The organism is Phycisphaerae bacterium (assembly GCA_017999985.1).
Classification (GTDB): Bacteria; Planctomycetota; Phycisphaerae; order UBA1845; family Fen-1342; genus JAGNKU01.
Genome location: JAGNKU010000015.1, coordinates 1 through 57,671, shown reverse-complemented (window position 1 = coordinate 57,671; position 57,671 = coordinate 1). Strand labels below are relative to the sequence as shown.

Here is a 57,671-nt window from a genome sequence, read left to right as displayed (position 1 = left end):
GCGACGCTGATGACGAGCCGCAGGTTGGCCTGGATCATCCGGTCGCGCGCCTCGGCCGCTTTGCGCTGGGCGCGCTCGTATTCCGCCACGCTGATCTCCCCCCCCGCCAGGCGCTGCTCCGCCTCGGCCCGCGCGCGGATCTGCATCGCCAGTGCACGCTCTTCCTCGGCCGTCAGCAGCGCATAGGACTTGATCTGCTTGAGGTACTCGCCGAGAGCTGTGTCCAGTTTCGAGGGCATCGCACCGCCTGTCGCTCACTGCTCCGACCAGGCTTTGGCCGGGTACGCCGGCCGCACCCACGCGCATGCGCCGACCGATCAGCCGTGGTATCGGCCCGCCCTGCGCGTCGATTCACGTGTCCGACATCATACCACGCCAAGGCGCACAGGGGCCAGACTTTATCAGCCGCCCGGGCCCGCCCGCGTCCGCACCACCAGACCTACGTGCGCCAGCATCCGGGCCACGAGCTCCAGCGGCAGACCCACCACGTTCGAGAAGCTTCCTTCAATCCGCGCGACCAACCGATCCCCAACATCCTGAATGCCGTAGGCCCCCGCCTTGCCCTCCCAATCCCCTTTGGCAACGTACGCCTCGCGTTCCATCGGGTCGTCCCGCATCCAGACGCGCGTCGTCTCCACCTGCGCCAGCCGTTTCCGCTGCCGGCCATGCCGGAGCAGGCACACGCCTGTGATCACGTCGCTCGGCTCCCGCGCCTGCCATTCCAGCATCTGGCGGGCCTCCGCCGCATCCCGTGCCTTGCCCAGCACCCGGCCGCCGCACACCACCAGCGTGTCCGCCCCGAGCACCCAACGCTCCGGAAACCGCTCCGCCACGCTCCGCGCCTTGTAGTACGCCAGCGCCTCCGCCCACTGCTTCGGCGACACCGGCTCCGACCGCAGCGTCGGCTCCGCCAGCGCGCACACCTCGACGTCGAACGCCGGGTAGACCTGCGCCAACAGCTCTCGGCGGCGCGGGCTCGCGGAGGCTAGAATGAGGCGTTCCGCATGCACGGGTAACCCGCGTTCCTTTCACGTTTGACGGCCCGCACGGAGACTATTAGACAGGTGCCCATGCCGCTCGTCAAAGGCGCAGCTCGCCCTGCCGCCGCGCCGCCGCGGCACCGCTTCGGCGCCCACCTGTCCATCGCCGGGGGGGTGCATCACGCGCTGGAAGCGGCCCACGCGCTGGGCTGCGCTACCGTGCAGGTCTTCGTGAAGAACCAGCGCCAATGGCGGGCCGCACCGCTCGCGCCGGACGACGTCGAGCGCTGGCACCGTCTGCACGCGCAATCCGGATTCGGCCCCGTGGTCGCCCATGCGACCTACCTGGTCAATCTCGCCTCGTCGAACCGGACGCTGTACGCCCGCAGTCGGAACGCGTTCGCCGAAGAACTCCTGCGCTGCCAGGCCCTGAATATCCCGTATCTGGTGGTGCACCCCGGCGCTGCCGGCGACAGCTCCACCGCCCGCGCGCTCGACCGGGTCGCCGCCGCACTGAATCGCATTTTCGACACGCACCCCGATCTGCGGACCATGCCGCTGCTCGAGACCACCGCCGGCCAAGGCACCGCGCTCGGCCGTACGTTCGACGAGCTCGCGGCCATCATCACGCGCGTGCAGGAGCCACACCGCGTCGGCGTCTGCGTCGACACCTGCCACGTCTTCGCCGCCGGCTACGACATACGCCAGCCAGACGCATACGCCGCCACGATCGCCGCCGCGGCCCGCTCCATCGGGCTCGACCGCATCCGCTGCTGGCATCTCAATGACTGCCAGGGCGACTGCGGTGCGCACCGCGACCGGCATGCGCACATCGGCCGCGGGCAGCTCGGCACCGCGGCGTTTCGCAATGTGCTCGGCGATCGGCGCTTTCTGGGACTGCCCATGATCCTGGAAACGCCCAAGGGCCTGGACGCCCGCGGCCGTGACTTCGATCGGGTCAATCTGCGCCGGCTGCGGACCATCGCCACACGTGCGCTGACGGCCGCCGCCCAGCAGCTATAATGCCCCGCAACCCGCCGCATGCGCGGCAGTCAACGTAGGTGACCCGTGACGCGAGCCGAGCCCGACACCCAGGCCGTAAGCGATTCCAGCCCACTTGTTCGACCTGCCGTTCTCGTTGCCGGCGCCATCCTCCTCGCGCTGGCCGCCGGCGCCGCACTCATGCTCGTCATCGAACACGTCAGCGGCCTCAGCATCCCCGGGTGCGGCCCCGGGAGCCCCTGCCAGCGCGCCACCGAAAGCTTCTGGGGACGCGTGCCCATCATCGGCTGGCCCAACTCACACCTCGGCCTGGCGTATTTCCTCGGTCTGCTCGTCGCCTGGTTCACCTGGCGACGTGGCGTGCCCAGCGCGGCGCGCTGGACCATCCGCCTTGGTGTGCTGGTCTCGCTGGGCTTCACCGCCGTCATGATTGTCGGCGAATACATGTGCCCGTACTGCCTCGCAACCCACCTTGGCAACATCGCGTTCTGGCTGCTGATGGAGTTCGCGACCCGCCGCGGGCGCGGCACAGTGCGCAGCCTCGCCTTTCTGCCGGTGATGTTCATCGTCGCCACCCTCGCGCTCGTCGGGGTCGAAACGCGTTGGCGCGCGGTCGCCCGTGAGACCGCCGAGGCGCAGGCCCGCGCGTCTGGCGAAGCGATCCTCGCCGCGGCCTCGCAACCGACATCGGTACCGGTCACTGCGCCTCCCACGACATCCGCCCCTGCGACCCAGCCCACTTCAACCCCGACCGAGAGCCAGCCCGGGCGCGGGTTCGTCGGCCGCTATCGGCTCGGACCGTTGCCCGCCGCCATCCGCATCGTGATCTTCATGGACTACCAGTGCAAAGGCTGCCACCTGCTCGAGCTGGAGCTGCGCGCCCTGTTGGAGAAACACCCGGAAGTTTCCTTCTCGGTCAAGCACTGGCCGGCCGACGCCGACTGCAACCCGCACGCCGGGGACCGGTCACACGTACGCGCCTGCCTCGCGGCGCGCGCCGCCGAAGCCGCCGGCCTGCTGCGCGGCAGCGACGGCTTCTGGCAGATGCACAACTGGCTCTTCGATCAAAACGGCCGCTTCACCACGGACGAATTGCACGCCGCCCTCACGAAATTCGGCTACGACATCGCGGAATTCGAGCGCCTGATGACCGGTGACGAGACGCGTATCCTCGTGCAGGCCGACATCGATGAAGGCTTCGCGCTCGGCCTGCGATCGACCCCGCTGGTGTTCGTCAACGGCCACGAGTTCAAGGGCTGGTCCGCGCCGCTCGCTCTGACGAAGGTCATCGACCAGGTCAGCCAGGCGAACCTGCCGCCCAAGTACCCCACGGACGATCACCCCCTGCCCGCCCGCGAGGCTTACATCGCCGACTGGCAGTCGATGTCCGTGCGCGAGCTGCCCACGACCGGCCGCTGGACCCGGGGCCCCACTGACGCCCGCGTGCAGATCGTCGTCTGGGGCGACTACCAGCAGCCCAACACCGCCCTCGCCGACAGTATCATTCGCGGCTATCTCAACGACCGTGCCGATGCACAGTACACGTTCCACGCCTATCCGCTCGACCCGGCGTGCAACTCAGCCGCCAAGTCCGCCGACTATCCGCAGGCATGCCTCGCCGCGAAGGCCGCCGCGGCTGCCGCGCACCTCGGCGACGTGGCCGGCTACTGGAAACTGCACGACTGGCTCATGCAGAATCAGGCAATCTTCAGCGCGGACACGCTCCGCGCCGCGTTGCCGCCCCTCGGCTTCGATGTGGACGCCTTCTTCGCGGAGATGGAAAGCCCCGCCGTTGCGGCCGCCATCACCGCCGACGTCGAAGCCGCGCAAACGCTTGGCCTCCAGAACAGCCCGCTGATGTACATCAACGGCAAGGTCGTCCCGCGCTGGATCCACGGCGATCAACCCATGCTGCGGCCGATCCTCGAGGCGGCCGGCCAAACGGGAAAGTAACCGTAGATCGCCGCCAGATTCTGCCAGACGTCGCCAGACCCGCACCCCGTGTTTGGCTGCCCCGCGCCGCGCTTGCATACTCCTTTCCGCCGGACCGCCGCACGCTGCGGCCGAAAGGAGCACGCTGTGAATCAACGCCATACCGAGTTCTTCGGACCCGACCTGGGCCGCGGGCCGTTCAGCTCACAGCGCATCGAGACCAGCGCCCTGCAGATCGCCACCGCCCTGGCCCAGATTCGCGCGCCGCTCTCGCGCTCCGATGACGAGGTCCGCGCCCACGCCGACTTCATCCGTGAGCTCGCCGACCGCCTCTGCCCCGATTGGGCCGCCGCTCTCAACCTCGCAGTCGATCCCGAGCTCGCCGACACGATTCACACGAACATTCTCGCACCCACCGGCACCTACAGCCTGCTCGATTGCTGGCTGGCCGATGCCGTCGGCGGTGGCGTGACTGCGACCACCCCCGCGTCCGTCACGTTCAACGCCGGCACCGTCCTCCAGACGCTCTCCACCAACAAGCGCTACCTGGTGATCACGTCCGCGACGGGCGTCATCGACGTGACGGTGTCGCACAGCGGCGCCAAGACCTGGTACTGGGCCGTGTCGCGCTACGGGCGCGTGTACTACTCCAGCCGGCTCTATTTCACGTAGCCGCCGGCGGAGCGGCCGGCGGTTCCGCACCGGGTTCCGCGGGTGCCTCGGTGGGCGCTTCGGGCAGCGGGGCGTCCGGACCTTCAGCCGCGGCCGTCGGCGGCGCCGGTTCGGTGGGCGCTGGCGCCGGCGGCGCGTCCGCGCTCGGCGCTGGCGGAGGCACCTTCGGCCGCGGCTCCGCATGTGGGCGGGGTGCCGGCGCGGCCGGCTGCGGACGATTGGCTTGCGCCAACCCACTGTACGGCACTTCCACCTCCAGCAGCCCGACGTTCACCACCGCCAGGTTCTTGCCCGGTTTGAGCCGCACGATCCGACCCGCGCGGTGAAAACGCTTGACGTACACCAGGTCTTCCGGCTGCAGCGCCGCGAGCTGCTCGTCCGTCAGCGGCGGCATCACCGGCTCCGGCCGCGGCCGCTCCTCGCGCGGCTGGCCCGCCGCACGTGGCGCACGCTCCGGCGGCGCCGGCCGGGCACCCGCCGGCGGTCCGCGGCGTTCCCCGCGCCGGCGCGGCGGCAGGCTCTCGACCGTCACCGGACGCGGCGGTCGTGGCGGCGGCGGCGGCGTCTCCGGCGGCAGAACGTCGCCCAGCGGGACCTCGACCGAGAATGCCCCGACGTCCACCTCGGCTCGTTGCTGGTCCAGCCGCATCCGCACGATCTTCCCATCGCGGTCGAAGTCACGCACCCGGACGGCATCGCCCGGCTGCAGATGCACGACGCGTTGGACCCAGCGCTCGAAATCGGCCTTTTGTCGTTCCAGCCGCGCCTGCGCCTCGTGTGCCGCGCTCTGCGCGTGGCCCGCCGCCAGCCGCGCATCGTCGGCCGCGCGCCGGGCGCTCTCGGCCTGGCGCTTCACCTGGCGCGTGCCTTCCAGCGCCGCATGCAGCGCCCGCGCCTTCCGCGAGAGGTTGCGCCGCGCCGCGGCAATCATGCGTTTGGACATGCCCAGGCGCTGCGCGACCTCGATAGCGTTGCTCTGCCCAGGTTCGCCCAACGAGAGGTGGAAGGTCGGCCGCAGCGTCTGCGTGTCGAACTCGACGCAGGCGTTCTCGGCACCCTCGTGCATCAGCGCGAAACCCTTCAACGCACCCAGGTGCGTCGTCACGACCGCGCGGCAGTGCAGGCGGAGCAGCTCTTCGAGAATGGCCCGCCCCAGTGCCGCACCTTCATCCGGGTCGGTCCCCGCCCCGAGCTCGTCGATCAAGAGCAGCGTGCGCGGGCCCCCGTGACGCAGCATGTCAATCAGGCGCGTCAGGTGCGCACTGAACGTGCTCAGCGACTGCTGCATGCTCTGCTCGTCACCCACGTCGATCAGGATGTTGCTGAACACGCCCAGCTCGCTGCCTTCCGCAACCGGCACCGGAATGCCGGCCTGGTACATGAGGCAGAGCAGCCCGATCGTCTTCAGGGTGACGGTCTTGCCACCGGTATTGGGCCCCGTCACGATCAGCAGGTTGAAGTCCTGGCCAATGCGATAGTCGATCGGGACGACCGCGTCGTGGGCCGGCGCGCCCTTGCTCCGCGCCAGCTCCAGCAGCAGCGGGTGCCGGGCCCCATGCACGTTCAGCGTCCCCTCCGCCCCCAGGCCCGGGCAGCGCAGCCCGTAATCACGGGCCAACCGCACCTTGGCCGCAATCAGGTCCAGCACCGCCAGCGTATCCAGCGTCTTGTGAATCTCCCGCCCGTTCAGATGCACCTCGTGCGTCAGCTCCCACAGCAGCCGGCCGATCTCCTCCTGCTCGGCGCTGCGCAGGTTGCTGATCCGGTTGTTCAGCTCGACCACCTCGCCCGGCTCGACGTACAGCGTCGCCCCGCTGTCGGACGCCCGGTGCACGATCCCCGGGAGCCGCCCGCGATACTCGCTCCGCAGCGGCAGCACCAGCCGGTCGCCGTGGAATGTGTGGTTCGGGTATTGCAGCAGCCGCCGGATGCCCGGGTCATGCAACAGGCGCTCGATGGTGTGCTGGATCTGGTGCGCGGCGTCCTCGATTTCGCGCCGCAGCCCCGCCAGCTTCGGGCTGGCGCTGTCACGCACCTGCCCGCGCTCGTCGATCACCGCCCGAATCCGGTCCGCGATCGTGCGGAAGTCCCCGATGCGTCCTGCGAGATGCAACAGCTCCGGGCGCTCAGGGGGCAGCTCGCGCAGGTACTCCGCCAGCGCGTGTGTGCCCTCAAGCGTCGCGCCCACCTGCGCCATCTCCTCCACGGTCACTCGCAGCGGCGGCCCGCAGCGCGCGAGGATCGCGCGCACGTCCGTGATCCCGCCGAATGGCGGCATGCCGCGCTCTTCGATCAACTGCGTCAGCTCGCGCACCTGCGCGAACCAGCGCTCGACCAGCGCCACGCGCGCGATCGGGTGGATCCCCTCCGCGAGCCCCCGCCCCAGCCCGGTCAGCGCGTACTGCGCGAGCAACGCGCGAATCCGCGGAAAGTCGAGACATTCGAGCGTGTGTGCGTCCATCTTTTCGATTGCCACGCCGGATTCAGCGTGCCACAATGCGGCCTGTGCCCGCGCACGATCCACAGCCGTCGTGCCCGGCAGCGATCAACAGCCTATGCGAAAGCTCGCGGCCTGTACACTGATTCTCCTGGCCATCCGCCCAGCGACACGCGCCTCCGACGTCGTGGCGCCCGCGACCGCGCCGGCCAACCGCGGCGCAGCAACGGTCGCCACCGCCCGCGCCCTGCTCGCCGCGAACGACCTCGCCGGCGCCGAGCGCCTCCTCTCCCCCGCCGTGGCGGAATGCAGCGCCGACGCCGACCTGCGGCTGGCCTGGATCGACGCCGCACTTCTGGCCGGCCGGCCTACGCTGGCCCTCGAACGACTCGCCGGCGCGCCCCGCGCGTGGTGCCACCAACCCGAATTCCAATGGCGCTGCGCTCAGGCCCTCGCCGCCCGCGGCCCCGTCCTCGGCCAGGCCGAGGTGCGCACGGTGCGCGGCGGCCGCGCCGGACAGTTCATCGACGGCTACCTGCTCGTCGAGGCGCGCCCCGGCGACGAGCAGTTCCTCTGCTGTGGGCCCGACGCCGCCCTCTACCAGCTCCGCCAGGCACTCGACGCCGGCCTGAACGAACCCGCCGCCCACGTCCTGCACGCGCGCCTCTGGCAACAGCTCGGGCGACCTGAGCTGGGTCTGGCCGTGCTGAAAAGCCGCGCCGCGGATCTGTTGCACCCACCGACCGCCAGCGTGCTCGCGGCGTTTTCGGAGCTGGCGCTCGCGGCGGGGGCCCTGCCGGACTACTTACGCTATGAGCGTCTGCGTGCCGAGCTCGACCCGCACCAGCACGACGCCATCCGGGTGCACGCCTGCCTCGTGGCCGCCGAGCGCTACAGCCAGGCCGGCGACGAGGCGCTGCACCTGGAGTGGTTGCGCCGCGCGCGCGCGCTGCGCCCCCTGGACGCCGATCTCCTGCTCCGGGTCGCCGACGCGGCGTGGGAGGCCGGCCAGGCGCGCGCGGCCGCGGCCGACTACGGCCTGGTCCTGCGACTGCAGCCCGACCACCCGGAGCGGCGCCGGATCCTGGGCCGGCTGGCCGAGGCCCGGACGGAGGAGGCGGCCCCGTGAAGATCCGCCGGCGGAAATCCTAAAGCCCCACCAACCTCAGGCACCGGGCCGTGTCTAACCGGCCAGAAACCTCGGGTATGGGAGTGACAATCATGTTGCGGACCGGAAGCCTGAAGCGGCTGGCGCTCGTCCTCTGCAGCATCTGCCTGGCGGGCACCGTCACGTGCGAGCTGCCGGAGTGGGACGGCACGATCTACGTCATCACCGACGGCTGGTTCCACGACGACGATCATTATGAGGATTGCTGTGACTGGTACGACGACGACTGGTACGACTTCGATTTCTGGTACTGGGACTGATCACGCTCGGTAACCTGCCCGCCAGCGACCTCCGGCGGCCACACGTCCCGATACCCATGACGGGACCGGCCGCCGTCTTTTTTTGGCGGCCGGTGCCGCCGTCACGTCCGCTTAACGCCGGTCCGCGCGCCGGCCCGTAATCGCACGTCGCGTCCGACGCCCCGGCCCCTACTCTGGGACGCTCGTCTTCAGCGGCGACATTCGCGGACCCCCGCGCCGACTCCCCCGAAAAAACCGCCGTTGCCCCTTTGCTTTCCAGGCCATGCGTTTTGAAGCCTTTGAGCAGGTCTCTTTCCGCGAAAGACAGGCTGCAAGGAGAAAACGCAATGGCATTGACAGTGAACAACGTTGGCACATTGTCCCTTCTGAACATCCTCAACCGCACATCCAAGGCCCAGAGCAACGTCCTCGGACAGATGGCGACGGGCTACAAGATCAACCGGGGCGCGGATGATCCCGCCGGCTTGCTGGCGGTCACGAGCATCGATTCCGAGTTGACCAGCGTCAACGCCGGCATCGCCAGCAACCAGCGCACCGACGCGATCCTGGGTGTAGCCGACGGCGCCCTGGGCCAGATCGCTTCCGCGATTTCCGACATTCAGCGCCTCGCCAACGAGTCGGCGAACGAGGCCGGTCTGACCGCGGACGAGATCGCGGCCAACCAGGCCCAGATCGACGACGCCCTGGCGGCGATCGACCGGATCGTCAGCAGCACGCAGTTCAACGGCAAGAAGCTGCTCGACGGCTCGCTCGGCATCAACACCAACGTCGGGACCGCCGGCGCGATCACCGACGTCAAGGTCTTCAGTCGCACGCCGGGCAGCTCCGACGTCGCGCTGACCGTCCAACGCGTCTCGGCCGCCTCCGCGGCCGTCGTGACCTCCGTCATGACGACCAGCGCTTCGGCCGATTCGTCGTTCTCCGTGCAGGGCAAGCTCGGCACGGCGGTCATCACCGCGCTGTCCACCGAGAACGTCTCCTCGGTGGCCTACAAGATCAACCAGGCCAAGGCGCAGACCGGCGTCTCCGCCGTGGTCAGCGGCACCCACCTGAACCTCTACAGCACGGATACGGGCAGCGATGCCTTTGTCCGCACCAAGCTCATCGAAGGCAACACGGTCCAGGACAAGAGTGACAGTGGTATCGACGCCGTCGTCACCGTCAACGGCCAGGCCACGGCGGTGGATGGCGACCACGTCAACTACAGCGGCGGCGGCATCAGCGTCGCGTTCGACCTCGGCTCGCTCACCAGCACCGTCACGTTGACCGTCAAGGGCAGCGGCGACGGCCGGAGCGGTGCCACGTTCCAGCTCGGCACCAACGCCAACACGCGCGCCACGCTCGGCATCGATGGCGTGTACACCGCAGCGCTGGGCAACGCGACCGAGGGCTACCTCCGGTCGCTGGGCAGCGGTGGCGCGAACTCGCTGATCAATGACCCGTCGCAGGCCGCCACGATCGCCCGCGTCGCCGCCAACCAGGTGGCCACGCTGCAGGGCCGGATCGGCGGTTTCCAGAAGTTCCAGGTCAACACGGCCTTGAACTCGCTGAATGATACGAAGGAAGGCCTCGAAACGGCGAAGGGCGTCATCAACGACCTGGATTACGCCGTGGCGAGCGCCGAGCTCAACCGGCAGAACATCCTGCTGCAGTCGGCCATGTCCCTGCTCGGCTTGGCGAATCAGCAGAGCTCGCAGGTCTTGTCGCTGCTGCGGTAGCCACTGATCCTACGAAGCTTGTTCTCACTTCTCGGTTCGGGCCGGGCGGTTACTGACCGCCCGGTCTGCTTTTTTGCGCCCGCCGCCGCGGCTTCCACCCCTCAGGTGAACAAGTCCCGCAGTGTCCGGGTCGGGTCCCCACTCCGCATCAGCAGCTCGCCCACCAGCACCGCCCGCGCCCCGGCCGCATGCATTCGGGCCAGGTCGTCCGCCGACTTCATGCCGCTCTCGGCCACCAGCGGCCAGCCCGGCGCCACCAGCGGCGCCAACTGCTCGACCGTCGCGAGGTCCACGCGCTGCGTCTCCAGGTCGCGATTGTTGATCCCCAGCAGCACGCCCACCCGTTGTGCCCCCGGCAACATGTCTTGCACCGCCAGCAACGCGGCCCGCGTGTGCACTTCCAGCAGCACGCCCAGCTCCAGCTCGCGCGCCAGCGCCACCAGCTCCGCCGCCGTCCTCCGGTCCACGGCCTCCATGATCACCAGCACCGCGTCCGCCCCGTACGCCCGACTCTCGTGCACCTGGTACGGATCGACCAGGAAGTCCTTCCGCAGCACGGGCAGCCCGACCGCCGCCTTCACCTGGCCCAGGTATTCGAGGTGCCCGCCGAAAAACCGCTGGTCCGTCAGCACGCTGAGCGCGTCCGCGCCGCCGGCAGCGTATTGCTCCGCGATCCGCACCGGGTCGAAATCGGCCCGCAACAGCCCCGCCGACGGGCTCGCCCGCTTGATCTCCGCGATCACGTTCGGCCCCCGCCGGTGCGGCGCTGCCACGGCCCCGTAGAAATTGCGCCGGGGCAAGTGGTAGCCGGCCAACGCTTGCAGCTCCGCCAGCGGCTGCGCGCGGCGGGCTTGCTCGACTTCCACTCGCTTGTGCGCCAGAATCTCCGCGAGGATAGTGGCCACGCCGTGCCCTTTGCCTGTACGAGTGCTTGCGCTGCCATGCTAGCCACGCTCGCCGATACACTGCAAGCCATTCACCTCGCCCTTCTGGCGCTCGGCGCCTCGGCCGGTCTGGGCGTGGTCGTCTGGCTGGCGCGGGCCGGGCGCTGGCGCGATCCGCTCGCCGGCGTCGCGCTGCCTCAGCAGGGTCCCACCGTGGCGGCCGTCGGCGCTGTTCTACTCGTCTTTTTCGCCCTGCAGTTCAGCCTGCTGCGCCTCCTCGTTCAGCCCCCGCCCGCCGAGGCCGCGGCGCCGCTCGCGCCCGGGTCGGACCTCTGGCACCGCACGATGGCCGCCGAACAAGGCGCCGCCGTCACCGTCGCCGGGCTCATCGTCGTTCTCCTCGCCTACACGGCGCGCGGGCCCGCGCGTCGCCCCGGCCTGTGGCGCGGCAGCGCGGCGGCCGTCGTCGCCCTGCTCGTGCTGTTGCCCATCGTGACGCTCCAGGAAGAGGCCGGTCGCGTCGTGTGGCGCTGGCTGCACCCGGATGTCGCCCCCCCGGTCCACGCGGTGCTGCAGGCCCTCGAACGCAGCGACTGGGGCACGTGGGGGCGCTGGCAGTTGCTCATCGGCGCCGTGCTCGTGGCCCCGCTCGCCGAAGAGCTCTTCTTTCGCGGCCTCCTCCTCCAGGCCATCTGCCACCACACCGGGCTGGCCTGGCCCGCCATCCTCGTCTCCGCCGGCGCTTTCGGCGCTGTGCACGCTCAACCCCAGGATGTGCTACCGCTCGTGTCGATGGGCATCGTGTTGGGCTACCTGCGCTTCGCCACCGGCTCTGTCTGGCCATGCATCCTGGTGCACATGCTCTTCAACGCGCGCACCATGACGGTCGTCCTGCTGGCCCCGGAGCTCCTGCACGCGATGTAAGGCCCCCGCCGACGCGCCCCTGCCCACGTCATTCGGGGCGTGCTATACTTTTCACTGGGAAGTGGCTCTGTCCTTCGAGGAGGCAGCGATCATGTTTCCCATCCGCCCCCTGCTTCCACTGTGCGCTTGCTGGTTGTGCTGCAGCGTCGCCGCGGCCGTCGCCCAGGACGGCGCCGCCGACACGCGGACCGCCCCCCAACCCGCGCGTCCGGCGATCCTCATCGTGCCGGCCCTGGGGCCACCCAGTCACGCCGAGACCCCTCAACCAGATGACGTCATCCGACCACCCGCGAACCCACCGGCCGATGCGGATCCCGCTCCGGACGGCGACGCCGCGCGCCCCCGCGACCGGCGCTATCGCCTCGTGCAAACCGTCGTGCCCAACCCGCTCTGGCCCGAGTTCCGCTACCACGTCTATCTGGACCTGAGCGACCCCTCCGCCGTTCGCCAATGGCGCGAGTTGCAGCATGCCCGCCGGGCCGAGGCCCGCGCCGCCGTCGCCGAACGGCGCGCCGTGCGCGACATGCGACAGCGCAAGCTGCGACTGCTCAGCGCCCATGAGATGGCCGTCGAGGAGGGTCTCGCGGCGCTGCGCGCGGGCGATTACCGGGCGGCCCTGATCGCCTTGACGCGCGCCGCGGACCTGAACCACGCTGATCCCGCCTGCCGCATCCACCTCGCCCAGGCGCAGATGGCCCTCGGGCACGACGACGAAGCCGCCAAGGTCCTGCGGCGCGGCCTCGACCTCCAGCCCCGGCTCGCGCCGATGAATCTCGACCTGCAGAGCGTATATCCGGACCCGGCGGACTTCGCGGACGAAGTGGACGCCCTGGCGGCCCGCCTTGCCGCCCGCGACGACACGACCGCCGAGGAGCAGTTCCTCCTCGGCTTCATGCGCTTCCAGCAGGGACGCACCGACGAGGCCTACACGGCGTTTCGGCTGGCAGCCCGTGGGCTGCCCAAGGACGACCGGGTAAGAACATTCCTGCAACTGACGCGGCCCGTGGCCCGGTAACTCAGCCACGCGGAATTTTCGTTTTGTTTTGCCCCGGGCGCGCCCCATTTGAACACTCTGTATGGACTGCGCCATCGCGCGGGTACTCCGCGCAGAATGAAGGTGAAGGAAGACCATGCGATTCCAGGACGAAATCTGGCGGCGCCTCGGCGCGTTTCTGCGCGAAGAGGACGGCCCTACCGCGATGGAGTACGCGGTCCTGCTCGTCTTGGTCATGGTCGCGTTGATGGCGTCGATTTCCGCCGTGGCGCAATCGATGCGAGCGGTGTTCAATGCGACCGCGACGGCCGTCACCCTGCCCGGCTGACGCCCGGCAGGCGTGTCCGGCACGCGAGCTTAGACCGGCACTGGCGCCGGCGCGTTCTTCCGTCGCCGGCGGCGCTTCTTGACCAGCCCGACGCGCGGTGCATGCGCCACGCGCGGACCGAGTGAGTCCGCGGTGGCGAGTGCCCCCCGTGGCGTATCGCAGCAGGCGTCCGCGCCGATTTCACGCCACAGCCCCTCGGCGCGGTTGAAGATCCCCCCGATCACCACGATGTTCATCGTCGGGCACGTGCCGACGTCGCGGATGCGCTCGATCATCGCGCGCGTGTTCGGTACGGCCTCGGGCTCCGCGCCGAAGATCAGCAGCACTTCCGGCCGCAACTGACCGACCATCGCCAGCACTTCGTCGTCCGGCACCCCGCCGCCCACGAAGAACACCTCCCAGCCTTCCGACTGGAAGAGGTCCCCCACCATCTGCGCGCCGAGCTCTTCATGCGGACCGTCCGCGCACGCCACGATCACCCGCTTGCCGTGCCGCGGACGCTTCGGCAGGTGTGCCTGCAACTGGTCCGCCACCGTCCGGTTGATCCGGCAGGCCAGGTGTTCGGCCGCGGTGTTGATGCGATCATCGCGGAAGAGCCGCTCGATCTGGGCCATCGCCGGCCAGACGACGTCACAGATCAGTTCCTCGGCGCCCACCCCGTTTTGCAGTGCCTCGCTCACGAGGTCGAAACACTCGGCCCGCCGGCCGGCCAGCAACGGTTGCAGATAGCGAATCAGAAACGGCTCAGGCACGGATGGAGCCTCCGCGTTGCGCCCGTCGCTTGCAGCTCCCACGCACGGTCCGACAATGCAACCGCAACGGGCTTTCCCACAGCAGCCGCAGCATCCATGCCGACGGTAACAGGTTGATTCCCCGGGCCGGTCGGCCACACTTCTCCCGTGACCAGCCGTCCCACGTTCCCCGTTGCTATCGGGGACCCCCGCAAAACGCCTTGAGCGCGCCCCACCGCGAAAAAACCGCCCGGCGCGCTGCCCGGCGCATCTTGCGCCACGTCCCAGAAGCGACTCCCGCCGCCGCCGCACCCCGTCCACCGATTCTCGGAACGAGCCGCGCGGCCGCCCACGTTTGCGCGGCGGCACGGCAATCTCCGCGCCCCCACGCCGCCCGTAGAACCTGCGCGACGCCCGGCGGCCGTCCGCCGACCCCCGCGCAGCTTGACACCGCCCGTGGACCGTTTAACGTACCAGCCAGATCGCAACTGCCCACGAGGCGACAGGAGACACGTGCAATGCACCCGCTCTGGATTCGCAGTCGGAAATGGTGCCTGGCCCTGTCCAGCGGCGGCGTCGCGCTGGGCATCCTCCAGGGCCTCGACATGGTCAATTTCGCCAGCTTCTGGACCAACATCCTGATCACCTGGCTGACCATCATCGTCACGTTCCTCCTCGGTGGAGATGTAAGCCGCCTGACCAACAACCTTTAGGCCCGCCCGCCGATCCTGGATCAGCAGGCCAACCCGCGGGGCGCTCCCCCGCAACGCCGGAGACGGTTACACCTCCGGTCACCTTTTTCGGGAGACTGAGCATGGATATCCCCGGCGTAGCCGGCAAGACCGACCGCGAGGCCATGGAGAAGGCGCAGGCCGAGTCCGAGCGCCTACTCGAGGAACTCAAGTCGGCGGTCAAGACCGAAACCAAGGACATCGGCGTGCTGCGCAAGGAGCTGCGCATCACCGTCCCGGCCAAGACCATCGCCGACCACATGGAGCACAACTACGACGAGCTCGTGCACGAGGCGTTCGTGCCCGGCTTCCGCAAGGGGCGCGCCCCCCGCCGCCTCATCGAGAAACGTTTCGGCTCCGAGGTCCGTGAGTCGCTCACGTCCTCCATCGTCGGCCAATCCTACTTCGCCGCCACGGAGAACGAGAAACTCGACGTCCTCGGCGACCCGCTGTTCGTCATCCCCATGGACGACGGCGTCAAGCTCATGGACATCGGCGAGGCCCTCCAGCACATCAAGCTGCCCGAGTCCGGCGACTTCGTCTATGCGTGCGAGGTGGAGCTCAAACCGACCTTCACGCTGCCCGAGTTGAAGGGCATCCAGATCAAGACCCCCGAGATCGAGATCACGGACGAGATGGTCGCGGACCAGATCCTGCGCCGCCGCAAGATCCGCGGCCGCATGGAGTTGATCAGCGACGGCGCCGCCGAGCGAGACGACCAGCTCGTCGCCGATGTGACCCTGACCGTTGACGGGCAGGAGGTCAAACGCGAGGAGAATGTCGCGCTGGGCGTCCGGCCCACCCGCCTCGACGGCATCCCGCTGCTCGCGCTCGACGAGGTGCTTGCCGGCGTCAAGCCCGGCGACACGCGCACCACCGACTGCCAGATCGGCGATGACTACGAACGCGCGGACCTGCGCGGCAAGGCCGGGCAGTTCACCTTCAACGTCCACGAGGTCAAGCGCCTCGTCCCCGAACCGTTGGAGAGCTTCCTCCAGGCCTGGGGCTACGAAAACGAGCAGGCCGCCCGCGAGGACGTGCGCGCCGAGCTCGCCTCCGAGCGCAACCAGCTTGTGGAGCGCGCCAAGAAATCCCAGGTCGAGGATTACCTCCTCAAGAACACGACGCTCGACCTGCCCGAGCACTTCTCGGCCCGCCAGACCGACCGCGCCGTCATGCGCCGCGTGATCGAGCTGCAGCGCCGCGGCGTCCCCATCCCCGACATCGAGGCGCGCATCGACGAGCTCCGCACCTCGGCCAGGGCCGAAGTCGCCAACGAGCTCAAGCTCGGCTTCATCCTCGAAAAGGTGGCCGAACAGCTCGATGTCCACGTCAACGACGAGGAAGTCAACACGGAAATCGCCCGCATCGCCCAGCTTTATAACCGCCGGTTCGACCGCGTTCGCGACGACCTCCAGGCCCGCGGCCTGCTCACCCAGCTCGTCGACCAGATCCGCGACAACAAGTGCGTGGCGATTTTGTTGGAGCAAGCCCAGTTCGTCGCGGCGACGGCCGATAAGGATGAAGAGCCGGCCAAGCCGAAGAAGAAGTCGACCCGCAAGAAGAAGGACTCGGCGGCCGAGTAAGACGCTCCGCAGCGGGTGCGTGCACCCGCGATCCACGGAAGGAGAATCCATGGCATACTGGCCGGATGCAGACCGTTTCAAGGCCCAGGGCGGCGGCGGGCGCATGGAATGGCGCCAGATGGGGCTCAATGAGCTCCTGCTCGACAACCGCATCATCTTCCTCGACCTGCCGCTCGATCCGCGCATCACGATCAACAGCAGCACCGTCTGCTCCCACGTGATCAAGAGCATGCTCTACCTGCAGTCGATCAAGCGCGACCAGGACATCCACCTCTACATCAACTGCCCCGGCGGCGACATCGACGACACTCTGGCGATCTACGACACCATGCGGTTCCTCAACTGCGAGATCGCCACCTACTGCGTCGGCGGGGCCGCCAGCGGCGCCGCGCTCATCCTCGCCGCCGGCACCAAGGGCAAACGCTTCGCGCTGCCGCACGCCAAGATCATGATCCACCAGCCGTGGGGCTACGTCGGCGGCCAGGCCTCCGACATGCGCATCCAGGCCAACGAAATCCTGCGGGTCAAGGACACGATGATCGGCATCCTGGCCGAGCACACCGGCAAGTCGGCCGAGCAGATCGCCCAGGACATCGAGCGCGACCGCTACATGAGCGCCGCCGAGGCCAAGGAATACGGTCTGATCGACGAGATCCTGGAAGAAAGCCGGGTCGAGAAGAAGAAGAAATGAAAGGCACCGCTGGCATGACCAGATCGCAACTGATCCCGATCGTCGTCGAACGCGAGGGCCGCGCTGAACGCGCTTACGACATCTACTCGCGGCTGCTGAAGGACCGCATCGTCTTCCTCGGCGACGAGGTCGACTCCGACCTGTCCAACGTCGTGATCGCCCAACTGCTCTTCCTCGCCAACGAGGACAAGAAGGCGGACATCCACCTGTACATCAACTCCCCCGGCGGGTCCGTCTACAGCGGCATGGGCATTTACGACACGATGCAGTTTATCCCCTGCTCCGTGGCGACGTACGTACTCGGCGCCGCCGCCAGCATGGCCGCCGTCCTCGCCGCCGCCGGCACCCCCGGCAAACGCTTCGTCCTGCCCCACTCGCGGACGATGATCCATCAGCCGCTCGGCGGCGCCCGCGGCCCGGCGACGGATATCCGCATCGAACTCGACGAGATGATGCGGACGCAAAAGCAGATTTACGAGGTCCTGGCCAAGCACACCGGCAAATCGCTCGAGCAGATCACCGCCGACTGCGACCGCAATAATTGGATGGACGCCGAGCAGTCCATCGCCTATGGTCTAGCGGACCACTTGCTGGAGGCCATGCCGGAGTCCGGGTCGCCGCCCGCGCTTCGGCCCGTGGAATAGGCGGGTAGCACGATGTGCACGGCAACACCCCCCACGGCACACCGTGCCGGCGGCGTCGTCGCCGGACCACGCCACAATGCGCAGGCTCTGCGCTCGGGGCTTTGGCCGCTGGCTCTGCTCGCCGCGCTCTCCCTCACCACCGGCTGTCAATCGCCCGTCGAGATCTCCCTGCGGCGTGAGATCAGCGACCTCAATACCAAACTTAAGCAGAAGGACGATCAGCTCGTCGCCCAGAAGGCCGCCCTCGACCAGGTCAACGAGCAACTCCGCATCGCGCGCTCCATTTCGGAAGACGACCTCAAGAAAGTCTTCTATCCGGAGACGCTCGTCATCGACAAGCTCACCGGCGGCGGCAATTACGACGGCCAACCCGGCGACGACGGCGTGACCGTCTATCTCCGCCCGCTGGACAAGGACGGCGACGTCATCAAGGTCGCCGGCGACGTGCGCATTCAGCTCTACGACCTTGCCGCCCCCGGGGGCCAACTCATCGGCGAATATTTCGTGCCGGTCGACCAGGTCGGCAAGCTCTGGAGCGGCAAGCTCTGGACGGGCCACTACACGATCAAGTGCCCCTGGCCGAAAGAACCACCCAAGCACACGGAGATCACGGTCCGCGCCACGTTCGTCGACTATTTGACGAAACGCGTGGTCTCCGCCCAGGCCACCTGCACCGTGAAGCTCGCGCCCTGAATCGCTTTCCCCGATTGCCCGCTGTGAAGCGGAAGGGCGGAATTCCCCGTGCCGCGACGCAACCGCAACGCGCAGCGGGCGGCTGTGGGCAACTTCAACCGCAAGCCCGGCGAACCGCTATAACTCCCTATGTGGCAAAACGCCCCGGACTTGCAGCCGGACCATCCGGGTCCGGGGGCCGGCAGAATGAGATCTGAGACTCTCCACCGCCACGCCGCCGGCCTGCCGCCCCCCGGCCGTCCCAAAGTTTCTATTGACCCGGCGCCCTGAAACATTAGGATGGAAATAGGAAACTGTCGGCGGCTCGTCGGGGACATGTGTTCCCGCGGGCCGCTACCCGGTCCGGGGCTGGTCCGCCAGTCCAGGGCCACGTCTCGAGACCGCCGACCGCTCGGCGGCATGCTGGAAGAGGAGAGGAGAACCCAATGCGATCGAACTGGTGTGCGCTTGCGCTGGGCGTGCTGCTCGTGGCCGTACCGGCCTACGGCTCGCTCTACATGCAGGATTTCGAGGTCGATTCCACGGGGAGCTGGACGCTCAACAACGGACCGTCCGACGCCGCCGCTGACTTCTTCTTCGACTACTCCACCGTCGGCATTCCGGTCGCCCCCAACGGCACCGGCACCCGCGGCCTCAAGCTCCAGGCCAATTTGGAAAACGGCATCTTCAGCGGCATGAGCGTCTCGCCGACCGGGCAGAGCTTCGCCGGTGACTACGTCGTCGAGTTCGACTGGTGGGCCAACTTCAACGGGCCGTTCCCCGGCGGCGGCAGCGGCTCGACCAACCTGTCCACCTTCGGCGTCGGCACCGCCGGCGTGACCCCCCAGTGGCCCGGCGGCGTGCAGGACAGCGTCTGGTTTGCGGGCACCGGCGACGGCGGCTCATCGGCCGACTGGCGCGCTTATTCCACCGCCGCGACCACCGGCTACCCCGATGGCAGCCCGGTGTATCCGTACACCACGCGTAACAACACGAACCCCTATTTCGCCGGGTTTGGCAGCAACACGGCGCCGGCGGCGCAGCTCGCCCTCTTCCCCCAGCAGACCGGCGTCACGGCCGTCGGCAGCGCCGGCATGGAGTGGCACTTCGTCCAAATCACCAAGGCCGGCACGACCCTGACCTGGCACGTTGATGGCTTGCTGATGGCCACCATCGATCTCAACACTGTCACACTCGGCGGCGGGAACATCTTCTTCGGCCACAGTGACATCAACGCGACCTCGTCGACGGACGTCAATGACGCCGCGCTGCTGTTCACGCTGATCGACAACGTGAACGTCACGCCGGAGCCGGGCAGCCTGGCGTTGCTGGCCTTGGGCCTGCTGGCGCTGCGTCGTCGCTAGACATTCCACCGCATCGCGCGGCATTCGGTGCAGGGAACATGAACACACGGGCGGTCAGCCCCGCGCTGACCGCCCTTCTTCTTGGTCACATCTGCCCCCAGCAGTCCTTCGCCAACCACCGTCACCCAGTGTGCGGCCGCTTTGAAAGCGACTCGCCCGGCGGGTGGTACCAGCGTCTCCCCCGTCGCAAGATGCCCTTACCGTCTGGGTTGGAGGAAACCCTAGGCGCTATCGGGGTGTCCTGCGCCCCCAATAACCGCCGCCACTTGGTGGACCGATCGAATGATCGGTTATGGCGCGCACGAAACCAACTGCCCCAGTTGGTACACACATTCCTGCATCAGACTGCCGTCGGCATTGTAGGTGCACCAGTGCCCGTCCGACCTGTCATCGACATACCACCCCTCCAGGAACACCACCGAGCTTCCTGCATGGTACCGACGATAGCGACCGTTCCGGACGCCGTCCGCATACGTGGTTTCCTGCACGATGCGACCGTTTTCATCGTAGTAGTATTCGACCCCGTCCGGGGCCGAGAACGGACCGAACGGCTTGTAGTCCGCCATGCGCAGCACTCCGCCGCCCGGGTAGTACTCGAATACCAAGCCGTCCAGTTGCCCATCCGTATAATGGACCTCCGACCGCAGCGCGCCACTCGGGCTCCAGGCCTGGTAGAGCCCCTGCAGGCGGCCGTCACTGTCGCGGCAGCCCTGGGTCGCCAGCACCGTCTTGTCCGCCCCATACCACGTGCGGCATAGGCCTACCGGCTTGCCGTCCTGTTCATTCGGCGGCCAGAGCCAATACTCGCTGTACTGACCATTCTCCGTGGTCGTCCGCACAAACAGGCTCCCGGAGGGCGCCGGGCACTCCGGCGGCGAGATCGGCGGCTGCCCGCCCGTAACGCCCACGCAGAACTCATCGCTCTGGTACGTCAGGCTCTTCTTATTCCCCGGCGGTGCGGACGACGTGCAGCGGATCGCGCGGACGTTGGCATAGAAATCCTTGCTGCTCGCGGCCAGGCTGGCGACATTGGCCAACTGGCCAACCGGCCCGGCTGCCGCGGATGCCGCCACGAGTCCGTAGCGCGCCGTCTGGCTCAACGCTTCCGCGCTCGCGTCGAAACGCCGCGGGTCGCGTGCCAGAAAAGCATCCGCGTTGGTCCCGCCCGCCGCCCCGTTCACGAACGATGCCGCCGCCCCCGCCACCGCGCAGAACCCGCCGATCACCACGACGACCGGCGTGTTGACCGCCAGGCCGATCAGGCACACGCCGATTCCCACGCCCGCCGCCAGCGTCGACGCACCCGCGGCCCCGGTCTGAATCGCCTGCCGCACGCGCTGCACTCCCTGCTGCGCCATCGTGTCGATCCGCGGTCGCGGCGGCGACTGGCCCTGCGCCCGCGCAATCAGCTTGGCCGTCGGCAATCCCGCCTCCAACTCCATTTGCTCAGCGAGCCCATCCATGAGGGACGCCAGCCAGCGATCCGCCAGCGTCATCTCCTCCGCCGTCATCGTGTGCCACGTCCCGTCACGCAATGGAAGCACAAACTGGCCCGTCTGGTCATACGTCGCCAGCCGCGCCCGCAGCGCAATGCCCTCCGCGAAGATGTCGCCGGGCAACTCCGCATTCGGCGCGTTCGCCCCGAGCTCCGTGCGGATCTGCGTGATGGCCGCGTAGGTCCGTTCGTGCTCCTCGGCCGCGGCCTCGAGTACGATCCGCAGCACCGCGCCGGGCGGCGTATCCTCGGCCGGCGGCGGCGCCGCGACGTTCACCGTGCTGCGCAGCGTGCTGCCGAGCACACCGTAGGATAGGGTGCCCGCCACCATCTCGCCGGTGGCGACATCCACCAGCGGCGGGATCGGCACGGCGGCCTCGCCCGCCCTTGTCTTGTAGGCTTCCATCGTCGCTCGGAAGCCCGCCGGGCCGGTGAACTCGACCGTGACCGGCTGTCCAGCCAGGATGGCCGGGTCCCGCATGGTCATGAATGCACCTGGAAGCACCTCCGCTTCCAGCGCGCCGGGCACTGCGTTTCCACCGTCGGCGCTATTGTCCGGGACCGTCGCGGGTGGCACATCGCAGGCGGGAAATTGCGCCAGCAAAGCCAACAGCAGCAAGCTGCCCAGCAGGCTCATGGGCCAGCGGAGGTTACGATCACTCGACATCGCTCTCCTCCCTGCCTGAGATTCCAGGCACCTCGCGCCGGCGCGCGGCGGGCACGCGAACTGCCAAGCGCCGCCATCCCTCTGCCCGTAATTCTAAGGCTGTTATCCAGTGGACCTCATCCAGCAACGCTTCGAGCCGGTACGTCGCCATTGTACATCGCCCCGGCCTGGCGCGCGCGCGTTTCTCACGCACATTTCCGCGCACGCCGGCTGGGAGCGGCCGCGTCACGCCGCTGCCAGCCGGTCCTACGCTCGCGGGCGACCCTGCGTTGCCCAGTGGCGGCGCTTCCAGCGCGGCGCCACAAAGATATGCACGCCCGTGCCCCATAGAAGCACCAGGCACAGGCCGGCCGGCAGGAAGACGCAGCGCTTGATCACGCCCCCAAGCCGCGCACCGTCGTGCAGCGCCTCGATGAAGTCACTCCGCCGCCGGGCCACCTGCAGCACGCGTCCGCTCGCGGCGTGAAGCTGAATCTCCTCGTCGTCCGCGACGGTCACCTTGATCAGCCGCTTATCCGGCCGGTAATCGACACGCTGCACGCTCGACCAATCGCGGACGTTCGCCTCGCGCAGCGCCGCGCAGGGCACGCGTCGCATGCCAGCGTATGCAGACGCCCCCCTCCTCCCCTTTAGGCCGCTGCGGACGGCGCGTTCGCCAACGGCGTTGACGCGCCGTCCTCGCGGATTAATCCGTACGCCGGTCGGCTGACCTAGCGCCGCCGGAGCAGCGCCAGCACACCCAGCAGCAGGATCGACGTCGGTTCTGGCACTAGCGCCATGTCGTCGTAGAAGACCGACGTCGCCGCGGGCGTCTGCGGTGCACCGGAGTACAGGTCGACCGCCGCAATGTTCAGCAGGCCGTTCGTGTCGCCGCCGAACACGCCCTTCGTCCACTGGTAGCCCAGCCCGGCCAGGGCCGGATCATCCAGGAGCGTGCCGTTGTAGAACACCTGCACCCAGTCGGTGTCCAGATCGATCTGGGCCTCGATCAGCACCCACTCGTCTCTCACAAAGGGCATCACGACCGGGTTCGACGACCCGCAGTCGGCCGACAGGTTGCCGGTGGCTGGATCGAAAGTGATCTGCACGGACCAGTTGAACGGGCCCGACGGGTCGTTGTACTTGTTCAGCAAAATGAAGTACTGCTTGCCGACCAGGCTGCTCGGGATGTACTGGTACGCCCGGTAGACCCACTGGCCCGACGTGTACCCGGAGTACTGGTGCACCGAATCCGAATTTCCGTAGACTTCCTGCGACTGCGTGCCGGTGCGTGCGATCGAGTCCGTAACGTAGCCGGTGTAGGCCGCGTCACCGCCCCAGCCCTGCCAGCCGCCCTGGCCAGCAATCGGACCGACGACGTAGGGCGGCTCAAACCCGTCCGTCCAGTTGGCCAGACCGGCCGCAGCGCACGACAAAACGAGACCCAAGGCCAAAAGTCGTTTCATGCTCACTCCTCCTGCTCCTGCCGCGGATGTGGCAGCCAGACATGGGCGGGACAGGGCGACGTGCCCAATCTCCCCTCAACCCGCGCAACCTAACACTCTCCACCCGGCGGTTCAATACAATTTTCGACAAAAACCCCGCCGGCTTGGCTGAAAGCCGTTAGCTGATGGCTCCCGCCTAAGGCCCCCCGCCGCGGCCGGCTGCTACCGCCGCGCCACCGCTGCGTCGCCGGTGAAGCCCGTCAGGTACAGGAACTGGTTCTGCGTGATCACCGGGATGAACATCTTCTGCGCCCGCTCCACCAGCGCCTTGAACTTGCTCCGCTCCAGCTCCCGCTGCTGCAACTGGTCGCGGACCACCGCCGTCGCCGTCGCGCCCACCGCGGCCTCGCCCGTCCCCGGCGGCAGACCGATCACGACGTAATCCACGGACTCGTCCAAATCCTCGGCGATCTGCCCGCCCCACTGCCGAATCAGGGCCGTCATCTCCTCGACGCCGTTGTGGTCGATCACGCCGTCATAGTTCAAGTCGAAATCGCCCCGCACCACGAATTTCGGGCTGCGATTCCGCTCGTACGCGATGTTGACGACCAGATCGCCCTCGAGGATCGGCTGCCCCGCCGCCCGCCGCGTCACGCGGCATTCCGCCGTCTCCTCCATCACCGTCACGACCTCGATCGAGGCCTTGCCGCGCAGGTCGCTGCTGGCCTCGCGATTGGGTGCGTAGACCTCGAACCCCATGCCGGGCTTCATCTTGTTCGTGGCCCCGAGATTGATGTACACCACGTCGCTGCCCGGAATCGCGCGCATGATGCGCCCGTCCGCCTTCGTCAGGATCGACCGCGGATCGAACGTGCCTGGCTTCAGCGCCTGGATCTGGTCCTGCAGCTCGGCAATCAGCGCGTCACGCTGCCCGATCTCGATGTCCTTGTCGCGCACCAGCATATTGCCTTCGCGCTTCATGGCCTGCAACTGGGCCTCCGTGGCATCCAGCGACGCCTGCACGTCGCGCAGTTGGCGATCCTTCGCCGCCAGCGCCTCGGTCTTGTCACTCTGCGCCTGCGCCAGTTGATCCCGCAGGGCGGCCGTCTGCGACTCGAACTGGTCGCGCGTCGTCTTCAATTGGGCGGTCAGCGCCGCCGTCTGGTCCTGCAGCTCGGCCACCTGCCGCGTCAGGTCCGCCGCCGCCGCTTTCTCTTTCGCGTACGCCGCGCTCAGCGCCGTCAGCGCCGGCAACGCCGCATCGTTGGCGTTGACCGCGCCCTGCGCTGTCTTGGCGACGTCCTTCATCGCCTGCCCGACCTTCGCCACCACGGTCGGCCCCAGGTCTTCCTCCACGCCGGTCACGGCCGCCGCCACCTTCTGCAGGTCGCCCGTCATCACCGTGAAGACCTTGGTCCGGCGCGCACTGCCCTCATCGGCGTAGTACTGCGGTGGCTGACCATACTGCTCCAACCGCTGCTCGGCGCTCTGGGCCCGGTTCTCCGCTGCCTTGTTCTTGGTCAGTTGGAACACGAACAGACCCAGCGAGGCGACGCTCACGAACGCAAACGCGATCAGTCCGTAGAGCAGCCCCGACTGGCCGCCGTAGGGACTCATGGGACGACCGGCCATTCTTCACTCCTGCTGACCGCTACCGGCCACACGCGCCATGCCCGCCGCCGCCGCATCACCGGCGACTGGTCCGCCGCGCGGGCACGCTTCCGGGCACGGAAGTATGAGACAAGCTCCCACGGTTGTCAAAACCCAAAACCGACCCACCGCCGCCCCGCCGCGCCTTGCCCACTACGCCCCCCGCCAACCCCGCATGACGCCAGCCCCGCGCCGGTCCATAATCCCCCCATGCACATCTGCCACGTCATCACGCGTCTGATCATCGGCGGCGCCCAGGAGAACACGCTCCTGACCTGCGCGGGCCTGCACGAACGCGGCCACCGCGTCACCCTCATCAGTGGCCCCACCCGCGGACCCGAGGGCAGCCTCGTCGAGCGCGCCCGCGGCGGCGGCTACGAGTTCATCGAGCTGCCCGAGCTCATCCGCGCCGTCAATCCCTGGATGGACATGCGCGCCCGCCGCTGCCTCGCCATGGAGTTCCAGCGCCTGCGCCCCGACATCGTCCACACCCACAGCAGCAAGGCCGGCATCCTCGGCCGGCTCGCGGCCGCCGACGCCCGCGTCCCCCGCATCGTCCACACCATCCACGGCATGAGCTTCAATCGCACGCAGCCCTGGCCCGTCCGCCGCGCCTACGCCTGGCTCGAGTGGCTCACCGCCCGGCGTACGCACGCCATCGTCGCCGTCGCCGACGCCATGATCGACCAAAGCGTCGCGGCGGGCATCTGCCGGCGCGAGAAGCTGCTGACCGTGTACTCCGGCATGGAGGTCGGCCAGTTCACCCCGCACGTCGAGCTGCGCGCCGCCGCCCGCCGCGCCTGGGGCGTCACTGACGACCAGGTCGTCGTCGGCACCGTCGCGCGCCTGTTCCGTCGGAAGGGATACGAGCAGCTCATCCCCGTGATGGCCCGGGCCGCGGCCCGCGCGCCCCGGCTGCATTTTGTCTGGATCGGCGACGGCGCGCAACGCGCCGAATACGAGGCCGAGCTCGCCCGCCTCGGCCTGACCGCCCGGACCACGCTGGTCGGCCTGATCCCGCCGGCGGACGTGCCCCAAATGCTGGCCGGCTGCGATCTGCTCGCGCACACGTCGCAGTGGGAGGGGTTGCCGCGCGCCGTGGTGCAGGCGCTGCTCATGCAGGTGCCTGCGGTCGCCTTTGACATTGACGGCACCCCCGAAGTCGTGCTTGACGGCCAGACCGGCCGCTGCGTGCCGCTCAACGACCTCGACGCGTTTAGCGAAGCCCTATGCGACCTGGCCGCCGACGCCGACCTGCGCCGGCGCCTGGGCCGCGCGGGCCGCGAGCACTGCCTGGAGCGGTTCGACTGGCGCCGGATGGTGGATCAACTCGAAGCGCTGTACCAGCGCCTGCGTCCGTCCTGAACCCGCGGCGTACGGCTAGGTCTGTGCCTTCCGGATCGCCCGCTCGAGGATCTCGTGGATCTCGTGCGGCCGCGCGACGTCATCCCACCAGAGCGGTGTGCTGTCGTGCTCGGCGAGTTGCATCAGGATCGAGCCCAGCCGCAACGCGTGCCCGTAGCGCGGGATGTGCAGCTTGATCTGGCCGATCTGCGCGAGGCGCCGTTCGGCCACGTCGACGCTGAGAATGCCCTTGAAGCGCATGACGCGGCGGTTGGTGAGCACGTACAGTCGGCTGGCCCATTGCAGCGTCGCCACCCCAACGCGTATCGCCGCCACGCCGATCAGTAACTGGAACACGATCAGCCCCTCGCGTGTCCAGCCCTCTCGCATCACGACCGCGACCCCCGCCGCCAGCAGCGCCATGGCCAGCACCCACTTCGCCGCGACCAGCGGGATGAACCACAGTGACGGCTTGATGGAAAGCTGGATGACCTCATCGCCATCGAGCAGCTCCAGCTTCGCCGCGGCCTTCGCCGGCGCCACGCGCACCCCCGGCACCGCCGGCGGCGACTCGGCCGTCACGCTCCTGATGGGCTCGGACTCGCTCATGGCATCAACTCCGGGTGGAGTACGCCCACGTGCGGGTAGTTCCGGTACAGGTCGTCAAAGTCCAGGCCGTAGCCGACCACAAATAGATCGTCTATGTCGAACCCGACAAAGTCAACTTTCACATCCGGCGGCGCCTTGCTCGGCTTGCGCAGCAGCACCGCCGCCCGCAGGCTGCGCGGCTGCCGCTCGCGGATCATCGCCAGCACGCGGCGTAGCGTCCGCCCGCTGTCCAGGATGTCGTCCACCACCAGCACGTGCCGGCCGGTGACATCGCCGGAGAGCTGCAGCACCGTGCGTGGATCGCCGGGCGAGGTCGCCGTGCCCGGGTACGTGGACACCTGCACCAGCGCAATCTTCATTTTCAGCGGCAGGTGTCGGATCAGATCGGCCAGGAAGATCATTGACCCGGACAGGATCGGGACCAGCGTCAGACCCACGTTGTCGCCGTTGTAGGTCGCCGCAATCTCCGCCGCGAGCGCCCGGTTGCGGGCCTCGATCTCGTCTTTGTGGATCAGGATGCGGGCGATGTCGGATTCCACGGCACTCTCCCCGCGGCCGATGGTCAGCGCTCGGACGGCTCCGGGGTCCGCGCCGCACCAGCCTGGGTCAGCAGTCGTGTGAGGTCAGCACCGCGCAGGTCGCTGGCCAGCGCGGTCATGAACGCGTCCACCGCTGCCAGGCGCTGCCGCGCCAGCGCCCGTGTGGACTCGAACCGGAAGCCGTCCTGCAGCCGCACTTCCCAGTAGCGGTATTCCTTCTGCCGCTGCCAACTGTCCGCCAGTTGCTGGATGGGGCGGCCTTCCGCCTGGTACTGCCGGAACTGACGCAACACGTACATTACCCCGATCTCGTCGATCGCCTCCGCCTCCGCCAGAATGCGCGCCTCGATCAGCGTCGTGCGCCGGTCGTTGCACTGCCGGATGGCGTCGCCCGCCAGGCGCGTCGTCGGGCCGCCCAGCAGCGGCCCGGCTTCCTCCTGCAGCATGGCCGCCCCCAGCTCGCGTTGCAGGTCGTTCGTCGGCCGCGTCAGGACCTGCCAGCGTTCGAAACGCCCCTGGTGAAACTCGAGCACCCAGCCCGCGTCGTGAAACAAGGCCGCCGCCGCCAGCGCGGTCAAATCCGGGCCGACGTCCCCCACCTCCGGCAACCGCGCGACGAGCTGCGTCAAACGCATGACGCGCTCCGCGTGCTCCCAGAGCCAGAGGTCCGGGTGCGAGTCTCCCGTGGGAAGCACGAGCAATTGCCTGGCGAGCGGAACGATCCGATCGATCTGCATGCGGTTCACCGTCTCGGCGGCCCGCCCCACGTGACCGGCGGCCCTTGCATCCTGCGTGCCGCACGACAGCCAAGTGTCTTTCCCAGCCGCAATTATGGGCAGTGTAGCCCACCGACGCACAGGCAGCAAGCGAGGCGTGCACGGCGACCATTGGCTTGACCGGCCCGAAATGCTATCCTCAAAGGTGACAGGCCGGCTCTGCCCTTCCCGACGAACTGCTCTGGCTGACCGACCAGAAGGTGGCGGCCCGGATTTCGTCGCCGGGTAGGCGGAGCCGACCCACAGGTGCATGCATGCCACGATCGCTCTGTCCAGCCACGCCACGCCGCCTCACGCGCTTGACCGCGTTTACGCTCATCGAGCTGCTGGTCGTCGTCGCGATCATCGCCCTGCTCATCAGCATCCTCGTGCCGTCACTCGCCGCCGCCCGCCAGCAGGCCCGCGGGACCATCTGCCTGTCACAGCTCCGTGTCCTGGGACAGGGACTCAACATCTACCTGAACGACAACCGCGACGTCCTGCCGCCCGGCCGGCTGCCCAAGCTCTCCGGCCAGAGCTGCGACCCCTATGCCGTGGTCTACGGCCGCCACAAGTTCCGCCCGACGTTTCTGACCATGATGAGCGGCGCGGTCGGCGTGCCGCCCTTCGACGACCCCCAGGCCTGCAAGGGCGTCCAGGACATGCACGGCGAGCCAGGCGACCAACAGAACTACTCCTACCGCGGGTATGTCTGCCCGTCCGTCCCGAACTGGACCGACGAACGCAATGGCAGCTACGGTTACAATTACCAGTTCCTCGGCAACTCGCGGCTCCTCGACGACGCTGTGGAAACCTCGTACAAGCGGTGGCCCGTCAAGATCACCAGTGTGAAGTTCCCCGGGCGCACGGTGTGCGTCGCCGACGGCATGGGCACCGCCGCCTCGTTCGCCCCGCTCGACCGCCAACCATACGACGATGACTCCAAGACCGAACCCGCCCGCTTTGGCAACGAGGGCTTCAACCTAGATCCGCCGCGCGTCGACCCCGTCACCGGCGAGATGGCCGACCTCCCCGATTATCGTTCGGCCGCCGATCCGCGCCACTTGGGGCGCGCCGGCACACTCTGGCTCGACGGCCACGCCACCGCCGAGACGCTCAAGTCACTGGGCTACGAGCTGCAGTCCGACGGCGCCGTCGACCTCGTGGGCAACAACAGCCAGTGGTCAGGCGACGGGCGCGACGTCGCCTGGACCACGGACTTCACCTACTGACCCGCCACCGGCCTGAACCGCGCGGGCGACCCGAATCGGGGACCGCCGTCTGGTCACACTCTGGGGGACCGACCTCCGGTCGGTCGGCCGATACAATCCCGGTGTGCAACACCCGTCCGACATGACCGACGCGAAGACGCCGCAGCTGGCCGTCTGGGAATTCGCCGGCCTGCTGCTGACCTACTGGTGCAACGCGCGCTGCGCGATCTGCTACCTGCACAGCGGCCCGGAGCATGCTGGCGTCCTCGACGTCGAGACAGCCGTCGCCCTCTGGCGCGGCCTCGACGAGCACGCCGCCACCCACGGCAAGACCATGCGCATTCACCTCGCCGGCGGGGAACCCTTTCGCGACTGGGACCACCTGGTTGCCGTGATCGCCGCCGCACGCGCCGCCGGCCTGACGCCACTCGAAAAGGTGGAGACCAACGCGTTCTGGGCGACGGATGACGAACTGACGCGGGCGCGCCTCGCCCGGCTGGACGCGCTCGGCCTGCAGAAGCTCATCGTGAGCACCGACGTATACCACCAGGAATTCGTGCCGTTCGACCGCGTGCGGCGCTGCGTGGAACTGGCCCGCGCGGTGCTCGGCCCCGGCCGCGTGCAGGTCCGCTGGTGGGATTTCTACAACGCGCCCACCGACATTCGGCAGCTCTCCCCGGCCGATCGCGCGGCGGCGTATCGCACAGCGCTGGCGCGCCATCGCGACCGACTCACCGGCCGCGCCGCGCAGGTGCTCGCGCCGCTGCTGCCCGGTCGCCCAGCCGCGGCGTTCGCCGGCGAGAACTGCGCGGCGGCACTGCTCGGTAGTCGCCACGTCCACATCGACCCCGCCGGGTACGTCTTTCCCGGCACCTGCATCGGGATCATCCTCGGGCAGGCCGGGCCGCGCAGCGTGGCACAGCTCTGGCACACACTGGCCGCTGATTGGCGCTCCAACCCGATCCTTGGCGCGCTGGTGACCGGCGGCAGCGTCGCGCTCCTCGCTCTCGCGCGGCAACACGGGTACCAGGAGCGGCCCGCCGGCTACGCGGACAAGTGCCACCTCTGCAGTGATGTGCGCGCATACCTGGCGGCGCGGGGCCTCTGGCCGGAATTGGTCGGCCCTCCCAGCGTCTACGCATCATGCCCCTGAACCGCGCACTGGTGAGACCGTAGTACCAAAGGTAGAATCCGGACCGTGAACAAATCTTACGCAGGAGGCGTGCTGATGATCGAGGCGCTGAAGAAGACTCTGCTGGCGGGTGTGGGCCTGACGCTCATGACCAAGGACAAGGTTGAGGAGGTCGCACAGGAGATCGCCAAGGCCGCCAACCTGTCCGCCGACAAGGGGCAGGCGTTCGTGGACGAGGCCGTCGCGCGGGCCAAGAAGGGCCGGGCCGAACTTGACGCCACCATCCAGCGCATGGTGCAGGACACGCTCAAGAAAACCAACCTCGCCACGCGCGATGACGTGGCCGCGCTGACCGCACGCCTGGAGAAGCTCGAGCAGGCCCTGGCCGACAAGTCCGGCTGACAATGGCCATCCGCAAGATCGGGCTCGTCTCGCGAACCTACCGGCACATCAACCGGTACCGGCAGATCCTGACCGTGCTGATAAAGTACGGCTTCGGGAACCTGGTGGACCTGCTGCGGATCAACCAATACCTCGAAATCGGCCTGCAGCTCATCTCGCGCGAGCACCGCGAGCAGGTCGAAACGCTCAGCCCCGCCGAGCGTGTCCGCATGGCGATCGAGGAGCTCGGGCCGACGTTCATCAAGCTCGGCCAGGTGCTCTCCACCCGCCCCGATCTCGTGCCGCCCAGTCTCGCCGCGGAGCTCACCCGGCTCCAGCAGGAGGTGCCCCCCTTCGCCTTCGAGAAAGTGCGGGCCATCGTCGAGGAGGAGCTTGGCCGGCCGCTGGACAGCATCTTCGAGCGCTTCGACCAGCAGTCCATCGCGGCCGCGTCGATCGGCCAGGTCCACCGCGCCCGGCTGCGCGGCGGCGACGAAGTCGTTGTCAAAGTGCAGCGCCCCGACATCCAGGCCGTCATCGAGGTCGACCTGGAAATCCTGCTGCACCTCGCCATGCTGGTCGAGAAGCACGTGGAGGACTGGCGCATCTATCGACCCAGCCGGATCGTCGAGGAGTTCAGCCGCGTGTTGGAGCGCGAGCTCGACTTCACCACCGAGGCCACGCACTTGGAGCGTTTTGCCCGCGAGTTCCTCGACGACGACACCATCTACGTCCCCAAGGTCTACCGGCCCTTCACGACGCGCCGCGTGCTGACCCTCGAATACGTCGACGTCATCCCCGTCACCGACCCCGCCGCCCTGCGGGCCGCCGGCCTCGATCCGCGCGTGCTCGCCGCGCGCGGCGCCGAGCTGACCCTCAAGCAGATCTTCGCCCACGGCTTCTTCCACGCCGACCCCCACCCCGGCAACGTCTTCGCCCTGCCCGGCAACGTCGTCTGCATGCTCGACTTCGGCATGATGGGCCGCCTCGACCGCCGCAGCCGTGAGGTCTTCGCCGATTTGCTTTACGCCGTCGCCGGCCGCGACTCAGCCGCCGCCACGACGGCCCTGCTCCGGCTGACCGCGCACGACGAAGACGTCGATCCCGACGTCCGGCGACTCGAAGCGGACGTGGCCGAGTTCATTGACCTGAACATCACGCCAGTACTTGGCGACCTGAGCTTCGGCAAGCTGTTGATGGACTTGCTGGACCTCGTCCGCCGCCACCGCCTCACCATCCCGCCCGACCTCGTCATGATGATGAAGGCCGGCGCAACGGCCGAGCGCCTTGTGGCCCGCCTCGATCCCGAGCTCGACATCTTCGCGGCCGCCCGCCCGTACGTGCGGAAGCTGAAGGTCGATCGGCTGCGCCCGCGCCGCCTCCTCCGTGACGCGGTCGAGGTCGGCGGCGAGCTGTTGCACCTCGCCCGCGAGATTCCCGGCGGCGTGCGTGACCTGCTGCGCCTCGCCCGCCGCGGCAACCTGACGATCGGCTTCGAGCATCGCGGCCTCGCCGGGCTGCTCGACACGCTTGACCGCGTGGCCAACCGCGTGTCGTTCGCCATCGTCCTCGCCGCCCTGATCGTGGGCTCATCCCTGATCGTGCACTCGCGCATCCCCCCCGCCTGGCACGGCATACCTGTCATAGGACTGATCGGCTTCCTCACCGCCGGCGCGATCGGGTTCGTGCTGCTGATCTCGATGATCCGCCACGGCCGGCTGTGACTTCCGGCGCAGCGCCCAACCCGCGCACGGCCGCCGCGTAGAACTCGTACGCCGCCCGCACCTCGCGCAGCGTGTCGCCGCCGAACTTCTGCAGCCACGCCCGCGCCACCTCGAACGCCACCACGTTTTCCGCCACCACGCTCGCCGCCGGCACCGCGCACACGTCGCTGCGCTCGTAAGCGCTCCGCTCCGGCTGCCGCGTCTCCAGGTTCACGCTGTCGAGGCCCTGCAGCAACGTCGCGATCGGCTTCATCGCCGCGCGCACCACGAGCGGCATCCCGTTCGTCATCCCCCCCTCCAGCCCGCCCGCCCGGTTCGACCGCCGGACGAAGCCGAAATTCGCCGTGTCGCGCTGCGCCGCGTCATAGTACAGCGCATCATGCACCGCGCTGCCCGGTCGGCGTGCCGCCTCGAACCCAAGTCCAATCTCCACGCCTTTCATCGCCTGGATCGAACCGACTGCCTGCATCAGCCGCCCGTCCAGCTTCTCCTGCCACGCCGCGCACGTCCCCAGCCCCGGCGGCACGCCGTACACGCGCACCTCCACCACGCCCCCCACCGTGTCGCGGTCCTTCTTCGCCTGCCGAATCGCCGCGCGCATCGGCGCCACCGCGCTCTCGTCCGGCGTGTACACGTCGTTCCCATCCCGCGCCGCCACGAGCGCCTCGGGCGCGACATCCGCCGGCGCGTCCGCCCGCACCGTTCCGATCTCGGCCACGAAGCCGACGCACTGCACGCCGAACGCACTTAGCAGACACTTCGCCAGCGCTCCCGCCGCGACCCGCGCCGCCGTCTCGCGCGCCGAGGCCCGCTCCAGCGTCTCCCGGCAATCCGTGGTCAGCCACTTCATCGCACCGGCGAAATCCGCATGCCCCGGCCGCGGGCGCTGCACCACGGGCGCGTCGTCAATGCGAAAATCCCGGTTCGCAATCTGCAGCACCAACGGCGAACCCATGGTCTGCCCCGCGCGGACGCCGCTCAGGATCAACACTTCGTCGCGCTCGATCTTCATCCGGGCACCGCGCCCGTAACCCCCCTGCCGCCGGCGCAGCTCGCCGTTGATGAGCGGCAGGTCCACCGCCAGCCCCGCCGGCAACCCCTCGATGAGCACGGTCAGGGCCCGCCCATGCGACTCCCCTGCCGTGCGATAGTTCAGCTCCGCCATGCGCTGGCTCCTCGACGCGCCGCCGTATCCGGCCACGCAGTGTCCGTTTGTGCCCACCCATCGTAATTCCGGGGCGCGCCTCGCGAAACTGCCCCCGCCGTTGACGCCCGCGCGGCGGACCGCTACGGTTGCGCCGTCCCGATGACCAAGGCCAAACGTACATCTGAGAACCCGGCCATTCGCCCGCTGCCCGTCCTGCGGGCGATGATCGACGCCATCGACCGCGACATCCTGCAACTGCTCGCCCGCCGCAACGGCCTGATCGCCGACATCGCCGAGCACAAACGCGAGCACCATCTGCCCATCCGCGACCTGGACCGCGAGCGCGAGATCATCGCCGACCGTCGGTCGCGCGCCATGACGCTCGGCCTCAACCCCGAGTTGATCGAGAGCCTCTTCCGGCTCGTGCTCTGGGCCAGCCGCGACCGGCAGGCCGCGCTCAAAGCCGAGGTGCCGCTCGAGGTCGAGCCACGCACCGTCGCGGTCATCGGCGGCCGGCGCGGCATGGGCCAGTGCATCGCCCAGCTCTTCGGCGACCTCGGCCACGCGGTGATGATCGCGGACCTCGACACCGCCCTCACGCCGGACGAGGCCGCTGCCGTCGCGGATGTGGTGATCGTCGCCGTCCCAATCGATGTGACCGAAGACGTCATCCGGCGCATCGGGCCGCGGGTGCGGCCGGAAGCGCTGCTGATGGACGTGACCTCGATCAAGACCGGCCCGCTGCGCGCCATGCTCGCCGCGTCGCGCGCGAGCGTCGTCGGCACCCACCCGCTCTTCGGGCCGACCGTCCACTCGCTCCAGGGCCAGCGCGTGGTCCTCACGCCGGGCCGCGGCGACCAGTGGCTGGCCTGGCTGAGGAGCATGTTGCACGCGCGCGGCATCGAGCTCATGGAGACGACGCCGGAAGAACACGACCGCGCGATGTCCATCGTGCAGGTCCTCGTGCACTTCTCCACCGAGGTGATGGGCAAGACCCTCGCGACGTTGCAGGTCCCCATTGACCGCACGCTGCTGTTCACGTCCCCGATCTACCTGATGGAGCTGCTCCTGACCGCGCGCCATTTCGCGCAATCGCCCGCCTTGTACGCCGCGATCCAAATGTCCAACCCCGACACCGCCGCGGTCACCGCCGCCTTCGCCCGCGCCGCCGAAGAGCTGCGCACCCTGACCGCCGCCCAGGATCACGCCGCCTTCGACGCGCTCTTCGCCGAGGTCCGGCAGTTCTTCGGCCCCTTCACGACCCGCGCGCTGGAACAGTCGGACTTCCTCATCGACCGGCTCGTCGAACGCGCGTAGCGGCCGGCCACCTCGCTTTTTCGGACCGCGCGCTTGAAAACCGCACGGGCAATGCGTACCATTTTCGTGCGATCTATATCCGGGGTTCATCCGCGGTAATACCCTGGTGCAATCGCGAGGATTCGGGCCGTTTTGGCAAAGTTTGGAAACTGAACGCACCAGCGTCAGCCCCGCTCCATGAGCGGGAGCGGCCGGCACGTGGGCTCAGCCTTTGGGTCTGCGTCCGCGCCACCAGCTCTCGCGCGCCACGGGACGGCAGCGCTGACGCCGTGCCAATGGGAGAAGAGATGATGCGCGCGAAACGCGTCGTAGTAATCGGTCTGGTCGCACTTGGCGCCGCACTGGCGCCCGTTGTTCATGCCGCACCGGCGGGGACAGAGTTCACCTACCAAGGCGAGTTGCGCCTGAGCGGCAATTCCGTCACCGGCCCCGTCGACATGATCTTCACGTTGTGGGATGCCGCCAGTTTCGGCAACCAGGTGGGCTCGACGCTCACGTTTGACGGCGCGAGCGGCAACCCGGCGCCCGTCGCCGTCGTCGGTGGCCTGTTCACGGCCACGCTCGACTTCGGCAGCACCGTCTTCGACGGCAACGCCCGCTGGCTGGCGATCTCGGTCCGCTACCCGGCCGGCGCCGGCGCGTACACAAACCTCGCCCCCCGCCAGAAGCTGACGGCCACGCCGTACGCCGCCTACGCCCTCAACGCACCCGGCAGCGGCCTGTGGTCCAAGAGCGGCAGCAACACCTATAACACCACCACCGGCTTCGTCGGCATCAACCGGTCGACGACGGTCACGGGCGCCGAGTATTTCGGCGTCCAAGCCCCGGTGAACAGCGGCTACGGCGGCATGTATATCCGCACGGATGGCGCCGGCGGTCAGCCGTTCTACGGTTACAGCGCCGGTGGGGCGGAGGTCGCCTGGACGTACCTCGACGGCGCGACCGGCGACTGGATCGTCTACGCCGGCGGCGACCGGCTGATCGTCACCGACGAAGGCAACGTCGGCATCGGCGACAACACACCGGATGCCAGACTCGACGTGACTACGGCTGATGGCGACGCCATCACGGGCACGACGACCGCCGCCTCCAGCGTCGGCGTCTACGGCAGCGGGACGACTGCCGGCGTCGAAGGCGTGTCCGGCGCCAGCAACGGCTACGGCGTCTACGGCCACAACAACACGACCGGCGGCGAGGGTGTCCGCGGCTCGTCCAGCGCGGCCGGCGCGGCCGGCGTGGCCGGCTACGACAACCTCGGCACCGGCGTCTACGGCCAGTCCACCGGCGGCGGCTACGGCATTTATGGCAGCAACGGCGGCAGCAACAGCACCGGCTACGCGGGCTACTTCAACGGCCGCGTCCACGTGAACGGCACGCTTTCCAAGAACGGCGGCGCGTTCAAGATCGACCACCCGCTCGATCCCGCCAACAAGTACCTGCTCCACTCGTTCGTCGAAAGCCCCGACATGATGAACATCTACAACGGCAACGTCACGCTCGATGACCAGGGCGAAGCCGTCGTCCAGATGCCCGAGTGGTTCGAGGCGCTCAACCAGGAATTCCGCTACCAGCTCACCTGCATCGGCGGTTTCGCGCCGGTGTACGTCGCCGAGGAAATCCTGGACAACACGTTCCGCATCGCCGGCGGCCAGCCGGGCCTCAAGGTCTCCTGGCAGGTCACCGGCATCCGGCACGATCCGTATGCCGAGCAGAACCGCATCCAGGTCGAGGAGCAGAAGTCGGCCGCCGAACGCGGCAAGTACCTGCACCCCGAGCTGTACGACCAGCCTGCGGAGCTGAGCCTCTACCCCGCGCACGGCAGCGCCAACGCGGCGGAGGAGTAAGCGATGAAGCGCAACGTAATCCTCACCGCCGTCGTCCTCGCAGCCGGCCTGTTCGGTCCGGCCGCGACCCTGGCGGACACGTATGACCTGAGCTGGTTCACGGTCGATGGCGGCGGCGACATGTTCGCCACCAACGGCGGTTTCGAGCTGTCCGGAACCATCGGCCAGCCCGACGCCGGCGCCGTCATCCTCAGTGGCGGCAGCTTCGAATTGACGGGCGGTTTCTGGGCGTTCGTCACGCGGCCGAGCTGCGCCGGCGACCTGAATTGCGACGGCCAGGTCTCGTTCGGCGACATCAACGCCTTCGTGCTGCGGCTGAGCAACCCATCGGCATACGCGACGACGTTCCCCGGTTGCCCCAATGGCAACGGCGACATCAACGGCTCGGGGGCCGTGGCGTTCGATGACATCAACCCGTTCGTAGCGCTGCTGAGCAACAACCCGCTGCCGATCGTCTGTCCGTAGCAGAAGCCGGCAGCCGATCCTGTCTTTCACGCGCGCGGAGCCGCTCGCCACGGGCGGCTCCGCGTGCGGCTGGACCGCGGACGCCCGGCGCCAGTAGTCCCATAACAGCAGCTTTGGCAGCCAGATCCAGGCGCCGACCAGCGCCGCGCTCGATCGCGACAAGCGCCCGGGTTTTTCGTTGACACATCTCCACCGGGGCAATAGACTTGGGGTCATAGAGGAGGAGGTTGCGAACGCATCGCGGGGTTGAACTGGTTGTGGCACGTCAGACTTGTTGTATGCCCTGCTAGCGCGATCGGCACCTCCAGCACGGAGTATCGGCGATCTTGCGCCACGTGCGCGGGCGCTCCGCGACGATCCGAGCCCGCAATGATGCATGTCGCGCCCTGCTCGCCGTCGCCTGCACGTAAATGGTGTGCGCAATAAACGCTCGGGCGGCGTAGCCCGGCGGTGCGCTTTGCCCGGAGGAGGAGTTACTGATGAAATGGACCCTAGTAATTGTGGCCGCCGCGATGTTCGCGGCAACAGCCGCCGCCAGCACAATACCTTTCACGGTGTTCGGCGCGGCTTCGTTCACGAATATCAATTCGATGGACGTCCAAGGTGACCCGGACAACGTGCTCGGATCGTGGGTCGCAACTGGCGGCGGAAACGTCAACGCCATCCGCGTCACCGGTGCGCTGACCAAGGTCGCGAGCGGCACGTATGCGAGCGAGGCGCGTGTTCGCTTCATGCCCGGCGCTGGCCAGAGCTTCACTGCATTCAATTTCCAGGCCACGACTGTCACCTCTTACACCGGTACGCTCGCGATCGGCCCGACCGTGGTCAGCGTCACGCCCTTCGCGCTCACCAGTGGCGGGACCGTCAATCTGGAGTGGTTCGAGAGCTATGACGACGCCGCCAATTCACCCGATTCGATTTGGGACACCGTGACCTATGAGTTCGGCGAAAAGGGCGCCGTGCAGAATGGCGGCGGCAACCTCGGCACGCTGATCGGCGATGGCGTCACCGTCAACACGCCCGGCTCGCACGTCGCGGGCGGTCTCGATTTCTTCACGTTCAATTTCGCCGGCGTCAACGGGCCCCTCGATTACCTGAACATCAGCATGGTCGGCGGCGGCACCGGCGGCATGACCGACACCGAGATGGCGCTGTATGACGGCCTGGGCAACCTCGTCGCCACCAGCGATGACGAAGGCCCCGGCCTGTTCAGCGAGCTCAGCTACGGCGCGGCCGATCCCCTGGCCGCTCCGGATCTCGCGCCCGGCCTGCACGGCCTGACCCTCGCGGCCGGCAGCTACACGATCGTGACCGCCGGCTACAACACGACGTTCGGCGCCACGATCGACGCCATCACGCCCGGCAGCAACGCCGGCACCTACACGCTCGGCGTCACCTACATGCCCGAGCCCGGCTCGCTCGCGCTGCTCGCGCTGGCCGGCCTCTTCTTCGCTCGTCGCCGGAGCTAATCCGCGCCTGCAGCGACTAATTAGTACGGCAACATGCACCGCCCGGGTCCCCTGATCCGGGCGGTGTTCTTTTTGCCCCGCGCGGCGCAGCCCGGGCCCGGGCGCCGAACCCGTCTATAATGACACGAGATGGTGTCGGGCCCTCATGTGCGTTCCGTACGCCAGCCGGCGGGTCGGCTCAGCCCCGCCGGTGACGAATTACGCGCGCCAGAGTTCGGGGCGCTCTTCAAGTCGTCCTGCCGCTCGCTCCAGTCGATGGCGCTCGGCATCGTCCAGGACGCCACCTTGGCCGAAGACGTCGTGCAGGAAGCGGCCCTGATAGCCCTGGGCAAGCTCAAGGAATTCAGGACCGGCAGTTGCTTCTACGCGTGGATGGCCCGGATCGTTCACTATGTCGCACTGAACCATTCCCGCGCTCGCCGCCGCCGGAAGACCGTCCCGCTCGCCGTCGCCGCCGCGACGCCCGTGACGCAGCCCGCGGCGCCCGCGTGCCTCACCGGCGACAGGCTTGCGCCCAACCAGCCGCACTTCGACGACCGCGTGCTGGCCGCGCTGGCCCGTGTGCCCGCGCCCGCCCGCGCGTGCCTGCTGTTGCGGACCGTTGAGGGCCTCGCATACGCCGAAATCGCACGTCGGCTCAGAATCCCCCCCGGAACCGCGATGAGTCACGTTCACCGCACGCGCCAGCTCCTGCGCCAGACGCTGGCCGACTTGGCCCCGCCCGCGACTGCGACAATTCCGCGCCGCGAAAATCACTTTTCCGCAATCGACCCCCCGCCTGCGCACATTTAGTCACTGTTCGGACCGAGCCGGAGGCGGGCGCCTCCGACCAACGTGGACAGTGTGCCTCCGCACCGGCCTCTGCGCGTCGCCGCGCGTTCCGGCGCAGTATCGGCGGCCCCGTTGTCCGGCTTCCCTGGCGCCGGCCTGTACCCCGGCGTACGTCCGAAGCTTTGCAGCGCGCGTCTTCGGCAGCGGGCCGAAACAGGCCGCGCACACGGTTCAGACGTCTGAAAAGGAGTCGGCGATGCGCACACGTTTCACCTCTCACGGCCCGTTCATCCTCGCGCTGATGCTCGCGCTGGCAATCAGCGCGACCGCCAGCGCCACCACCTGGAATGTCACCGCCTCGGGCACGTCGTTCTCGCCTGCCAATCTCACCGTGGCACCCGGCGACACGATTCACTGGGTGTGGGTCAACGGCATCCACACGGTGACCTCGGGCACGGGCTGCACGCACAACACGCCGTTCTTCGACGCCCCGCTCGACGCCGCGCACCCGACCTTCGACTACGTGGTGCCGACCGGCGTGCCGTCCATCCCGTACTTCTGCCTGCCGCATTGTGCGTTCGGCATGACGGGCCTCATCACCGTCCAGTCGGACGCGCTCCAGACCTTCACGATCACGCTCGACGGCCACCAGGAAGGCCCCACCCCGGTCAACACGCTCGCCAGCGGCAGCGGCACGGCCACGCTCGATCTGGGCACCAACCTCTTCAGTTGGAACATCACCTTCAACAGCCTCAGCAGCGCGCAGACCGCCGCGCATTTCCACGGCGCCGCCCTGCCCTGCAGCAACGCCGGCGTACAGATCACCCTCCCCACCGGCAGCCCCATCGTCGGCTCGGCCGCTCTCACCCCCACCCAGGCCGCCGATGTCCTCGCCGGCCGTTGGTACGTAAACGTCCACACCACGAATTTCCCGGGCGGCGAGATCCGCGGACAGGTGATGCCGACCGCGCTCCTCAACCCAGTCCTCGATCCCAGCCCCGCCGGCGACCTCTACGCGCGCCTCGTGCCCGCCGCCACCGGGCTGACCGCGCCGAACTGGGGCACCGCGGCCCCCGGCATCGCGGGCCGGCTCTACGTCAGCGATCAAAACGGCGTCGTTTGGAACGTCAACCTCGCCACCGGCGTAAAATCGGTCTTCCTCGACGTCAGCGCGCGACTCGTCGCGCTCGGGGTCTTCGGCCCCAACACCTTCGATGAGCGCGGCCTCCTAAGCATCGCCTTCCACCCCGACTACGCCACCACCGGACTGCTGTACACCTTCACCTCCGAGCCCGTCAGCGGCCCCGCGGACTTCTCCACCATGCCGCCGGCCTCCACGCCCAACTGCCAGAGCGTCGTCGCCGAGTGGCAAGTACTCAATCCCGCCGACCCCGACGCCGTCGTCGACACCACCACCCGCCGCGAGCTGCTCCGCATCGACAAGCCCCAGTTCAATCACAACGGCGGCGGACTCGAATTCGGCCCCGACGGCCGGCTCTACATTTCCACGGGCGATGGCGGCGGCGCCGATGACCGCGACGGTCAGAACTTCCTCGGCGCCCCGATCATCGGCCACGGCTGCGGCGGCAATGGGCAGAATCTCGACGCGATCCTCGGCAAGGTCCTGCGCATCGACCCGCTCGGCAACAACTCCGCCAACGGCCAGTACGGCGTCCCGGCCGACAACCCGTTCGTCGGCAGCGCCGGCATCGATGAAATCTGGGCCTATGGCCTGCGTAATCCCTGGCGCTACTCGTTCGACGCGGCGACCGGCGACCTGTACTGCGCCGACGTCGGCCAGAACGCGCTCGAAGAAATCAGCCTAGTCGTCAAGGGCGGCAACTATGGCTGGCGCGCCAAGGAAGGCTCGTTCTACTTCGTCTTCAACGGCGACCAGGGCGGCTACGTCACCGATGTCCCGCTCGACGTGCCCGCCGGCCTGAGCGACCCCATCGCCGAGTACGACCACGACGACGGCCGGGCGATCATCGGCGGCTTCGTCTACCGCGGCAGCCGCTACCCGCAACTCGTCGGCAAGTACGTCTTCGGTGACTTCGCCCAGACGTTCAGCAACGACGGCCGGCTTTTCTACCTCGACGCCGGCAACGAGATCAAGGAATTCCAGCTCATCCCGGCCGCGCCCTTCGGCCGCTCGCTCCTGGGCTTCGGGCAGGATGCCAGCGGTGAAATCTACGCCCTGGCCAACGACACCGGCACGCCCTTTGGCACGACCGGCGTCGTTCTACGACTCGCTTCGCCCGTCGGCGACCTGAACTGCGATGGCGTCATCAACTTCGGCGACATCAACCCGTTCGTCCTGTACCTCTCGAACTTCGCAACCTGGGAGGCCGCCTATCCCGGCTGCCCCGCGGTCGCCGGCGACATCAACAACGACGGCAACTTCCCGTCGTTCGCCGACATCAACCCGTTCGTGCTTCTGCTGAGCAGCGGCGGCGACTAGCCGAGTCCGGACCCAGTTCCGGGAGCCGTGTGCGAACCGGGGGACGACCACCACGCGTGCGTCGTCCCCCGTGCGCTGCGCGGCCCCAGTTGCCCCGGCGGCCGGCCGCGGAACCAACGCCGGCGCCGCTTGACGCCGCCCCGAGAATCCGTATACTGCGAGATTCTGACTTTGACCCCGGGGCTTAGCCCGGCTGTGAGAAGCGTTTATGAAGACTGCGAACAAGTGTTATCAGGCCAAGACCGGCGAACTGCAGAAGGACTGGTACGTCGTGGACGCCCGTGGCCAGGTCCTCGGACGCCTCGCCGCCCGCATCGCGACCGTGCTGATGGGCAAGCATAAGCCCACCTACACGCCGCACATCGACACCGGCGACTTCGTCATCGTCCTCAACGCCGGCGACGTCAAGGTCAACGGCCTCCGCAAGAAAGAGCAGGTCGTCTACCACCGCTACAGCGGCCACCCCGGCGGCCTCAAAGAAACGACCATGCAGACCATGCTTGAGCGGCACCCCGAGCGCGTGCTCCGCGAAGCCGTCCGCCGCATGCTGCCCAAGAACGCCCTCGCCCGCCACATGCTCAGCAAGCTCAAGCTGTACGTCGGCGACAAGCACACGCACCAGGCCCAGCAACCGCAGCCGCTGCCCCTCTAGCCTCCAGGAGCGACCACCGTGACGGACTCCGAACCGAAACCGATACCCGCGACCCCCGAGAGCACCCCGCCCGTGGCCCCGGACCAGCCCGCCACCCAGCCGCCCACCGCCGCTGAGCCCGCCGACCTGGGTGCTGCGCCCCGCGCCGGCGTGCACCTTGGCACCGGCCGCCGCAAGTCCGCCGTCGCCCGCGTCCGCCTCATGCCCGGCAGCGGCAAACTCATCATCAATAACCGTGACCTCGAAGCCTACTTCACCGAACCCCAGGACCGCAGCGACACCGCGGCGCCCCTCGAGCTCACCGGCGTCCGCCGGCACTGGGACGTCCGCGTGAACGTGCATGGCGGCGGCCACAGCGGCCAGGCCGGTGCCATTCGCCTCGGCATCGCCCGCGCGCTGCTGAAGGCCTATACCCAGTTCGAGCCGACACTCCGCGAGGCCGGGTATCTCACCCGCGACTCCCGCCGCGTCGAACGCAAGAAGCCCGGCCAGCGCAAGGCCCGCCGGCGGTTCCAGTTCTCGAAGCGCTAGGCGCTCAACCAGGCAAGTATTCTTCCGGGCTGCACCACTACCCACACGGTGCGGCCCGTTTCCTTTTCCACGCCGCGCGCCCATACTTCACGCAGTTCCCACACGGAGCCGCGACGTGCCCGAGCGCCCGTTCTTCGATCCCGCCCGCATCCGCCGGCCTGCCCAGCCCGGCGACGCGTCCCCTTCGGACACCGGCACGCTCAGCGTCCGGCAGGTAACCGAGCTGATCCGCGGGGCCCTCGCTCAGCACCTGCCGCCGACGCTGCACGTTCTGGGCGAGATCAGCAACTTCTCGCGCCCCGCCAGCGGCCATGTCTATTTCACGCTGAAAGACCCCACCAGCGAGCTGCGCTGCGTCATGTGGCGGAGCACCGCCGCGCGTCTGAAGTTCGAGCCCGAAGACGGCCTGGAAGTCATCGCCACCGGCGGGGTAGAAGTCTATGCCCAGCGCGGCACGTACCAATTGGTCGTCCGCCGCTTGGAGCCGTGCGGCGTCGGCGCGCTCGAGCTCGCCTTCCGCCAGCTCCGCGAGCGGCTGGAGCGTGAGGGCCTCTTCGACGCGCGTCGCAAGAAGCCCCTGCCGCGCATCCCTGAGCGCATCGCGCTCGTCACCAGCCCGACCGGCGCTGCCATCCGTGACATCCTCCAGACGCTTGCCCGCCGCTTCCCCCTGCTCGACATCCTGGTCTTTCCGGTCCGCGTCCAGGGCGACGGCGCCGCGGACGAGATCGCCGCCGCGATTCGCGCGCTGAACCAGCACGCCGACGCGCTCGGCGGAATCGACGTCATGATCGTGGGCCGCGGCGGGGGTTCGCTCGAGGACCTCTGGGCGTTCAATGAAGAAGTCGTCGCCCGCGCCATCGCCGCCAGCCGCATCCCCATCGTCAGCGCCGTCGGGCACGAAGTAGACGTGAGCATCAGCGACCTCGTCGCCGACGTCCGCGCCGCCACGCCCACGGCGGCGGCTGAGCTGATCGCACCGACCGTGGCCGAGTTGGTCACAGTTTTGACGCAGGCAGCCGCCCGCGCGACGCGCACCCTGAGCCACCGGCTCACCGTCGCCCGTGCCGAACTCGACCGCCTCACCTCGACCACTAGCCTCGCCCGCCCGCTGAGCGCCCTCCGACAACGCGGCCAACTGCTGGACGAGTTTCAGCACCGCCTGCGCATTGCGCTCGCCGCCACCGCCCATTGCCAGCGGCAGCGCTTCACCGCGCTCGAGCTGGCGCTCCTGCGCTTCGGCACCGGCGCCCGGTTCGCCCGCGCCGCTGCCGCGCTCGCGCAGCGTGAACACGCCGCCTGGCGGGCACTCCGCGAACGCGCGTTCACTGCCGAGCGCCGCCTCACCCGTTGCCAGACACGCGTGGACCAGCTTAACCCGGCCGCGCGCGTCGCGCGCGGCGGCGACCATCTGGCGCAGGGCGCCGCTCGTATTCGGACGGCGGTACGCACCGCACTGGCCCACCACCGTCAACTGCTGCAGGCACGCTTGCAAGCGATTTCAGCCTGCGCGCCGCAGAAACTCCTGCAACGCGGCTACAGCATCACGCGCGATGCGCGCACGCGCCAGATCATCCAATCCATCAACGCCGTCCGCAGGGGAACTCGCCTCGTAACCCAAGTCGCCGACGGCGAGTTCCGCAGCACAGCGGACGATCCGCGCCAACCGCGGCTGTTCGAATAGGCCTCGTGCGCGATTCCGGATGCGGTCGTCACCGACCCGCAGCCCCGCGGCCGGTTTACGACCGCCCGCCGGCAGAACTCCCCATGATCTGCCGATACTCTTTTCAGATTGATGGAAGGGTAGCCCCCATGCGGCGCAGCATTCTGATTGCCGACGACGACGACGCGATCCGTCAGGTCATGCGGATTGCGTTGCAGCAGGCTGGCTATGACGTCTGCGAGGCAACCAATGGCGCCGAGGCGATCCGGGCCATGCACGCCACGCCGTTCGACTTGGTCATCACCGACGTTCTCATGCCCGAAAGCGACGGGCTCGAGATGATCATGCACGTGCGGCGGCAGAACCCCAACATCAAGGTGCTGGCGATCAGCGGCGCCGACAACGCGCTGTTCCTGGCGAACGCCGCCGGCCTGGGCGCCACACAGGTCTTGCGCAAACCCTTTCGCGTGTCCGCTTTGCTTACACTGGTCGCCGACCTGCTCCCGGCTCCCACCCGAACCTGAGCCGCATCACTCTACCGGCTCACCGGCCGCCGTCAGCGGTGTGAGCTTCGGCAGAGTGAACGTTACCCCTTCGTCCGGTGCGTCGACTTCGTCGATTGGGTCCACACCCTGAGCCCGCAGGTACGCCAGCACGCCCTGCACGATGTCCTCCGGCGCGCTCGCGCCGGACGTGACGCCGATGCACTGCACGCCCCGCAGCCAGGCCGGGTCGATCTGGTCCGGACCGTCGACGAGGTGCGAAGCAATGCCGCGTGCCCGGGCCACCTCCGTCAGCCGCCGCGAGTTCGACGAGTTCTGCGACCCGACCACCAGCAGCAAATCGATGCGGTCACTGAGCGCCTTGACCGCCGACTGTCGGTTCTGCGTCGCGTAGCAGATGTCATCCGTGGGCGGCAGCTCCAGGTGCGGAAAACGCCGCTGCAGCGAGGCAACGATCTCGCGCGTGTCGTCCTGGCTGAGCGTGGTCTGCGTCAGGATGATCCCGCGCTCGTCCGGGCTCAGTTGCAGCCGCTCCACGTCGGCGAGGTGCTCGACCAGGATCGTCGCCTCGCGCGCCTGGCCCGTGGTGCCGATGACTTCGTCGTGGCCCGCGTGTCCGATCAACACGATCCGGTAGCCACGCTTCACGTACCGCCGCACCTCCACGTGCACCTTGCGTACCAGCGGGCACGTCGCGTCAATCAGCCGCAGGCGGCGCCGCCCGGCCTCCGCGTACACCTCCGGCGGTGAGCCGTGCGCCGAGAGGATCGTCACCGCCCCGCACGGCACCTCGTCCAGCTCGTCCACGAACGTCGCCCCCATGGCCCGCAGCCGTTGCACCACGTGGTAGTTGTGCACGATTTCCTTGCGCACATAGACTGGCGGCCCGTACATCTCCAGCGCCAGCTCCACGGCGCGGATCGCGCGCTCCACTCCGGCACAGAACCCGCGCGGTCGCGCGACGATCGCCCGCATGCCCGTCCTCCACACGCACCGCCCGGCTCGGCGGAAACACGATTGCCCCATTATAGGGCCGCCGACGGACCTCCGGCGCCGTTTCGCGCTGCTCCCCATTGCCCGTCGGCTGTTTCCTGTTCCCTGTTCCCTGTTCCCCGTTCCCTAGTCTCTGTTCCCGGTTTCCTCTTCCCCTCTCGCTCCCTCCCCCTACGGTATGCTCACGAACTTCCGGATATTCCGCTCCAGCTCGTCCGCCGTATAGGTCCGCGCCAGGTCGATCGGCAGAAACACGCCGTGGGCGTGTTCGCTCGCCAGCACGAACAACCGCCCAGTCCGCGCGTAGCCCATCTCCTGCGGCGTGTGGCCGATGATGAACAGTTCCGCGCGCAGCCGCCGGGCGAACTGCTCGACGATCTCCGCCGTCTGGAAGCGGCCCCAGACCAGCGCGTACGCGGCCCCGCCCGGCGCCATGTCCGCCGCTGTCGGCTCGCGGTCGAACACCGTCAGGTCGAAGTGCTCCGCGTAGAAGCCGTCGGGCAGGCTGTGCGACAGGAAGATGCCGTTGGCCAGTCGGGCGGCCAGGGGCAGCGAGGCAATGTAGTCGTTGACCGCGGCCAGCACGTCCGCCGCTCCGGCCCGGTAGCGGAATTCGACGCCGCGCTCGAAGTCCGCCAGCACGCAGCGCCCGCCCTTGGTGATCTCGTGCCCGCAGAGTTGCGACAGCTCGTGGTTCGACTGCAGGAAGAACACGTTGTCGGGGAACTCGCATTTCCACGCCGCCGCGCGCACCAGCAGATCGATCGACGTGTCGGGCGCGCCGGGCGGCTCCGGCTCGGTGTGAATCAGCTCGTGCAGCACGACGGCGCGGGCGGGGCTGCGCCGCAGCGCGCAGAAGCGCTGCAGCTTCTCGAAGTTGCGCAGGTGGCCGTGCATGTCCCCCGTCATCACGAGCTGCCCAGCACCGCCGAAGCTCAGCAGCGAGCCCGTGCGGTTCGGGTCCTCGCGATTCAGGCGCGCGGCTTCGTGCAGGGTGTCACAGGCCGTCCGTGCTTCCGTCGTCGTGCTCACGCGTTCCTCTACGCCGCCCGGCACTGCGCCGTACCCTCAAGTTCAGGCCCGTACGGCCACCTGTCAACGGCGCGACTGCCCGTCGCCCGACGCCCGCCGCTCGCCGTCGTCGAGGGCGAGCAGGTGCTGCACGACTTCCAGCCGCGACAGAACCTCGCGCATGTCGCGCGGCCGGCGCTCCTTGCCCGTCTCGCAGCACTCGAGGATCAGCCGCGAGAGCGGCAGCGGAATGCGCGGGTTCAACTCGTGCGGCGGCGCGTTGCCGCGCTGCGACTCCAGCGCGATCCGCATGGCCGTCGGGGGTGCCACCGTGACGAGCGTGCGAAACCACTTACCCGTCACGACCCAGTACATCGTGGCCCCTAGATTGTATACGTCGGTCCGCTGATCGATCGCCGTGCGGTAGACCTGCTCCGGGGCGATGTAGTCCGGTGTGCCCTGGACGCGTTCCTTGGTGTGGCCCAGGGGACAGCTCTGGCCGAAGTCGATGATCTTCACCCCGCCGTCGCGGGTCAGGAGGATGTTGTTCGGCTTAATATCCGCGTGGGCGTAGCCGTGCAGGTGCAGCGCGTGCAGCCCCTCGGCCACCCGCATGAAGATGTCGAGGATCCGCGGCAGCTCCTGCGGGCAGTCATCCTCCAGGCGCTCGCCGTCGACGTACTCCATCACGAGCACCAGCTCGCGGGTCCGCAGCCAGCGCCGCACACGCAGAATGTCGTAACATTTCCGCAGGTACGGGTGGTCCAGCCCCTGCGCCACCGCCCATTCGTTCTCTGCCTGGGCGATGAAGCGGTCGTCCTCCGGCGTGCGGCGGATGATGTGCTTCACCGCGACCTGCCGCCCGCGCTCCGCATCGCGGGCGAGGCTGATCACCGCGCCGGCTCCGCGCCCGATGCGGCTGATCACCTCGTAGCCCGGCAGGATGGGAATCGTGCGTGTCGGCATCGCTCCAGACTATATCGGCGGAACGCGATGTGTCTCAGGCGCGCCCAGCACACCTGCCGGCACCCGGCGCGCCCCGGGTCCGTCACCGCAGAGCCAGCACTCCGCTCGCGATACTCTACCGGATGATCCCCTTGCGCTCCAGAAGCTCGCGCAGCTCCCCCGCCTGCGAGTCGGCCAGCAGCCGGACCGGCACCACGTCCACATTGCTCGCCTGGCTGATGCTGCCCAGCACCGAGATGATCTTCTTCTTCTGCTCCTTGCCCGGGCCGCTCGCCGCCGACTCGCCCTTGACCACCAGGCGCACACGGCTCTGCAGCGGCTCCGGGTAGACCACGCCGTTGGCGTCGATCTGCCACAGGCTCTCGTCCGTGCCGACCGCCGGCGACTTGCCCTCGTCGCCAGGCGCGACGTACTCGATCTGCACTTCGTCGACGCGCGTCCCGCGCTCCGCCATCAGCAACGCGCTGCCTTCGAAGTTCAACTGGCCCGGCTCAAGCGCGCGCAGCACGACGGCCCCGACGGTCATCGATGCGATCAACGCGATTACGACAGACGTGTTTCGCTTGTCGGCACTCATGAGCCTTCCCTCGCTCGGCAACATCGGCGTCCGTGCCGAGCGCAATTTTTACCGCCTGACGCCGGCGGATGCAACCACCTGGGGGGCCGCCTTTTCCGCAATCGCGGAACCACCGACGCCCCCTACTGAAATATACTATCGGTGTGAGTGTCCGGCATCTGACAGAATCAATTTTGTTGCTACTCGCGGCCGCGTCGCGCCTCGCGCCCGCCGACACCGTGCAGCTTATCGGCAAGCCTCCGTTCCGCAACGTCTCAATCATGGATTTTCGCGGCGAACGCCTCGTCTTCCGCGGGGTCTCGGGGCAGGTGCTCCGCAAGCCCCTCGGCCAGGTCGAGTGGTTCGCCATCGACGGACAGCCGGACCTCAATGCCGCCGAACAGGCCGTCGCCGGCGGCGACTGGTCCGCCGCCCTGCCGCGCTACGAGCAAGCCCTCGTCCAAGCCGAACAGCCCTGGCTCCGTGCCCTCATACGCCTTCGCCTCCTGGCCGCGACCGGGCGAACCGACCGCTACGACCACGCCATCGCCGTGTATATCGGCCTGCTGACCGACGGTCCCCCGTCCGCGCCGCCTCCGATGCCCGCCGAGCCGGGCTCCGACGCCAACCGTCGGGCCCGCGACAAGATCGAGGCAGCCCTGCGGGTACACCAGCCGGCGCCGGTCACCACCGCCTTGCGGACCCTGTTGCTGGAACTCCTGCTCTGTGACGAGGCGGACCCGCTTCCTCCCGGCCTCCTGCCCCCGACCCGCCACGCTCCCCAGCCCGCCGGCACCCAGCCCACCCGGCCACGGACCCTGGGCATTCTGCCGCCCGCCGCGACCGAGCCCGGCGCGGCGCCGCCGGCCGAACCGCCACCGCAGCTCGGGTCCGATTCGGTGGTGCTCCGTGCCGCCCAAGCCGCGTTTGACGCCAGCGACGCGCCACGCGCCGCCCGCCTGATCGAGCGCGCCCTCCCGTACGTCTTGCGGGGGGCCGACGGTCCCTGGCAGCTCCTCCGCGGGCGCTGCCTCGCCGCGCAGGGCCAACCCGCTGAGGCGGCGTCCGGTCTGCTCAGCCTCGCCGAACACGACCCCGACCCCCTGGTGCGGGCGCGGGCCCTATACTATGCGGGAATGGCGCTCGAGCGCCTGGGACGCGCCGATGCGGCCCGCGAGGTGTATGCGGAGCTGTTGCGGCGCCCGGATGTACCTGACGATGTGCGCGGCCTGGCCCAAGCCGCACTAGCCCAACTGGAACCTGACCCGTGCCCGACCCCCGACCCGCCACGTACTACCTCGAAACCTTCGGCTGCCAGATGAACGTCCTGGACAGCGAACTCGTGGCGGGGCAGCTCCGCGCGCTCGGCCTGCGCCCCGTCGCCTCCGCCTCTGAGGCCGACGTGGTCCTCTTCAACACCTGCAGCGTCCGACAACACGCGGAGGACAAGGTCCTCTCCCGTCTGGGCCGGCTTAAGAGCCTCAAACGCCGCCGGCCCGAGACCGTCGTGGGCGTTATCGGCTGCATGGCGGAGCGGCAGAAGCAGGCGCTCTTCGTCAGCGTCCCGCACCTCGACCTGCTCTGCGGCCCCGGCGAGCTCCACCGCCTGCCCGACCTGCTCCGCGAGGTCTGGGACGGCCACGCCCGCGTCGCCGCTCTGGCCGGCTCGCAGTCCCGGCGCACCGACGTCTTGGCGCGGGCCCTAGAGGACGACAGCCTGGAGGCCCTCGACCTCGCCCGTGGCCCGGGCGCCGGGCAGACACCCTGGCAGGCGTACGTCCGCGTCCAGCGCGGCTGCGACAAGTTCTGCACCTACTGCGTCGTGCCCTTCACGCGTGGCCCGGAGCGCAGCCGCCCCGCCGCCAACATCGTCGCCGAGGCTCAGACCCTGATCGAGCGCGGCTGCCGCGAGATCACCCTTCTCGGGCAAACTGTGAATTCGTACGTGCACCAGGAAAACGGCCGCCCCATCCACTTCGCCGAACTCCTCCGGCGCGTTCACGACCTGCCCGGTCTTGACCGCCTCCGCTTCGTCACCAGCTTCCCCGCCGACTGGGATGACGACATCTTCCGTGCCATGCGCGACTGCCCCCGGATCTGCCCCTACCTCCACATCCCGGCCCAGAGCGGATCGGACCGGATCCTCAAGGCCATGAAGCGCGGCTACACCACGGCCGAATACCTCCGGCTGATGGACCGGGCGCGCGAATACGTCCCCCACATCGCGCTCGCCGGCGACTTCATCGTCGGCTTCCCCGGCGAGACCGAGTCCGACTTCCAGGCCACCATCGCGCTCGTGCGGCGGGTCGAGTACAAGAGCATTTTCGTGTTCAAGTACTCCCCGCGCCCCGGCACCGCCGCCGACCGCAGCCAGGTCGACGCTGTGCCCGTCGACGTCAAGGCCCGGCGCAACAATGAGCTTCTCGAGGTGCAGAGCGCGGTCAGTCTCCGGCACAAGCAAGCCCTGATCGGCCAGACCGTCGAAGTGCTCGTCGAGGGCTACAGCAAGATGGCCCGCCGGCCCCGCGGCGGCGATGACCACGCTAATCCGTTGCCCGATTCCGAGCAGGCCCGCGGCAGCGAAGCCGCCCTTGCGGGCAGCGATCAGCTCGTCGGACGCACGCCGCAGGATCTGATTGCGGTCTTCGCCGGCGACGCCGCGCACATCGGCGCGCTCGTCAACGTGCGCGTGCTGGCGGTCTCGGCCCTGACCCTCTTTGGGCGTATCGAGTCGGTCGTCGCACCGCCCCGCACGACCACCCTGCCGCTGCGCGCTGTCACCGAGTAGGACGCGCGCTGCAGGGCTGCAATTCCGCCTACAAAAACAGACAATTCGGGGCCTTTCTGCGCCTTGTCCGGCAGCGATATACTTACGTGATGCCCGGGGGCATTCCCCCGCTGCCAGCGGTCCTGCCAGACCCCGGGGTCTCTTGCATCGGCGAGCTCGCGCTCGCGGTTCCGGTCTTTCGTTGTGCCCGAATTGTCCCGGGCCGGCTGGGGTTGCGCGCGCAAAACGGGAACCGCCATTCCACGGGCGGCCCAGTCGAAGGAGGCAGAACAGCATGAGAAAGCTAGGATTATTGTGTAGTTTGGTCCTCGTGGCGACCGTGGCTTTGGCGCAGGAACCGGCGCGGAGCGACCGCGGCCTCACGAGCCCCCACGCCGCCACCGCCACCACGGACCAGACCAGCGCGCCTCGTGTCTATGGGCAATCCGACGACGCCGTGATCCCGCCGGCCGGGCCGGTCGCTTACGACGCCCGCGCGCGGGCCGGGGACGAGTGTCCGGCCGGCTCGCTGTGCGGCCAGAACCGCGCGACCGCCGCCAACACCTGGCAATACAGCGATCGTACCCTGATCAACCAGTACGGATCCGGCCGCATCATCTGCGAGAGTTTTCCCCCGCCGGGCCAGGCCCCGCTCACGACACCCGTCGGCATCCTGAGCTGGCATGGCACCTACCTCAATGACAGCACCAGTGACGGCTGCACCAAGCCGCACCTGTTCGAGGTCAAGTTCTACGCCAACGTCGGCGGGGCCCCCAACGTCACCAGCCCCGTGTGCACCTACACGAACCTCGTACCGATCCAGGCCACGCACTTTGGCCAGCTCAACTTCGGCGGCAACGTCCTCGCCGACGAGTACGAGTTCACCGTCGTCCTCAACCCGCCGTGCACGCTCGCGAGCGGCTGGTTCTCGGTCGCATCCATTGCGCCCGGCGGACAGTGCTATCTGCTGCTCGGCCCGTCCGACGAAGGCGACGGCAACTGTTGGCGCTACTGGGAGAATGCTCCGACCGCCGGCTCCCTGCAGACGCCCGACATCCAGTACTGCATGGGCGAGCTGAAGGTCGGCGCCTGCTGCGACGACCGCATCCCCGAGTGCCTCAACAACTCGAACGAGTTCTACTGCAATGCCATCGGCGGCCGCTTCCTGTACCAGGGCACCTGCGGCCAGCTCACACCGCCGTGCGGCCAGGCACTCGGCGCCTGCTGCAGCGACGACGGCAACTGCGCGCTGACGACCTTCGCCGACTGCGAAGGCACGGGCCCGCAGCCGCCCTGCTACGGCGACCTGAACTGCGACGGCCAGGTCAGCTTCGCGGACATCAACCCGTTCGTGCTCTATCTGTCCAACTACAACGTGTGGCTCACGACCTATGCCGGCTGCGATCCGGAGAACGGCGATATCAACGGGGACAACAGCTTCCCATCCTTCGGCGACATCAACGCCTTCGTCACGCTGCTGAGCACAAACTCACTGCCGATCATCTGCTCGCAGGCGCGCGTGACCGGCGACTACTGGGCAGGCTGGGGCACCACCTGCGACGCGTTCCCCACCGGCCCGTGCTGCACCGTCCCCGTGCCGCCCGGCGCGGTGCTCGAGAACGAACCCGAAGACTGCGCCGACGACGTCTTCAACGGCGGTTGCAATCTGACCCTGCCGCTGTTCTCGCCGATTACCGTTGGCCAAACCGTCTACGGCGAATCCGGTACGTTCGACAACACCCGTGACATGGACTGGTACCGGTTCGCGATCTCCACGCCGGCCACCATCACGATCACCGCCGAGGCGGAGTTCGATCCGGTCCTGTTCCTGCGGCGCGAGGGCCCCGGCGGCCTGGGCGACTGCACCGGATCACGCAGCGTGGCCGTGCCGCTCGCCGGCACCCGCTGTGTCCAGGCGCAACTGGTCAGCCGGTGCCTGCCGGCCGGCACGTACTACGCGATTGTCGCACCCGCGACGTTCGAGGGCGTGCGCTGCTACTCCGACTACAAGGTCACGGTGAACACCGCGCCGTGCGAGCCCTGCACGCTGCCCGCCTGCCCGGCCGGGGCGTATGTCGAAGGCACGGTCTTCGGCACGCCCGGCGTGTGCAACGAGGACACCACGGTCACCGACACGAACGGCGGCTGCAATGAGACGCCGTCGCTCTTCGAGCCCCTGGCCTACGAGCCCGATACGCCGTTCACCGTGTGCGGCAGCCTGTGGTCGGTGGACGGCACGCGCGATCTGGACTGGTACTCGCTCAACCTGACCTCGCAGGCACAGGTCACGTGGGAAGTGGATACCGAGATCCCCATCCGCGCGACCATGCTGTTTGACGACCTGGGCGGCGGTAACTTCGGCCCGCCGCCGAGCTGCGATGACACGTACATCTGGACCGACACTCTGTACACGCCGTGCGTGCACGGAACCTGGGATGCCACGCTGTACTATCAGCCCGGCACGTACTGGTTCCTGGTCATGCCGGAGGACGCCGACGGGCCGGTCTGGTATGCCTATCCCTGCCCGATGGGCACGGTGGACCTGGGCACCGACTATCAGATCACGTTCAATGTGAGCCTGGTCACGTGCGACCCAAGCACCAAGCCGCACGGCTTCGCCGAGGCGGCTGAGGCCCTCGGCCCGGGATACAACGACACCTACAACAGCGGCTGCGATGCCGCCAGCCCGCCGGGGCCGCGCCTGACGCTCGGCTTCGGCTCCGCCAACGGATGGGTCAGCCAGTCCGGAACCTGGTTCGAGGGTGAGGACCTGAAGAAGGACTACGACTGGTACCAGTTCACAGTGGCCACGTCGCAGCGCTTCAAGGTCTACCTGTACGCCGACTTCGCCGCGACCTGGGAAATCTGGCCGGCGAACAATTGCGCCGCGGGTCCGGTCGAAGGCGCGGATGTGCCTCCTTGTACCGACAGCGGCATCTTCACGGTCCGCTGCTACCCCGCCGGCACTTACTGGCTCCGGATCTATCCGACCGGCCTGGCCCCGATCGGCAAGTACTATTACCTGGCGCTGACCGAGTATGGCAGTTGCTCGCCATGCTCGTTCTCATGCGTCGGCACCGACCTGGACGATCCGTGCGACGACGTAACCGACTATGACACCAACGCCGGTTGCGACGACCCCGACGGGCCGGCCCCGCATTACATGACGTTCGCGTGCGGCGGCACGTACTGCGGGCGGGTGTACGCCAAGGAGATCGACGGTCTCGGTTACTTCGACCCCGACTGGTTCCAGATCACGCAAACCAACGCCACCGCCAAACGCTTCCGCCTGACGGTGACGGCGGAGTTCATCGCGCACGTCGAGGTCTATGCGAGTTGCACCGATTACCTCGGCGGCAACCCGGTCGCCGGAATGGACGCCATCACGACCCTCGGACTGACGACGCAGTGCCCGAACATGATCATGTCGAGCACGACGACCTACCCGCAGGGCACGACCGTCTACGGCCGCATCACGATCGTCGACCAGTTCGGGACGTTGACGACCGACTACTACCCGTGTGCGAAAGGTTACAACCGCTGGAAGATCGTCTCGACCTGCGTGAATTAATCCGCGGGAGCGGCCGTCGGTTGGTCGGTACCGCCACCACCGATCCGGCTGAACGCGTATTCCGATAAACAGTGGCCCCCGGTGGGCCGTGGTAACCTGCGGCCCGCCGGGAGCCCTTGAGCTCCAACAACCACGCCTGCCTGCCTCCGCCGGCCCTGTCCAAGACCGCTTTCGGAGCTCCGGGGGTGCTCGCGCCTTGTCCCGCGACGACTTGCCGTGGTATACTTAGGCGTCCTGGGGACACTTCTTACCAGACCGACCTTCCCCAGGCCGCGAGGAAACCAGCTCAGGCGGGCCTCGGCTCGCACTCTGGCTCATGTCAGCGCACGGAATGTTCCGGGCGGGCCGGAGTTGAGGGCGGCATCTGTACGCCGCCCTGTCGAGAGCACCCAAATCGAAGGAGGCAAGTCAGTCATGAAGAAGCTAGGTCTATTGTGTACCTTGCTCTTGGCCAGCAGCTTGGCGCTGGGGCAAGAGGCCGTGATCAGCAACGTCGAAGCGGCCGAGGCCGGCGCGGCCGCGCTGCACCCGTCCACAACGCCCGGCGCTGGCGCTCTCGGCTTCGTGGCCGACGACATTGACGCGCTGGGCGTGCCCCTCCTCGAGGGCAGCGTGCTGGCCGATCGCGCCGGCGAGGACTGCCCCGCCGGATCGCTCTGCGGCCAGGACGCCGGTGGGTGCGCCGGCACCCAATGGTATTTCTACACCGACCTGCAGTTCTGCAGTGGAGCCCAGTGCCAGCGCGTCCGCTGCGAGAACTTCCCGCCGCCGGGTGTGACGATCAACAAGCCGGTCGGCATCATTACGTGGCGCGGTGTGTACGTGGACGACGCCACGAACGGCTGCACCAAGCCGCAGCACCTGTTCCGCATCCGGTTCTACACCGACAACGCCGGTGCGCCGAATACCGCCGCCCCGTTCTACACGGAAGTGTTGACCGCCGCAGCCGTAGACACGGGCCAGACCGTGACCTTTGCGACGGTCCCCGCGATCCTCTGGGAATTCACCGCGGTCCTGACCACCCCCGTGAACCTCACGACCGGCTGGTTCTCGATCTGCGGCGACGGTACCCCGGGCTGCTACCACCTGTGGCAGGGCTCACCCGAGGGCGACAACAAGTTTTATCAGTGGTTCGAAGTCGGCGGCACCATCCCGGGCCCGGCGGTCACCGACAAGTGCGACCTCGAGTACTGCTTCGGCGAGAAGATCGTGGGCGCCTGCTGCGATGACCGTACGGCCGAGTGCCTGAACAACTCTTCCCTGCAGTACTGCGAAGCCATCGGCGGCCGCTTCATCCAGAATGGCACCTGCTCGCAGTTCAGCCCTGCGTGTGGTCTGGCGCTTGGGGCCTGCTGCTACGACGACGGAAACTGCCAGGAGGTTATCTTCGCCGAGTGCGAACAGACCGCTCCGCCGATCTGCTACGGCGACCTCAACTGCGACGGGCAGGTCAGCTTCGCGGACATCAACCCGTTCGTGCTGTATCTATCGAACAACCCCGTCTGGGTCGTGACGTACCCCGGCTGCGATCCGCAGAACGGCGACATCAACGGGGACAACACCTTCCCGTCCTTCGGCGACATCAACGCCTTCGTCACGCTGTTGAGCACCAACTCCCTGCCGATCATCTGCGACACGCTCCGCGCCGGGGACCCCTACTGGGCCGGCCCCGGCACCACTTGCGCTCCGTGGCCGACCGGCGGCTGCTGCACCGTGGTCGTCCCGCCGGGCGCCGTGCTCGAGAACGAGCCCGATGATTGCGCGCCCGACGTCTTCAACGGCGGCTGCAATCTCGATACGCCGCTCTTCTCACCGATCACCATCGGCACGACCGTCTACGGCGAGGTCGCGACGTTCGACAACACGCGTGACATGGACTGGTACCGCTTCACGGTCGGCGGCGCCTCGCCGGTGACCATCAGCGTGGCCGTCGAGGCCGAGTTCGACCCGGTCATCTTCCTGATCCGCGAAGGCCCGGCCGGCGCCAATGACTGCGACGGCTCGCGGGATGTAGCCGCCCCGGTCTCCGGCACCAAGTGTGTGCTCACCACGCTGACCAGTCGCTGCGTGCCTCCGGGCACGTACTACGCGGTGGTCGCGCCGGCGACGTTCTCCGGCATCCGCTGCGCGGAAGATTACAAGGTCACCGTGACGACCGCGGGGTGCGAACCCTGCACGTTGCCACCCTGTCCGGCCGGCTCCTATCTCGAGAACTCCACGTGCGACCAGGATCCGGATCCGAACGGCGGCTGCAACTCGACGCCGTACGCCTTCGAAACCCTGCCCTACACGCTGGGCACGCCCTTCACCGTCTGCGGCACCATCTGGGCCAACG

The 57,671-nt window shown here is 68.3% G+C and carries 51 protein-coding genes (1 of these 51 running past the window's edge); 34 read left to right on the top strand and 17 right to left on the bottom strand.

Annotated features, from left to right (window positions below; genetic code table 11):
- Together KA383_17085 and maf are read right to left on the bottom strand one after the other, a co-directional pair.
- Positions 1–239, bottom strand: the beginning of a protein-coding gene (locus tag KA383_17085) for a sigma-70 family RNA polymerase sigma factor (GenBank protein ID MBP7747834.1). The gene continues 658 nt to the left of window position 1, outside the view; the window shows 239 of its 897 coding nt (coding positions 1–239); the start codon lies at positions 237–239; the stop codon falls past the left edge of the window.
- 162 nt (positions 240–401) lie between these two features.
- A complete protein-coding gene (gene maf / locus KA383_17080) occupies positions 402–1,010 on the bottom strand; it encodes a septum formation protein Maf (protein MBP7747833.1) in 609 nt (202 codons plus the stop codon).
- 60 nt (positions 1,011–1,070) lie between these two features.
- Here maf and KA383_17075 point away from each other — a divergent pair, with 60 nt between their 5' ends.
- From KA383_17075 to KA383_17065, 3 genes are all read left to right on the top strand, one after another.
- Entirely contained in the window at positions 1,071–2,003 is a 933-nt protein-coding gene (locus tag KA383_17075; GenBank protein ID MBP7747832.1) for a deoxyribonuclease IV, read from the top strand.
- A gap of 45 nt (positions 2,004–2,048) precedes the next feature.
- Positions 2,049–3,935, top strand: a complete 1,887-nt coding sequence (locus KA383_17070; GenBank protein ID MBP7747831.1) for a DsbA family protein — start codon at positions 2,049–2,051, stop codon at positions 3,933–3,935.
- Positions 3,936–4,061: 126 nt separating this feature from the next.
- Positions 4,062–4,586 carry a hypothetical protein gene (locus KA383_17065; protein ID MBP7747830.1) on the top strand — a complete coding sequence of 175 codons (525 nt, stop codon included), beginning with the start codon at positions 4,062–4,064 and terminating at the stop codon, positions 4,584–4,586.
- On the opposite strand, the gene KA383_17060 is transcribed toward KA383_17065, so the two are convergent.
- A complete protein-coding gene (locus tag KA383_17060; GenBank protein MBP7747829.1) occupies positions 4,579–7,062 on the bottom strand; it encodes a DNA strand exchange inhibitor protein in 2,484 nt (827 codons plus the stop codon). The two genes, KA383_17065 and KA383_17060, sit on opposite strands and share 8 nt — an antisense overlap.
- A 79-nt stretch (positions 7,063–7,141) precedes the next feature.
- On the opposite strand from KA383_17060, the gene KA383_17055 reads away from it, so the two are divergent.
- The 3 genes from KA383_17055 to KA383_17045 all read left to right on the top strand — a co-directional run bounded on the left by KA383_17055 (position 7,142) and on the right by KA383_17045 (position 10,169).
- A complete protein-coding gene (locus KA383_17055) occupies positions 7,142–8,152 on the top strand; it encodes a hypothetical protein (GenBank protein MBP7747828.1) in 1,011 nt (336 codons plus the stop codon).
- A gap of 92 nt (positions 8,153–8,244) precedes the next feature.
- On the top strand, positions 8,245–8,451 hold the full coding sequence (locus KA383_17050; GenBank protein MBP7747827.1) for a hypothetical protein: 207 nt from the start codon (positions 8,245–8,247) through the stop codon (positions 8,449–8,451).
- Between the two features lie 326 nt (positions 8,452–8,777).
- Entirely contained in the window at positions 8,778–10,169 is a 1,392-nt protein-coding gene (locus KA383_17045) for a flagellin (protein MBP7747826.1), read from the top strand.
- A gap of 101 nt (positions 10,170–10,270) precedes the next feature.
- Here KA383_17045 and trpC read toward each other — a convergent pair whose 3' ends face one another.
- On the bottom strand, positions 10,271–11,074 hold the full coding sequence (gene trpC / locus KA383_17040) for an indole-3-glycerol phosphate synthase TrpC (protein ID MBP7747825.1): 804 nt from the start codon (positions 11,072–11,074) through the stop codon (positions 10,271–10,273).
- 36 nt (positions 11,075–11,110) lie between these two features.
- On the opposite strand from trpC, the gene KA383_17035 reads away from it, so the two are divergent.
- The 3 genes from KA383_17035 to KA383_17025 all read left to right on the top strand — a co-directional run bounded on the left by KA383_17035 (position 11,111) and on the right by KA383_17025 (position 13,299).
- Positions 11,111–11,977: a CPBP family intramembrane metalloprotease gene (locus KA383_17035; protein ID MBP7747824.1), complete on the top strand. Its 867-nt coding sequence runs from the start codon at positions 11,111–11,113 to the stop codon at positions 11,975–11,977.
- A 91-nt stretch (positions 11,978–12,068) separates the two neighbouring features.
- A complete protein-coding gene (locus KA383_17030) occupies positions 12,069–12,992 on the top strand; it encodes a tetratricopeptide repeat protein (GenBank protein ID MBP7747823.1) in 924 nt (307 codons plus the stop codon).
- A gap of 115 nt (positions 12,993–13,107) precedes the next feature.
- Entirely contained in the window at positions 13,108–13,299 is a 192-nt protein-coding gene (locus KA383_17025; protein MBP7747822.1) for a Flp family type IVb pilin, read from the top strand.
- A 29-nt stretch (positions 13,300–13,328) separates the two neighbouring features.
- Here the strand turns inward: KA383_17025 and KA383_17020 are convergent, their stop codons facing one another.
- Positions 13,329–14,051 (bottom strand): cobalamin-dependent protein, encoded by a 723-nt coding sequence (locus tag KA383_17020; GenBank protein ID MBP7747821.1) that lies wholly within the window; start codon positions 14,049–14,051, stop codon positions 13,329–13,331.
- Between the two features lie 497 nt (positions 14,052–14,548).
- Here KA383_17020 and KA383_17015 point away from each other — a divergent pair, with 497 nt between their 5' ends.
- From KA383_17015 to KA383_16990, 6 genes are all read left to right on the top strand, one after another.
- Entirely contained in the window at positions 14,549–14,743 is a 195-nt protein-coding gene (locus KA383_17015; protein MBP7747820.1) for a hypothetical protein, read from the top strand.
- Between the two features lie 101 nt (positions 14,744–14,844).
- Positions 14,845–16,347 carry a trigger factor gene (gene tig, locus KA383_17010; protein ID MBP7747819.1) on the top strand — a complete coding sequence of 501 codons (1,503 nt, stop codon included), beginning with the start codon at positions 14,845–14,847 and terminating at the stop codon, positions 16,345–16,347.
- A 118-nt stretch (positions 16,348–16,465) separates the two neighbouring features.
- Entirely contained in the window at positions 16,466–17,038 is a 573-nt protein-coding gene (locus KA383_17005; protein ID MBP7747818.1) for an ATP-dependent Clp protease proteolytic subunit, read from the top strand.
- Positions 17,039–17,052: 14 nt separating this feature from the next.
- On the top strand, positions 17,053–17,682 hold the full coding sequence (locus tag KA383_17000; protein MBP7747817.1) for an ATP-dependent Clp protease proteolytic subunit: 630 nt from the start codon (positions 17,053–17,055) through the stop codon (positions 17,680–17,682).
- A gap of 12 nt (positions 17,683–17,694) precedes the next feature.
- On the top strand, positions 17,695–18,375 hold the full coding sequence (locus KA383_16995) for a hypothetical protein (GenBank protein MBP7747816.1): 681 nt from the start codon (positions 17,695–17,697) through the stop codon (positions 18,373–18,375).
- A gap of 425 nt (positions 18,376–18,800) precedes the next feature.
- On the top strand, positions 18,801–19,718 hold the full coding sequence (locus tag KA383_16990) for a PEP-CTERM sorting domain-containing protein (GenBank protein ID MBP7747815.1): 918 nt from the start codon (positions 18,801–18,803) through the stop codon (positions 19,716–19,718).
- A gap of 290 nt (positions 19,719–20,008) precedes the next feature.
- Here KA383_16990 and KA383_16985 read toward each other — a convergent pair whose 3' ends face one another.
- From KA383_16985 to KA383_16970, 4 genes are all read right to left on the bottom strand, one after another.
- The gene (locus tag KA383_16985; GenBank protein ID MBP7747814.1) at positions 20,009–21,880 is read right to left on the bottom strand and encodes a hypothetical protein; all 1,872 of its coding nucleotides are present in this window, start codon (positions 21,878–21,880) and stop codon (positions 20,009–20,011) included.
- A 246-nt stretch (positions 21,881–22,126) separates the two neighbouring features.
- Complete coding sequence (locus tag KA383_16980) at positions 22,127–22,477, bottom strand: hypothetical protein (GenBank protein MBP7747813.1); 351 nt, start codon at positions 22,475–22,477, stop codon at positions 22,127–22,129.
- A 113-nt stretch (positions 22,478–22,590) separates the two neighbouring features.
- Positions 22,591–23,325, bottom strand: coding sequence for a hypothetical protein (locus KA383_16975; GenBank protein ID MBP7747812.1), 735 nt, complete (start codon positions 23,323–23,325; stop codon positions 22,591–22,593).
- Between the two features lie 201 nt (positions 23,326–23,526).
- Positions 23,527–24,936 (bottom strand): hypothetical protein, encoded by a 1,410-nt coding sequence (locus KA383_16970; protein MBP7747811.1) that lies wholly within the window; start codon positions 24,934–24,936, stop codon positions 23,527–23,529.
- Positions 24,937–25,164: 228 nt separating this feature from the next.
- On the opposite strand from KA383_16970, the gene KA383_16965 reads away from it, so the two are divergent.
- Positions 25,165–26,319, top strand: coding sequence for a glycosyltransferase (locus KA383_16965; GenBank protein ID MBP7747810.1), 1,155 nt, complete (start codon positions 25,165–25,167; stop codon positions 26,317–26,319).
- A gap of 15 nt (positions 26,320–26,334) precedes the next feature.
- On the opposite strand, the gene KA383_16960 is transcribed toward KA383_16965, so the two are convergent.
- The 3 genes from KA383_16960 to KA383_16950 are packed head-to-tail and all read right to left on the bottom strand — an operon-like array spanning position 26,335 to position 28,183.
- Positions 26,335–26,907 (bottom strand): hypothetical protein, encoded by a 573-nt coding sequence (locus KA383_16960; protein ID MBP7747809.1) that lies wholly within the window; start codon positions 26,905–26,907, stop codon positions 26,335–26,337.
- Entirely contained in the window at positions 26,904–27,446 is a 543-nt protein-coding gene (gene hpt, locus KA383_16955) for a hypoxanthine phosphoribosyltransferase (protein MBP7747808.1), read from the bottom strand. Before hpt ends, KA383_16960 begins: the two co-directional genes overlap by 4 nt.
- 23 nt (positions 27,447–27,469) lie before the next feature.
- Positions 27,470–28,183: a hypothetical protein gene (locus KA383_16950; protein ID MBP7747807.1), complete on the bottom strand. Its 714-nt coding sequence runs from the start codon at positions 28,181–28,183 to the stop codon at positions 27,470–27,472.
- 293 nt (positions 28,184–28,476) lie between these two features.
- Here KA383_16950 and KA383_16945 point away from each other — a divergent pair, with 293 nt between their 5' ends.
- The 4 genes from KA383_16945 to KA383_16930 all read left to right on the top strand — a co-directional run bounded on the left by KA383_16945 (position 28,477) and on the right by KA383_16930 (position 32,649).
- A complete protein-coding gene (locus KA383_16945) occupies positions 28,477–29,433 on the top strand; it encodes a type II secretion system protein (protein MBP7747806.1) in 957 nt (318 codons plus the stop codon).
- A gap of 103 nt (positions 29,434–29,536) precedes the next feature.
- Positions 29,537–30,565, top strand: coding sequence for a hypothetical protein (locus KA383_16940; GenBank protein ID MBP7747805.1), 1,029 nt, complete (start codon positions 29,537–29,539; stop codon positions 30,563–30,565).
- Between the two features lie 75 nt (positions 30,566–30,640).
- Positions 30,641–30,946, top strand: a complete 306-nt coding sequence (locus tag KA383_16935; protein ID MBP7747804.1) for a phasin family protein — start codon at positions 30,641–30,643, stop codon at positions 30,944–30,946.
- 2 nt (positions 30,947–30,948) lie between these two features.
- Positions 30,949–32,649, top strand: a complete 1,701-nt coding sequence (locus KA383_16930; GenBank protein MBP7747803.1) for an AarF/ABC1/UbiB kinase family protein — start codon at positions 30,949–30,951, stop codon at positions 32,647–32,649.
- Here the strand turns inward: KA383_16930 and aroC are convergent.
- Positions 32,588–33,814 (bottom strand): chorismate synthase, encoded by a 1,227-nt coding sequence (gene aroC, locus KA383_16925; GenBank protein MBP7747802.1) that lies wholly within the window; start codon positions 33,812–33,814, stop codon positions 32,588–32,590. The genes KA383_16930 and aroC overlap by 62 nt on opposite strands.
- A 141-nt stretch (positions 33,815–33,955) precedes the next feature.
- On the opposite strand from aroC, the gene tyrA reads away from it, so the two are divergent.
- The 10 genes from tyrA to KA383_16875 all read left to right on the top strand — a co-directional run bounded on the left by tyrA (position 33,956) and on the right by KA383_16875 (position 45,493).
- A complete protein-coding gene (gene tyrA, locus KA383_16920; protein ID MBP7747801.1) occupies positions 33,956–35,113 on the top strand; it encodes a bifunctional chorismate mutase/prephenate dehydrogenase in 1,158 nt (385 codons plus the stop codon).
- A 287-nt stretch (positions 35,114–35,400) separates the two neighbouring features.
- On the top strand, positions 35,401–36,957 hold the full coding sequence (locus tag KA383_16915) for a hypothetical protein (GenBank protein MBP7747800.1): 1,557 nt from the start codon (positions 35,401–35,403) through the stop codon (positions 36,955–36,957).
- A 3-nt stretch (positions 36,958–36,960) separates the two neighbouring features.
- Positions 36,961–37,422: a hypothetical protein gene (locus KA383_16910; protein MBP7747799.1), complete on the top strand. Its 462-nt coding sequence runs from the start codon at positions 36,961–36,963 to the stop codon at positions 37,420–37,422.
- Positions 37,423–37,901: 479 nt separating this feature from the next.
- Positions 37,902–38,891 (top strand): PEP-CTERM sorting domain-containing protein, encoded by a 990-nt coding sequence (locus tag KA383_16905; GenBank protein ID MBP7747798.1) that lies wholly within the window; start codon positions 37,902–37,904, stop codon positions 38,889–38,891.
- Positions 38,892–39,038: 147 nt separating this feature from the next.
- Positions 39,039–39,683, top strand: a complete 645-nt coding sequence (locus KA383_16900; protein MBP7747797.1) for an RNA polymerase sigma factor — start codon at positions 39,039–39,041, stop codon at positions 39,681–39,683.
- Positions 39,684–39,918: 235 nt separating this feature from the next.
- Entirely contained in the window at positions 39,919–42,123 is a 2,205-nt protein-coding gene (locus KA383_16895) for a PQQ-dependent sugar dehydrogenase (protein ID MBP7747796.1), read from the top strand.
- A gap of 208 nt (positions 42,124–42,331) precedes the next feature.
- Positions 42,332–42,775 carry a 50S ribosomal protein L13 gene (rplM, locus tag KA383_16890; protein ID MBP7747795.1) on the top strand — a complete coding sequence of 148 codons (444 nt, stop codon included), beginning with the start codon at positions 42,332–42,334 and terminating at the stop codon, positions 42,773–42,775.
- 201 nt (positions 42,776–42,976) lie between these two features.
- The gene (gene rpsI, locus KA383_16885) at positions 42,977–43,306 is read left to right on the top strand and encodes a 30S ribosomal protein S9 (GenBank protein MBP7747794.1); all 330 of its coding nucleotides are present in this window, start codon (positions 42,977–42,979) and stop codon (positions 43,304–43,306) included.
- A gap of 148 nt (positions 43,307–43,454) precedes the next feature.
- Positions 43,455–44,990: an exodeoxyribonuclease VII large subunit gene (gene xseA / locus KA383_16880; GenBank protein ID MBP7747793.1), complete on the top strand. Its 1,536-nt coding sequence runs from the start codon at positions 43,455–43,457 to the stop codon at positions 44,988–44,990.
- Positions 44,991–45,118: 128 nt separating this feature from the next.
- Positions 45,119–45,493, top strand: a complete 375-nt coding sequence (locus KA383_16875) for a response regulator (protein ID MBP7747792.1) — start codon at positions 45,119–45,121, stop codon at positions 45,491–45,493.
- Between the two features lie 6 nt (positions 45,494–45,499).
- Here KA383_16875 and ispH read toward each other — a convergent pair whose 3' ends face one another.
- The 4 genes from ispH to KA383_16855 all read right to left on the bottom strand — a co-directional run bounded on the left by ispH (position 45,500) and on the right by KA383_16855 (position 49,019).
- Entirely contained in the window at positions 45,500–46,447 is a 948-nt protein-coding gene (gene ispH / locus KA383_16870) for a 4-hydroxy-3-methylbut-2-enyl diphosphate reductase (GenBank protein ID MBP7747791.1), read from the bottom strand.
- 189 nt (positions 46,448–46,636) lie between these two features.
- Entirely contained in the window at positions 46,637–47,497 is an 861-nt protein-coding gene (locus KA383_16865) for a hypothetical protein (protein ID MBP7747790.1), read from the bottom strand.
- A gap of 63 nt (positions 47,498–47,560) precedes the next feature.
- Entirely contained in the window at positions 47,561–48,442 is an 882-nt protein-coding gene (locus tag KA383_16860) for a serine/threonine protein kinase (protein ID MBP7747789.1), read from the bottom strand.
- Positions 48,443–48,557: 115 nt separating this feature from the next.
- Entirely contained in the window at positions 48,558–49,019 is a 462-nt protein-coding gene (locus tag KA383_16855; protein MBP7747788.1) for a hypothetical protein, read from the bottom strand.
- Between the two features lie 176 nt (positions 49,020–49,195).
- Here KA383_16855 and KA383_16850 point away from each other — a divergent pair, with 176 nt between their 5' ends.
- The 4 genes from KA383_16850 to KA383_16835 all read left to right on the top strand — a co-directional run.
- Positions 49,196–50,320, top strand: a complete 1,125-nt coding sequence (locus tag KA383_16850) for a hypothetical protein (protein ID MBP7747787.1) — start codon at positions 49,196–49,198, stop codon at positions 50,318–50,320.
- Complete coding sequence (gene miaB, locus KA383_16845; protein MBP7747786.1) at positions 50,266–51,786, top strand: tRNA (N6-isopentenyl adenosine(37)-C2)-methylthiotransferase MiaB; 1,521 nt, start codon at positions 50,266–50,268, stop codon at positions 51,784–51,786. The genes KA383_16850 and miaB overlap by 55 nt, the downstream gene beginning before the upstream one ends.
- Positions 51,787–52,060: 274 nt before the next feature.
- Entirely contained in the window at positions 52,061–55,336 is a 3,276-nt protein-coding gene (locus KA383_16840) for a hypothetical protein (GenBank protein ID MBP7747785.1), read from the top strand.
- A 414-nt stretch (positions 55,337–55,750) separates the two neighbouring features.
- Positions 55,751–57,671, top strand: a 1,921-nt coding sequence (locus KA383_16835; GenBank protein ID MBP7747784.1) for a hypothetical protein, incomplete at its 3' end; no start/stop codon positions are given.

What these genes read in the sequence shown, in the direction of transcription:
- KA383_17075 (MBP7747832.1), top strand. Translation starts at nt 1,071, where the DNA reads ATGCCGCTCGTCAAAGGCGCAGCTCGCCCTGCCGCCGCGCCGCCGCGG.
- KA383_17055 (MBP7747828.1), top strand. Translation starts at nt 7,142, where the DNA reads ATGCGAAAGCTCGCGGCCTGTACACTGATTCTCCTGGCCATCCGCCCA.
- KA383_17050 (MBP7747827.1), top strand. Translation starts at nt 8,245, where the DNA reads ATGTTGCGGACCGGAAGCCTGAAGCGGCTGGCGCTCGTCCTCTGCAGC.
- KA383_17045 (MBP7747826.1), top strand. Translation starts at nt 8,778, where the DNA reads ATGGCATTGACAGTGAACAACGTTGGCACATTGTCCCTTCTGAACATC.
- KA383_17035 (MBP7747824.1), top strand. Translation starts at nt 11,111, where the DNA reads ATGCTAGCCACGCTCGCCGATACACTGCAAGCCATTCACCTCGCCCTT.
- KA383_17030 (MBP7747823.1), top strand. Translation starts at nt 12,069, where the DNA reads ATGTTTCCCATCCGCCCCCTGCTTCCACTGTGCGCTTGCTGGTTGTGC.
- KA383_17025 (MBP7747822.1), top strand. Translation starts at nt 13,108, where the DNA reads ATGCGATTCCAGGACGAAATCTGGCGGCGCCTCGGCGCGTTTCTGCGC.
- KA383_17015 (MBP7747820.1), top strand. Translation starts at nt 14,549, where the DNA reads ATGCACCCGCTCTGGATTCGCAGTCGGAAATGGTGCCTGGCCCTGTCC.
- tig (MBP7747819.1), top strand. Translation starts at nt 14,845, where the DNA reads ATGGATATCCCCGGCGTAGCCGGCAAGACCGACCGCGAGGCCATGGAG.
- KA383_17005 (MBP7747818.1), top strand. Translation starts at nt 16,466, where the DNA reads ATGGGGCTCAATGAGCTCCTGCTCGACAACCGCATCATCTTCCTCGAC.
- KA383_17000 (MBP7747817.1), top strand. Translation starts at nt 17,053, where the DNA reads ATGACCAGATCGCAACTGATCCCGATCGTCGTCGAACGCGAGGGCCGC.
- KA383_16995 (MBP7747816.1), top strand. Translation starts at nt 17,695, where the DNA reads ATGTGCACGGCAACACCCCCCACGGCACACCGTGCCGGCGGCGTCGTC.
- KA383_16990 (MBP7747815.1), top strand. Translation starts at nt 18,801, where the DNA reads ATGCGATCGAACTGGTGTGCGCTTGCGCTGGGCGTGCTGCTCGTGGCC.
- KA383_16985 (MBP7747814.1), bottom strand. Translation starts at nt 21,880, where the DNA reads ATGTCGAGTGATCGTAACCTCCGCTGGCCCATGAGCCTGCTGGGCAGC.
- KA383_16980 (MBP7747813.1), bottom strand. Translation starts at nt 22,477, where the DNA reads ATGCGACGCGTGCCCTGCGCGGCGCTGCGCGAGGCGAACGTCCGCGAT.
- KA383_16975 (MBP7747812.1), bottom strand. Translation starts at nt 23,325, where the DNA reads ATGAAACGACTTTTGGCCTTGGGTCTCGTTTTGTCGTGCGCTGCGGCC.
- KA383_16970 (MBP7747811.1), bottom strand. Translation starts at nt 24,936, where the DNA reads ATGGCCGGTCGTCCCATGAGTCCCTACGGCGGCCAGTCGGGGCTGCTC.
- KA383_16965 (MBP7747810.1), top strand. Translation starts at nt 25,165, where the DNA reads ATGCACATCTGCCACGTCATCACGCGTCTGATCATCGGCGGCGCCCAG.
- KA383_16960 (MBP7747809.1), bottom strand. Translation starts at nt 26,907, where the DNA reads ATGAGCGAGTCCGAGCCCATCAGGAGCGTGACGGCCGAGTCGCCGCCG.
- KA383_16950 (MBP7747807.1), bottom strand. Translation starts at nt 28,183, where the DNA reads ATGCAGATCGATCGGATCGTTCCGCTCGCCAGGCAATTGCTCGTGCTT.
- KA383_16945 (MBP7747806.1), top strand. Translation starts at nt 28,477, where the DNA reads ATGCCACGATCGCTCTGTCCAGCCACGCCACGCCGCCTCACGCGCTTG.
- KA383_16935 (MBP7747804.1), top strand. Translation starts at nt 30,641, where the DNA reads ATGATCGAGGCGCTGAAGAAGACTCTGCTGGCGGGTGTGGGCCTGACG.
- KA383_16930 (MBP7747803.1), top strand. Translation starts at nt 30,949, where the DNA reads ATGGCCATCCGCAAGATCGGGCTCGTCTCGCGAACCTACCGGCACATC.
- aroC (MBP7747802.1), bottom strand. Translation starts at nt 33,814, where the DNA reads ATGGCGGAGCTGAACTATCGCACGGCAGGGGAGTCGCATGGGCGGGCC.
- tyrA (MBP7747801.1), top strand. Translation starts at nt 33,956, where the DNA reads ATGACCAAGGCCAAACGTACATCTGAGAACCCGGCCATTCGCCCGCTG.
- KA383_16915 (MBP7747800.1), top strand. Translation starts at nt 35,401, where the DNA reads ATGATGCGCGCGAAACGCGTCGTAGTAATCGGTCTGGTCGCACTTGGC.
- KA383_16910 (MBP7747799.1), top strand. Translation starts at nt 36,961, where the DNA reads ATGAAGCGCAACGTAATCCTCACCGCCGTCGTCCTCGCAGCCGGCCTG.
- KA383_16905 (MBP7747798.1), top strand. Translation starts at nt 37,902, where the DNA reads ATGAAATGGACCCTAGTAATTGTGGCCGCCGCGATGTTCGCGGCAACA.
- KA383_16895 (MBP7747796.1), top strand. Translation starts at nt 39,919, where the DNA reads ATGCGCACACGTTTCACCTCTCACGGCCCGTTCATCCTCGCGCTGATG.
- rplM (MBP7747795.1), top strand. Translation starts at nt 42,332, where the DNA reads ATGAAGACTGCGAACAAGTGTTATCAGGCCAAGACCGGCGAACTGCAG.
- rpsI (MBP7747794.1), top strand. Translation starts at nt 42,977, where the DNA reads ATGCCCGGCAGCGGCAAACTCATCATCAATAACCGTGACCTCGAAGCC.
- KA383_16875 (MBP7747792.1), top strand. Translation starts at nt 45,119, where the DNA reads ATGCGGCGCAGCATTCTGATTGCCGACGACGACGACGCGATCCGTCAG.
- ispH (MBP7747791.1), bottom strand. Translation starts at nt 46,447, where the DNA reads ATGCGGGCGATCGTCGCGCGACCGCGCGGGTTCTGTGCCGGAGTGGAG.
- KA383_16860 (MBP7747789.1), bottom strand. Translation starts at nt 48,442, where the DNA reads ATGCCGACACGCACGATTCCCATCCTGCCGGGCTACGAGGTGATCAGC.
- KA383_16855 (MBP7747788.1), bottom strand. Translation starts at nt 49,019, where the DNA reads ATGAGTGCCGACAAGCGAAACACGTCTGTCGTAATCGCGTTGATCGCA.
- KA383_16840 (MBP7747785.1), top strand. Translation starts at nt 52,061, where the DNA reads ATGAGAAAGCTAGGATTATTGTGTAGTTTGGTCCTCGTGGCGACCGTG.